Here is a 40,425-nt window from a genome sequence, read left to right as displayed (position 1 = left end):
AATACTTCAACTAGTGCCACAACTAATTCCGATCTAGAAATAACTAGAAAGCAATATAAATACAACTACAGCTTCATTCCACCAATTCCAATGGTGGATAAACTACCAGATGGGGAAAGTTTCTCCAGTCAATGGTTGCTGTTGCTGGCTAAAGAGTTAAAAGTAATTTTTGTGAATATTTTGATTACTAATAGAGGTAATCGAGGTTCGCAAAAGATTCGTGATGATGTCAGAAATTTTATTCTAGAAGTTATTATCAAAGGGGCTGTACCAGCTAACATCAGTGTAATTGCTCGACTCATGCAAATTGTCCCCCAATTGCTGATTCGGGGTTTTTCTATGGATTTTCACGAACTGGATGATCTGTTATTTTCGCTAATTAAAGAAAGTGGGCTTTTAATTCTGAGTGATTCCTTCCAACGGATTACTAAACTCCTCGACAAAGGAAAACCCACAGGCCATGTGAGTAGTTTGGCGGACTATCAAAAGTTGTTTCCCGTAATTCCCCCGCCAAAGATTGCTAAAACTTTCCAAAATGATGCTGAATTTGCCTATATGCGGGTTGCTGGCTACAATCCGGTGATGATTCAGCGAGTTAGTGAGTTAGATGAACGCTTCCCCGTTACCGATGCACAATATCAAGCCGTCATGGGTAGTGATGATTCCCTTGCCCTGGCTGGTCAAGAAGGTAGACTTTATCTAGCTGACTATGGCATTTTCAACGGTGGACTCAATGGTTCATTTCCCAGCTATCAAAAGTATCTCTATGCGCCTTTAGCACTGTTTGCAGTTCCTCCAGGCTCAAACCCCAATCGTCTATTACAGCCAGTGGCGATTCAATGCGGTCAAAACCCCAAGGAAAATCCCATTATCACCCCTAAATCTAGTGAATATGCTTGGTTAATTGCTAAAAGCATCGTCCAGACTGCCGATGCTAACTTTCACGAACCAGTTACCCACCTTGCTAGAACACATTTATTAGCGGGGATTTTTGCGATCGCTACCCATCGTCAACTCCCCAATTCTCACCCCCTCTACTTGCTTCTGACTCCCCATTTTGAAGGCACTTTAGCTATCAATGATGCCGCCCAACGCGCCCTGATTGCACCGTTTGGTGGGGTAGATACCTTACTTTCATCCACTATTGATAACTCTCGTGTCTTAACTGTGCTAGGGTTACAAACCTATGGCTTTAATCATGCCATGTTGCCGAAACAATTCCAGCAACGGGGCGTAGATGATGCCAATCTTTTACCTGTATATCCTTATCGGGATGATGGTTTATTACTGTGGGATGCAATTCATCAATGGGTTGCCGATTACATTCAAATTTACTACCACACAGACCAAGAAATTCAAGCCGACGCATATATTCAAGCTTGGGCAAAAGAGATACAGGCTTATGATGGTGGTCGTCTCACAGAGTTTGGTGAAGATGGCAAAATTCAGACTAGGGAATATTTGATTGATGCCATCACCTTAATTATTTTTACCGCCAGCGTCCAACACGCCGCCGTCAACTTTCCCCAAAAAGATGTCATGGGTTATACTCCAGCCGTACCCTTAGCAGGTTATTTACCCGCCTCCATTCTCCAAGGGGAAGTTACAGAACAAGACTATCTCAACTTTTTACCACCATTAGACCAAGCCCAACAGCAATATAATCTACTCGCCTTACTAGGTTCTGTTTATTACAACAGACTAGGGGAATACCCGCCCCAACATTTGCTGATCCTAAAGTCGAACCCTTATTGCGATCGTTCCAAAAGAACTTAGAAGAGATCGAAACCATCATCAAAAAGCGTAACAGCGATCGCCCACCCTACGAATATCTCCTACCCTCTAAAATTCCCCAAAGCATCAATATCTAAATATTTGGGAATGGGGCATACAGGAGGAATTGGTGCAGGGTGCAGGGGCAAGGGTGAGAAAAATACAATGCCCAATGCCCAATGCCCAATTCCCAATCCCCAATCCCCAGTCCCCAGGTAATTGTTAAACAGAATTACTCCTGATCATTGCTGTCGCTGAAATTAACTTTTTCGTAAATTTCTGGTAGGGATATTTGTAAATCAACAGTATTGAGGAATAAGGTAGCAGATTCGCTTTCTAATTCAGTAAACAACCATTGATCAGCCGCAGTTTTCACATACTGCATCACATGATATTCATATTGGTCAATTAAAATATATTCTTGGAATTCTGGAATAGAGCGATAATAATGAAACTTATCGCCTTGGTCATAATTTTTAGTGGATTTAGATAAGACTTCTACTATTAATGATGGATTGGTGACGGTGGTGGTATTAGTTCCGGCATAAACTGGTTCACCTTGAATTACCATGACATCAGGATAAGTGTATTGCTGATAACGGGGTAGCCATAAACGTACATCAGCCACGTAAATCTCGTAATCTTTACCGCGCAAAGCAGACTTTAAAGCAAATGCTGTATTCAGGGCTATTTTATTATGATTAGTAGTGCCGCCTGTCATCGGAATGATTTCTCCATTGCGGTATTCGCTTCTAAATTCGGCTTTTTCTTCTAGTTCTAGATATTCTTCAGGGGTGTAATAACGTTTTTGAGTTGTGGTTTGCATAACAGTTTTCATCTATAGAGAAGAATCGCGGCGTAATATAACAGCTAAGTATTCTGAAGTTTTGACACGATTAAATTGAGATTTCATTCCCCAACTAACTATAGTTAGAGAATTCTATTTCCAGGCTATGATTTAGAGCATATCACTAATAACAAAGGCTTGATGATAGAGAGCGATCGCCTATGGTGGGGCAGAATATTGTCGTATTTGTTACCAAGTGTTGATTTTCGTGGCGATCGCCTATCGTTTTTTGATATGCAACAGATAGCTTGCAGATTGATTAATAAAATAAAGATGTACTCAAAACTGAGGAACGGGAAATCAATCATGCTAAATTACAATCCATTAGCTTGCTTACCTTCTTCAAAAGAGCTACCTGATTCTGACGATACTCCAGTAGATAATCAATTGCAAAAATCAATTCCTGATTTACTCAGAAGCATATTAGCAATGGCTTGGGAAGATAGCATGGATTGGTTTTTTGGTATTCGCATGGGTATTTATTATGACCCAGACTTAGCAGCAATGGTACCGGATGGATTTTTGAGTTTGGGTGTAAAGCGATTTTACGATGAAAACCTCCGTCCTAGTTATGTGCTTTGGGAAGAAAAGAAACTACCAGTATTAGTGTTAGAAGTAGTATCTCAGACATATCGCGGTGAATACTCAACCAAAAAAGCAGATTACGCAAAATTAGGGATTTTGTATTACGTAGTCTACAATCCATTGCGTCGCCGCAAGCCACGGTTAGAAGTATATAAATTAGTTAATAATGTTTATGAATTATGTGATGGCAATCCTATCTGGCTACCAGAAATTGGTTTAGGAATTGGTATAGAACAGGGAACTTATCTCGGTATTACCCGCGAGTGGATGTATTGGTATAACCAAGAAGGGCAAAGGCTTTTAACACCAGAAGAACAAGCGCAACAAGCACAGCAACGCGCCGAACTATTAGCAGAAAGATTGCGATCGCTTGGCATAGATCCTGATTCTCTCACCTGATTGGTGTTTATTCTTCATCCACTTCATCAGATGTTAAAAGTGCTTGTGAACTATGACGCACGTACAAAATATAAACAGTATCATTACGAATTGTAAAAAGAATGCGGTAGATATTTTTTGACTTACCGTAAAGAAGTTGACGCACTTCTTCAGAAAACACTTCATGTTCTACAGCTAAGACGCACCGACGAGGTTTTTCTTGAAGAGTTGCTATTGCATTCATCAACCCCCGAAACCACTGATCTGCATAAGCTGGGTTATATTCTTTCAGCCATAAGTATGCTGATTCAATTTGAGCGTCCGCAGTCTTGGTGGTTCTAACTTGAAATACCATATTTCTGCTGCATTTCTTGCTCAAATTCCCCCAAGGGACGTGTATTTCCTGCGTTTATATCTTCTAATCCCTGTTTAATTCCTGCTATTGTTTCTAACTGTTCTACAAGTTCTAAAAGCTTTTGGTATGATTGAGCATCTTGAACAACTAATTCGGCTTTGCCATTGACAGTTAAAACTACGGGTTTTCCAGTCTGCTTCATTTGCTTAATCAAGTCAGATGTGTTGCGCTTGAAGTTTGAGAGAGAGTGAATATCTCGAATAATGTTGAGCATTGCTGTAAGTACGCACTTAATTTGCACTCAATTTAATGCTAGCATCTGGAACAAGAAACCTAATTCCCGGCTAAAAATTCAAGACTCGTGGTAAGGTGCGTAGGCGTAGACCGTCGTAGACATCGCTCGGCGTAGATACTGATTCTCTCATTTAAATTGCCATTCAGATTGATTAATAAAATAAAGATGTACTCAAAACTGAGGAATGGGAAATCAATCATGCTAAATTACAATCCATTAGCTTGCTTACCATCATCAGAGGAACTACCAGACTCGGACGATACCCCAGTGGATAATGAATTACAAGATTTGATACCTGGTTTACTCAAAGCCCTTTTGGCTATGGCATGGCCAGAACGCATGGATTGGTTTTTTGGGGTAGATATGGGTATTTATTATGACCCAGATTCGCCAGCAATAGTACCGGATGGGTTTTTGAGTTTGGGTGTAGAACGATTTTATGATCAAAACCTCCGTCCCAGTTATGTGCTTTGGGAAGAAAAGAAATTACCAGTATTAGTGCTGGAGGTAGTATCTCAGACATATCGTGGCGAATACTCAACGAAGAAAGCAGAGTATGCAAAATTAGGGATTTTGTATTACGTAGTCTACAATCCATTGCGTCGCCGCAAGCCACGATTGGAAGTATACAAATTAGTTAACAATATTTATGAATTATATGATGGGAATCCTGTTTGGCTACCAGAAATAGGTTTAGGAATTGGTATAGAACAGGGAACTTATCTCGGTATTCCGCGCGAGTGGATGTATTGGTATAACCAAGAAGGGCAAAGGCTTTTAACTCCAGAAGAACAAGCACGACTTGCTCAACAACAAGCGCAGCAAGCACAGCAGCAAGCACAGCAAGCACAGCAACAAGCTCAACAAGCACAGCAACAAGCTCAACTATTACGAGAAAGATTAAGATCCCTCGGCGTAGATCCCGATTCTCTCACATGATTGTAAAGTGCGATCGCGTAACCGCCCACCATAGGCGATCGCTTCCAGTGGGGCGGAGTATCGTCGCTTTTTGTACCAAGTGCCTATAAAGTTGGTGCTTACTTATAATTTTGAGAAGCAAAAATTTATTTTTCATGTATTGTCAAAATTTAATTTTTTCTCGTCACGCTATTCAACAAATGTTTTATCGTCGCATCAGTAAGCAAGAAGTAGAATCAGTGATAGGTTATGGGGAAATAATAGAAGAAACTCCTGATGATCAGCCATTTCCTAGTTATCTCCTATTTGATTTTGTGGCAGGTAAACCAATTCATGTTGTATTTTCTTATGATGAATCTACAGATACAGGATATGTAGTGACAGCTTATATTCCCGATCCAAATATTTGGTCAAATGATTTTAAAACTAGGAGGAAAGGTTAATGAAATGTGTCATTTGTAAACATGGAGAAACTAAACCTGGCTTAGTGACGGTGACTTTAGAAAGAGATGAATCTATTGTGGTGATCAAAAAAGTGCCGGCAGAAATTTGTGATAATTGTGGGGAGTATTATCTAAGTGATGCCATTACTGAACAGGTGCTAAACAGGGCAGAAGTTGCTGTCAGTAATGGTGCAGAAGTTGAGATTATTAAATATGCAGCGTAGGTGTTTGAAACCTAACCCCCACCCCTTTTACAGTTAGTCGATACATTAGCAATGCCAAGCAATACATTAGCAATGTCAGGTGATACATTAGCAATGTCAGGTGATACATTAGCAATGTCAGGTGATACATTAGCAATGTCAGGTGATACATTGACAATGTCAATGCAGCAACTTGTGTGTACACTGTAGCCTTGCCAATGGGAGGGTTAGCAATACGCTTGGGTTAAGAAACGAAACCCAACACCATGATCTTAATTGAGTTGTCTTAGCATTTCACTAAACTTACATTTCAGAGTTTTCAGCTTGCTGTTGCACTCTAGCAAGGATTTCTTTGACAATCTCAGCATTAGGAGATTTCAAACGCTGCAATATATCTAACGATTTCTGTAAATAAGAGATGGCTGTGATGTATTCATTACATTCATCTGCTAAAAGCTGTCCTAGCATTGCTAAAGTGGCGGCTTCACCTTGGACATTGCCAATGCGTTTTTTGATATCCAAAGACTGATAGTAAAGTGCGATCGCTTGTTCTACTTCTCCAAGTTGTGCGTAGATTAGGGCTAAACAGTGCAACGTCGCCGCTTCACCTTGGACATTGCCAATGCGTTTTTTGATATCCAAAGACTGATAGTAAAGTGCGATCGCTTGTTCTACTTCTCCAAGTTGTGCGTAGATTCCGGCTAAACAGTGCAACGTCGCCGCTTCACCTTGGACATTGCCAATGCGTTTAGTGATATCCAAAGACTGATTGTAAAGTGCGATCGCTTGTTCTACTTCTCCAAGTTGTGCGTAGATTCCGGCTAATTGGTGCAACGTCGCCGCTTCACCTTGGACATTGCCAATGCGTTTTTCGATATCCAAAGACTGATAGTAAAGTGCGATCGCTTGTTCTACTTCTCCAAGTTGTGCGTAGATTCCGGCTAATTGGTGCAACGTCGCCGCTTCACCTTGGACATTGCCAATGCGTTTTTCGATATCCAAAGACTGATTGTAAAGTGCGATCGCTTGTTCTACTTCTCCAAGTTGTGCGTAGATTAGGGCTAAACAGTGCAACGTCGCCGCTTCACCTTGGACATTGCCAATGCGTTTAGTGATATCCAAAGACTGATTGTAAAGTGCGATCGCTTGTTCTACTTCTCCAAGTTGTGCGTAGATTAGGGCTAAACAGTGCAACGTCGCCGCTTCACCTTGGACATCCCCAATGCGTTTAGTGATATCCAAAGACTGATTGTAAAGTGCGATCGCTTGTTCTACTCGTCCATGTTTCGCATGAACAATTGCCAAGTTGTGAATTATTGAGGCTTTTTCATTTTCTTCTTCTGAAGGACATAAATCTAAAGCCTTTTGATAATGCTGAAGACAGTCTTCAATATCGCCAAGTTCATCTTCAGCACTAGCAAGACTGTGAAGAATACGATAATCTTCAGCAACATCTAAAGTAGAACGACAAATATTAACAACTTCTCGATATCTGCTTTTTTTATTCCAGACAGGTGCTAATGCTTGATTAATTTTCGTCGCAATGTCTCCATCCTTCCCCAACAACGCCAAGCGATGAATTTCTAACCTTTGCCCTTCCGTTGAAGTTTCCGCCTCTTCCCACCACAGGCGATATAAAACCTGCGCCGCTTGCGGGTACAACTCCTCACCAGCAAACTCTAACAACGGTGCTAAGATTCGGGGAACACGATACAGCACCTCTCCTACATTTACCGTCACCTCCTCCACTAAACCCAAACTCGCCGCCCGTTGTAAATCACCTTCCCAACTAGAAATCTCACCACAAATTGCAGAAATCGCCGCCTGGGGAACTGGTAATTCATACACCAACATCTTCCCCAACATTTTCCGCAAACTTGGCTTTTGCAACTTCAGCAACTCCTCAGCCAAGATATTCTCTCGAAATCTCTCCTCCTCCCCCTGCATCTTGTGTAATATCGCCTCTACTCCCTGCACTTGCAAAGTCGTATCTTGCAAAACCTTATCTAACCATTCCAACAAGCGGGGATTACCATCTGCGACTGTCTTGGCGTGTGACTGCAACTGGGCATCAATTACCAACGCCCCATTAAAAGCATTCAACCTGCTATACTTTTTCGTCAAGTCTGCATCTCGCAACGCCGCCAAATTCTCCCGATGCAAACGCTGATTTAATTCCGACAACACAAAATCATAGCGACTGGTAATAATCACCTTATGGGGAAGTCGGGAATTTTGTACAGCTTTCAACAACGCCAGCAGCACATCCACCACTTGCGGCTGTAACACATACACCCCATCCCCACGCAATTCTAAATTCGCTTCAAAGTCATCCAACACCACAGCAAAACGCTGTTCTTGACTATTCAATCCTGACTGAAAAAACTTAGTGAGTTGCTGCATCAGAGGTAAATTCCCATTGAGAATTTCTAACCCCTGTTCTGTTGTACATTGTTCAGCTAACACTTTTCGCAATTTATCTGCATCTAAACCCCGATAAATCACCAACTTGTCATAGCCAACCATCCTTTCCAACAGCCGCGCCGTCAGGGTACTTTTCCCCACACCCCCCAAGCCATGAATCAGCAACCCTAAATGAGTGCGAATTTCTTTAAGACAACTCCGCAAATATCGCCGCCTCCCCACAAACTCTGAGGCTGTCGCTACCCTCACCTGTTGCGTCTGGGGATCTAAAAACTGTTCATAGGCTGTTTCTACTAGCGGTAGGGGAACATCCCCCCAAGTTTCCACAAACGCACCAGGACATTCTCCCCGCACATACAACCGCAATAAATGCCAATCTTTAACTTTAAGTTGAAATAAATATTGATAGGTACTAGCCAAAGCCTCAGCTAATTGATATCCCCCCGCCAACTTCCCATACAGATGTGCGGCGGCGGTTGTCGCTGTCTGATCTTCCACCGGACGACCCCAACCTAACACAGTTCTAGCACCCTGAGCAATCAACGCCTCAGCCATTGAAGGGACAGCACCATTAGCGGCGGCTTCTCCGGTACGACAGCCAGATAAAAACACTAACTTGGGAAAGCGAAAGCGGAAAACTTGAGCTAATTCGGCGGCGGCGGTTTCCTGACGTTCTCCCGTTTCCGTCTCGGTAATAAAATAAGGTGTGTAAGGTGATTCACCGCTAATGGAAGCGTGTCCCGTCAGGTGAAACACATCAAAACTATCAATATACCGACTCCAAACTTTCCCCAATTCAGTTACACAGCCGCTTTCCTCCACCCGCAAATCTAAACCCATACCTTGGGTATCGGCTAAAATTTGCGCCTCTTCTAGTTCAAAGTCTAACTTGGATGTGACATCTTCTGGGTCTGTTGCCATAAACAATACGCGCAACTGTCGCGTTTCTACGGTGAAAGGTTCGGTATCTCCCTCCACGAAGCGCACAGGCAAAACTACGGGATTGACGCGTTTTACCAGGAAATCATGAGCATCATGCAGCACTTCCCAAGGTAAATGAGCTAATTCTGTAGTATCAATAGCAACTACTAAACCATCACCCCGACAATCTTTGATAGCACGACTCAGCCATCTACCATTCCCATCTAGCCAATAAAATAACTGCTGCCCCATTTTTGGTAAATTAGGCAGCAGATTATAGTATTCTCGTTTCCCCAGTTTTAACAAGTCGGCAATTTCTGCCAAGTTGAGAGTACGAGATTCATAGTGTTTTTGCTGTGGTAGCCAGTAACGTAATTCAACGGTTTCCTGTTGAACTTCCCGAAGTTGAATGCGGATAGTCTGCACTGTTATTGACTAAGAGATTTGAGGATGTCGGTAATTTCCTCTATAGTAGCCTCTTCCAGAAAAATCCGGCTGCCAGTGTCAGGATTGACGATAATCACATCAAATACCTTGTTAGGCTGTTTTTCTTTCCATTCTTGATACCATTTGCGAATTTGCTCGGCTAAGGCAACAGTCCCGCCCACAATGCCTACAATAGTAGCGATGGTTGCTAAAGTCCCCTCTTTTTGGTTAGGAACTTCGTAATTTCCTGATATTCCCTCAATTTTCAGCAAAGCGGCTGCGGCTTGGGGTGCGTCTTGGCTTTCAATAGCAATTTGTAATTTTGACATTAATTTAGCAGTAATTTTACTCAGCTAAATATACACCAAGTTTTTAACCTGGTGATTGAGTATCAAAGCTAGAAAATTCTAACTCCTTTGCCAAATTTTGATGGTTTTATCCAAACTACCGCTTACCAACATCTCGCCGGAACTGGTAAAAGTCAGGGATGTGACAATATCAGTGTGTCCTGTAAAGGTAGCTAATAACTCGCCAGAGTCAAAATGCCATAATTTGATAGTTTGATCTGCGCTGCTACTAGCAATAATTTGTTCATCAGGACTAAGGGCGATCGCATACACTTTATCTGTATGTCCCTTAAGGGTGCGAATTAATTTCCCACTCTCCAAATGCCAAATTTTAATTGTCTGATCCCAACTACCACTCACCAGCCATTGAGCATCTTTACTAATCGCTAAAGCTCGGACAATGTGGGCATGACCCATGAGAGTATGTAGGGGTTCTTTGTCTTTGACATTCTTACTATTCCAAGGTTCCGAGGTATGCCAAACTTTGATTTTACGATAGCTACCGGTAACTAAGGTTTGTCCATCCCGACTTAAAGCTAACGAATGTGCAGCTGTATCGTCTAAAGACAAAATAGCTTTCACCTGACGACTCATCAAATCCCAAAACAAGATTTTTCTGTCATCGCCACCAGTCGCTACCATTCGTCCATCGGGTGTGAAAGCGACGCACCGCACCACACCATGATGTTTGTGCAGAATATCAATTAAATCTAGTGCGCCGGTATGCCACATTTTAATTGTGGAATCTGCACCACCGCTAATTAACATTTGTCCGTCGGCACTAAAAGCTAGGGAACTCACCTCATCTATAAGTCCAGACATCACCCAAGGATATTCTGACAAAGTATCAATCAAATCGCCTTTACTTAAATCCCATAACTTGGTTTCGCCACGGCTACCACTCGCTAAAATTGGTACAACCGCACCGTTTTCATGTTTAGAATTAAAAGCTAGACAATTAATCCCTTTAGTATGTCCTCTTAATGTTTGCCAGCATTCCCAATCACCAACAATTTCCTTTTTTGGATGGTCTGAAGATATAGTCTGAATTGTTTCGGGGATAGTTCTCTCAATCACTATAGGTAAGGTATCTTGCTGCACATCTTTTTTACAAGAAAGTGATTCTAAATACCAACTTAAACCCCCTGCATATAGCAAATTGCTGGGAGTAACATACAATTTTGGTTCTGTTAATCCGACTTGATGACTAGGTAAAAAACCTGCAATTACAGCTTGTTTTTCATAACCTAATTTTCCGGTGGATGGATAAAACAAACACAGGAACATTAAGACTTGATGATTGATTAAATCATCTTGGGTAACTGTCCAGCGAATTCTATCTTTTTTAATGCCATTAAAACTTTCACCATCAGCAACATAAACCTGCACGCTGACTTTTGGGTTATCTGTCAACAAGTAAGTAAACTTACTTTCACCGCGCAAGTTGCCTTCATCATCTAGTAGCATATTCTGCACAGTGTCTTGGGGAATTTTCTTCAGTAACTTTCCTAGACGTGTGCTGATAATGCGATCGACAATTTGCTCCCGCAAGATATAATCTTGGGCTTGTTGCTGGAAATATGTGGGAAAAGGGATCGTCCAGTCTGGAGGTTCGGGATACTCAGGCGGTATGGGAGGCGGGTTTTTTGCTAGGACTTCGGCTTGTTGGCGAGAAAATTCGGTAATTTTTGCCAAAGCCTCCCCACAAAATGCCATCACTTCGCTGTGACAACCTTTCACCTGACTTTCTAATAAAGATAAATCGTAGGTTTTGGGTTTTTTCACACGTTGAAGGAAGTCAGCCTGTTGAGCTTTGAGTAAGCTAATCCAATCCATCTGCATTCCTGCGGCACAATGTTGCATACTTAGGGTAAGCTATACCAATGCAATGACTCAAGTTTATAACTTCTAGTTAATTAAAAATTCCGTAATCCTCGCAGTCTAATAGAACACAATCAAAGGTATAGTTCGCAGAGAGTATCCAACACAACAGGATTGAAACCCTTGATTGAGAATGGGACTGAAGTATTGAGAATTTAAATGATGTCCGACAATTCTAACTAATCTTAACAATGAGATACTGTTGCCCTAGAAACAGTTAAATTTCTCAAGGAGCGTATTATGGGAGAGGGTTAGACAGTCCCGACTCCCAAAGATAATTTAAAAGTAACTTTGTGTTACAGAAACTAATAGCTATCGGGACTATTTTGTGTTTCAGTATACATATTAGTAAATCTTAAGTTTTAGTTTCTGGGGTAGAAGATTGAATCGGCACACGATAAATATTGTTCGCTTCTAATTTTTGAATTTTTGTGTGCAGATCCAACTCATCACTACTAACGATAGTTTCTAAATTGGCAATTCTTTGTTCTAATATCTCTATACGTTGAGCAGGAAAAGATTGAGATGGTGATTTTTTATCATCATTCCGCCAGACAGTTGCCGTACTAAAAGCTGCACCTGCGATCGCAGCTAAAGGTAAAATAGGGCCACTACGAGTCACTGCTGAAAGCGGAATACAAATTGCGATAATTCCCACCGTCATTCCCCAAATTTTAGAAGTAGCGGCAACCCTGACATCTTCCTGCGATTGTTGCGTCATAAATTTTGCCCAGAGGATTTACTTGTACCAATTTTAGATTTGAGATTTGGGATTTTGGAGGAAAAGCGTGGATTCGTGGCTGATTCCAGAATCTCGAAACCATACTACCTATCCCAATTTGGTATTAACTAGATTCGCACAATCGCTGATCAAAATACCTCCCGCATTTGGGTTAAGTATAAATACTCCCCAACCTCTGATACAATCCTGAATGCGTGATTAATTATCATTTTCAATTAATGACTATTGACCATTGACCATTGACTTTTTGAATTTTGAATTGATATGGCAAGTACATCTCACATTTTCCTAGTAGGCGCGAGTCGCGGTGTTGGTAGAGAAATTGCCAATTACCTGCGTCAACAAGATATTGCTGTCACAGCACTATTGAGAAACGAAACATCCCGCACCGAATTAGAAGCTATAGGCGTGGAAGTAGTTTTAGGGGATGCCTTAAATTTAGATGATGTAGAAAAGGCAATGATTACGGATAAACCCGTAAACGCTGTTATTAGTACATTAGGCGGGTTGCCCTCAGACACCGAAAAACCCGATTATATAGGTAACAAAAATCTGATTGACATCGCAGTCAAAGCGAATATCCAAAAACTTATTTTAGTAACTTCTATCGGTACGGGTAACAGTGTCGGTGCTGTGCCTCCCCAAGCTTTAAACGCATTACAACCCGTCTTAATAGAAAAAGACAAAGCCGAACAGCATTTAATTGCTAGCGGACTCACTTACACTATTGTTCGTCCTGGCGGGTTGAAATCAGAACCGCCAACAGGTAATGCTGTGTTAACCGAAGATATCCGTATTGTAGGAAGTATTCACCGTGCTGATGTAGCAGAATTGGTTTGTCGTTGTTTAACTTCTGAGAATGCGAATAATAAAGTTCTGTCAGCGATAGATAAAAATATGTTATTCACGCAAACGGAATTTGTTGAATTTAGCTTAGGTTAATTGGGCATGGGGAATTGGGAATTGGGCATGGGGAATGGGGAATGGGGCATGGGGAATGGGGAATGGGGCATGGGGCATGGGGAATAGTAAGTGAAAAGCAAAATTATCTTTTATTTTTTACCTTTTCTGACTTTTCACATGATATGGAAAACCCCTCTCCAAACCTCTCCCCTAAAAGGAGAGAGGCTTTAATTTTCCCCCTTCCCTGCTAGGGAAGGGGGTTAGGGGGTTAGGTTTCACGTTAGCTTTTCCACATAAAATGAGAAGTCAGTTTACCTTTTACCTTTTGCCTTTCCTACTCTCCTGATATTTGTAGAAAGATAGTTCTTTTTCTTGCCCCATCTAATTCAAAGAATAAGACTGATTGCCAAGTTCCCAAAGCTAAATTACCATCAGCGATAGGGATAATTTCACTATTATTTAACATCATTGCCATGAGGTGAGAATGAGCATTCATCGGCTCATCTTCTGGCACAATTCTTAAATGTAGGTCGTTATGTAAATAACGGTCTGTTAATGGTGCGAGCTTATTTAAAAATACTTTGATATCTTCTAGTAGTCTTTCTTCGTCTTCATTAATAGCCAAAGCAGTGGTTGTATGTCGAGAAAATACTAATAATTGACCGTTTTTAATACCAGTTTCCGCAATAAAATCCTTAAGTTGGGAAGTGATATTATAAATATTAATTCCGGCTGCGGTTTCGAGTTCAATGATTTTATTAAAAATAGGCATAATGAGCAATTAACTACTTAACATTGTAATTTGTATTTTCTCATTTTTTAGTCGCTAAGTATCGTTTTTAAACCTGTAACTAATCTTGCCATTCCTGCTTGCACAGTATCTTTTTGCAATGCGCCATAGGCAACTCGTAAATAACAGCCTTTTTCCATGCCAAATGTTGTCCCTGGAATGACGGCAATTTGATGTGATTGAATAAGTTGTTTAACTAATTCAAAAGCATCTATTTGCGTATGAACTTTGAGGAAGAAATAAAATGCACCGTTAGCGGGGGTGATGGTACATAAGCCTTGTAGCTGTTGTAGGTATTCTAAAACTATTTGCCTAACTTGGGCGATCGCACCAATATTTTCTTGTAAATACTCAGGTTTTGCTTGCAATGCCCCGCAGGCTACATACTGAGATATAACGGGCGGACAAATCAAAATAGTATCCTGGACTTTTTAATTGCCACTAGCAGATGTTTGGGTATTACCATATAGCCAATTCGCCAACTAGCAAACCCATAAGCTTTAGATAAACTAAACAGGGAAATTGTATATTCACTACTACCAACAAATGATGCAGGGGAAACGTGTTTTACACCGTCGTAAGTAAAATACTCATAGGCTTCATCGCTAATATGATAAATTTGGCGATCGCGGCAAATTTCATTGACTTGACGCAATAAATTTTCTGAGTAGACTACCCCTGTAGGGTTATTAGGGGAAATAGTCACAACTGCCCTAGTTTTGGGTGTAATGGCTTGTGCGATCGCTTCTGGTTGCAGTTGATAATTATCATCAGTTTCAACCAACACCACACGACAACCAGCCATAGTAATTGCCATTTCATGGTTGAAGTAATAAGGCGTATTTAAAATAATTTCATCTCCAGGGGAAGTAATAGCCAGAATCGCATTCATAAAGGCCATATTGCTTCCCGCCGTCACCACAATGCAATTATCTGTGTTGAGAGCAATGTGATTAAATTCAACTAATTTTTGCGTCAATACAGCCAATAAAGGCGGAATACCTTCAACAGCTTTATATAAATTATTTGTGGGTTCGCTGAGAAATTGGGGTAAAAGTTCTATAGCTTCCGGTGGAGGATTGTAAGAAACCACACCTTGTCCCAAAGAAATTGTCCCTGGAGAACTTTGAATTAACTCCCCAACGACGGGAATAATTGGCGACTGCACCGCCTGCATTCGCGAGATGAATTGATTCATGAGCTTGAAGGGTGTAAGGGTGTGGGGGTGTAAGGGTGTAAGGGTGTAAGGGTGTGGGGGTGTAAGGGTGTAAGGGTGTAAGGGTGTAAGGGTGTAAGGGTGTGGGGGTGTGGGGTGTAGGGGTATAGGGGTATAGGGAAAGATGTTATCCGAAGTTTTTTCCCAATCCCCAGTCCCCAATCCCCAATCACTCTTCAATTTTGAATTTTGAATTTTGAATTTTGAATTGATGAGTCCCCAATCCCCACTCCCCGTATCGCCAGCTCACACAAATATTTTTAAAGAATTTTGATAAATTGTCTCTCTATTTGGTATTTCTGAAACAGTCATGACATTTTTGGAGTATCCCACAATGGCTAAAATCAAAAACCCCGCCGTTGCTCAAACTGGTGCTAAACCACCCTATACTTTCCGTACAGGTTGGGCATTATTTTTACTAGCTGTTAACTTGTTGGTAGCGGCTTACTACTTCCACATCATCGAGTAGTGGGGTTGGGCATGGGGCTTAGACAATAGGGTATGAACAAGAATAACCAATGCCCTGTTTGCCCTGTTTGCCCAATGGTGTTGCTCACATCGTTCCTTTAAATAAACCTTTGGGACGAATGAGCAACACCACAATCATGATTAAAAGCGCAATACCTTGCTTATACTGTGAACCCAACCAAAGGGTACTAGCCTCCTGTACGATACCAATAATAAAAGCTGCGGCGATCGCACCGTAAGGATTCCCAATCCCTCCTAAAATTACTGAGGCGAATAAAGGCAGAATTAAAAACCATCCCATATTCGGGCGTACGGCTGTCAGTAAGCCATACATACTACCACCCAAGGATGTTAGTGTACCTGCAATTATCCAAGTCCATAACACAACGCGATCAACATCAATTCCTGACACTTTCGCTAAATCTAAATCATCCGCCACAGCCCGCATCGCCTTGCCGATTTTGGTATTTTGCAGCAGATAATGTAAGGCTAAAATTATCACCACTGCCAAAGCCAAAACTAGCATTTGATTTTCCGTGACTTTCAAACCCAAAATATCTAACGCTGGAGCAATAGGTAAATCATAATTTTGATTTTTACCACCCCAAATCAAAATTACGCCATTACGCAAAAACAAAGCCAGTCCAATGGAGATAATGATCAGTGTTGTGGAATTAGCACGAATAGCGCGCATTTTTGACCACAATAATTTTTCTGATAACAACATAGCCAAGACTGTGCCTACAGTTGCTAACACCATAGACAGCCAAATATCTACGCCCAAAGAATTGATGAATAATGTCAAATAAGCACCCAAAGTTAAAAAATCACCATGAGCAAAATTTGACAACCGTAATATCCCGTAAGTGAGTGTTAATCCGACTGAACCTAAAGCGATAATGCTTCCTACAGCAATGCCGTTGACAATAAGTTGAATAATTTGTGTATCCATCAGTTTTTATCTAAAAAAGTCAGTTAAGATTCATGTGTAACGATTAATTTCAAAATAATGTTTTTAGCTATACGGTGATTATCGACACTAATCAGTTATGATTTATCGACATTAAAGAATTGTGAGCTAATATACATAGCATCCTATTCGCAATTTTTGCGTAACTAAACTTGTCCCACGGTCTGGCTGACCATGCAGCAGTATTCAAGCTTACCAGAACACAACTCACAGGTAGATGCCACAATCCCACAACTTCGGGCTGAGTTATGGCTGGAAAGCCGCTTGAACCAGCTACAAGCTCGCCTGAATGATTGTCTGCTAGCGATAGTTAAGGGTGTCTCCACCAGCAACAATCCCGCAGCAGAGATTTGGCAAATTATGGTAGATGAAATTGGCGCGGCTTTAAACAGTGGCGGCGTAACTGTTGCTGTGTGCCAACCGCAAGATACAGTTGGTAAAGTTTACTATATTTTTTGTCCACCATCTGTTAAATCTCGTCCGTCGGTGGCGAAGTTAACACTGAAAAATGGAAAACAACTAGACTTAGAATTAGAAGCAGCAATTCCACTCAGCGATTTACAAGATTTAACAACTCAACAACCGCCCCAAGCTTGGAAATTATCTGACGAAGCAGTCGGGTTGCTGGGGTGGTTAGTCATAGGTACAAGCAAACCCAACGCCCAAGCAAAAGTTCTCACCGATGCGCTCACCTTACGGTTTATCGAAAAAGCCGTTCAGCAGTGTATACAAGCATGGGTTCACTGTCAACATCTACAAAGTTTACAAGAGCGATCGCAGCATTCCCACGACTTAAATCAAGAACTACAACGGACAAATCAACTCAAAAATCAATTTTTAGCCAACACCAGCCACGAAATTCGTACCCCATTAAGTTCGATTATCGGCTTTACTCACTTACTTTTAGCCCAAGGCTACGATCCCACCAGAGAACGCCACCGCGAATATTTAAACATCATTCAATCCAGTGGGAAACATCTTTTAGCCTTAATCAACGATATTTTGGATCTATCCAAAATCGAAGCTAATCAGCTAGAAGTGCAGTGGGAAAAAGTCGATGTACCGGAATTATGTCGAAATATACTCACACTAGTGAAAGAAAAAGCTGGTAACAAGGGTGTGAAATTAACTTTAGAAATTGATCCTCAAGTCACAACCCTAGTTGCTGATCCTTTACGACTCAAACAGATGCTTTTGAATCTGCTCTTTAATGCTGTGAAATTTACCAGCAAAGGTACTGTAGGTTTAAAAGTGATACAACAAGATTCATTAGTGCATTTTACAGTTTGGGATACAGGCACAGGGATATCCCCAGAACATTTATCGCTACTTTTTCAACCCTACTTTCAAATTCCTAATTCTTCACCAGGGCAATATGAAGGTACTGGTTTAGGTTTAGCGGTAACTCAAAAACTAGCAGCAATTCATCAAGGTTATATCGAAGTAGAGTCTGAAATTAATAGCGGTTCTCGTTTCACAATTACTTTACCACTGAAGCCACAAGGATCAGTTCTCCCTCCAGAAATTCAACAAGAAGAATCCCCAGCATCTTTACAGCCCTTACCCGTCATTCCCAGCACTTGCAGAGACATTTTACTATTAGAAAATGATTTACCCAACGGGCAAATGATGCAAATTCACCTGACGAAATTAGACTATCAGGTAACTTGGGTAAAAAACGAACAAGAAATGTGGGATGCACTCAACCACAAGCAACCAGCTGTTATCTTAATGGATATACGCCTACCCGATAGCAACGGACTGGAGTTAATCCAACACTTACGGACTAACCCAAAATATCAGCAAATCCCCGTTATAGCCCAAACAGCCATGGCCATGAAAGGCGATCGCGAAATCTGTCTTTCAGCCGGATTTAACGAATATATCTCCAAACCCATTGACTTATCACTCTTAGCTGATTTAGTAGCAAAATACATTCAGGTAGATTAGGGATTGGGCATGGGGCATGGGGCATGGGGCATTGGGCAGAGGAAGAAAAACTAATGAGTGTTGAGTGCTGAGTAATAAGTAATAAGTAATAAGTAATAAGTAATGAGTAATGAGTAATAAGTGGTGAGTGCTGACTAATGACTATTGACTAATGACTATTGACTATTGACTACCAATCATGCTGACAGAAAAACTAGAGAAACTAAAACTTTTATTTACAGAGATGGGACAGGCTTTAATTGCCTATTCTGGGGGTGTTGATAGCACTTTGGTAGCTAAAATTGCCTATGATGTCTTGGGCGATCGCGCTTTGGCTGTGACGGCTGTTTCACCTTCGCTGTTACCAGAAGAATTGGAAGACGCGAAAATTCAAGCCGCAACAATTGGGATTCGGCATCAGATTATTCAAACCCATGAAATGGAAAATCCCAATTACACCGCTAACCCTGTAAATCGTTGTTATTTTTGCAAAAGTGAACTGCACGATCACCTCAAACCCCTGGCTTTAGAGTTGGGTTATCCCTATGTGGTGGATGGGGTAAATGCCGATGATCTGCACGATTACCGCCCAGGAATTCAAGCCGCCAAAGAAAGAGGCGCGCGATCGCCTCTAGCAGAAGTTGGTGTCACCAAATTAGAAGTCCGACAACTTTCCCAACAGCTAGGTTTACCGTGGTGGGATAAACCAGCCCAACCTTGTTTGAGTTCCCGTTTTCCCTATGGTGAGGAAATTACCGTCGCTAAATTACAACGCGTCGGGAGAGCCGAAATTTACCTACGCAAACTAGGCTGGCAAAATTTGCGCGTTCGTTCCGAAGGCGACACAGCGCGCATCGAACTACCACCAGAAAAAATCAAAGATTTCGTCCTGATGACAGACTTACAATCTATAGTCACCGCCTTCCAAGAATTCGGCTTCCTCTACGTCACCCTAGACTTAGAAGGCTACCGCAGTGGCAAATTCAACCAAGTTCTCAATCGAGTGGGGAGTTAGTGCTGAGTGCTGAGTGCTGAGTAATGAGTAATGAGTAATGAGTAATGAGTAATGAGTGCTGTTAGCGGTAGTGCAGCGTTGAGCCGATGTTGAGTGCTGACTAATGACTAATGACTAATGACTATTGACTAAATAGTCTCCGCCTCCACAGAAACTAAAATACAGCCGTTAATCTTCCAAGACTCATCCTCTTGCTTTTCCATGAAGTATAAGGCTCTTAAGGGCTTACCGTCTGGTGCTAGTAATAAAACTGGCTGAGTGATGTTGTCTTGAATGGTGGTGATTTTCTCAAAAAATACTGAACGGGGGCGGTAGACGGCTGGGTAACTTATGCTTACCATCCGCATAAAATTATCTGCATTTTGGAACTGCTCTCTAATCCCAGGGCTAGCAAGGGCGAAAGCAGCTTGAGCATCATCTTTTTGAAATGCTGCTAGTTGTCTTTCTATAACGGAGCGTATAGCAATAAAATCGTTATCGGTAGCTTCCATAAATCTGCTATTAGATCGCCTAAAATGCTCAGTTTCTTGTTTGAGAAAGTTTGAATTCTACTTGTTGGAGGGCAAATCGCCACACATCATAACCGTCAGCAGACAAATGTATGCCATCTGTGGTTAAATCTAAGCGCAAGTTGCCGTCTGCATCGGTAAACCAGTTATGAATGTTTAAGTAGTTCACTCCTTCTTGTTTAGCAATTTGAGCGATTTTGACGTTAAGCTGACGAATACGACTATTAGATATTGTGGATACATTAGTCGGTAGAATAGACTGCACAAATATCTGAGTTTTGGGGTGATTTTGCCTTAAGGTACGCATCATGCGGCGGTGATTTTGCAAGATGGTTTCATCACTGACACCTTTTCTGAGGTCGTTAATCCCAGCCATGATATAAATTGCTTCTGGGCGAGTTTGAGAAAATGCCCCTAATCGTTTCACTATGCCGCCGGAAGTATCACCAGATATGCCCTGATTGAGCCATAATTTACCTGTGGGCAGTTTTTTCCTGGGAAACCACAGACTCAAGGAATCACCCACTAAGATACTGAGACGATTTTTACCTTGACCCTGGGCGATCGCTTTCGCCTCTAAAGCTAGTAAACTTTTCCAATCCTCATAGGTTAATTGCTGTTTTCCCTTGGATTCTGCAAATTCTGGCTCAATGTCGGCACGGGTGTAAATCTGACCTGTTTTTAGTGCTGCCAGTCTTTGATAGTAAAGTTGATTGCCAGAAGTTAACAGTAAATTTACTGATTGATGACTGGGATTAAATAATAAGTCTATTGATATTGATAAATCTTGTTCAGTTAAAAGTTTCTTCTCACTAGCTCTTGGCTCAGAAGCTTCAGAAGCCGGTAAAATTTGACTGCTGAGTTCTGGTAAGGCAAGATTCAGCAGTTGAGACAACAATTTTTGATTTTTTTGTGGTTGTGTATTTGCTTCTGTTTGTAATAATTTGCTGCTAAATTCTGGAGTTGATACATCAGGTTTGAGGTGATGCTGGGCATCTGTGATTGTCTGAGAGTCTTGTTTTGTAAACCATTGGGAATTATGTTTATCCGGCGATTTAATTGACAATTGTGGAAAAGCTGATGCCGGTATTGCCAATCCTGTTAACAAACCTACTGCCAACAGATAAGAATCCCTCATCGCTGTTTCTCTCCTCTTATTAGTGCTTTTCCTTTTGACAGTCTTAGTTGTCCGTATTCAGGAAATTTTACGGTGGTTAAAATATCATTCTTATGTATAATGTATATTTCTGTAAACCGGGTTAACGATATTATCTCTGACAATTTACAAATTCTTTAAAGCGTATATTTTCTAGTATATAGACGAGAACCTCCGAAAACCTCATATCCAGTTGATGAAGTAGCATATTTTTGGATATCAATACTCCTAGATAATATTTCTGATTTTTGTTATTAAATTTACAGTATAAACTATTGCAATATACGTAAATTCTTGCATTGAAACATTTATTCATCTGTTCTGACATATTTAAATTCAATTCAATTGATGAATAAGCTGGTAATAAGTGCTAAGATTTATGCGAAGTAATCGTTTTTCCCTGTAATTTTGTGGCTAGAGCTAGTACAGCAATTGGTGTCAGTCCAATTATTAAAGAGATAGTGCAGAAACAAGCACATTCCACCCGTTTAACTCTCAAAGAGGTAATTCTCATGGGAATGTTAGCGATAGATAAGCTTGATGATCAAAGTCGTCAAGAATTAGCAGATAAAGTCCATCAAATGCAAGTAAATGGTGAAATCTAAGTCTGCTGACTAAAGTTAATAGTCCCTATTACACAGCCCATATAACAGCAAAAATTTATCATCGAGAAAACAGCAGTTAAAATCAAGCATGATTTGGTGTACGATTTTCACACCTTAAATCAAGCAAGAGTTTCCTAAATTCTTGTCCACTAACTTGTGCATTCTTTTGAGCCTCCGAGTTTTAGATTTTAAATTTCGGATGATGTAATTGAATTTCAAGTAAGGGCGGCTTTGAGAAAATATCTGTTTTTCTAACGTGAATATCTCTGATCACCCGCCCCTACAAATCTAAAATCGGTTGACTGCTGAATTATAAATTCTTGCTGTTATTTAAAATAATTGCCATTAACTAACTGACTATTAACTAATCTTCAAATCGATAACGACTTCCCACAACATAATCCTGATTTATCTCGCATGAAATCCATCGACGCTGTAAAGTTTCAGCAACAAACCCAGTAGTATTAGAACCGGCAAACGGATCTAGCACTAAATCACCCTCATCAGTCAAAAACTTGATGAAGAATTCCGCAAACCCTTGGGGAAATCTAGCTGGGTGGGGCTTAATTCCGGCTGCTTTACAGCGTCGTAAATAAATACTATTAGATTCAGTGTTAGCAATTTCCAATAAATTTGGCGGTATCGCGCCTTGGTTATCTTTTTGGAACTTTTCAGAAATCTCATGTCCACTAGGACGAATTTTCGCTTTATAGCCATTTTTGAGTAACCGCTTCATACTGTGGCTATAGGGTTTCAATACTTTTCTGTTATCAGCTTTGGGGTGGGGTGTTTTGGATAACCACCAAACCACGTTTACCGCATCTTTGACACGTATCCTTCTAATTGTCACCCATTCGGCAGGTGTGGGTAATCGTGCTGGATTGTAATGATAGAGTTCTTGGGCGAGAAAAAAACCGACTTCCTGACATAATCTGACTAAAAGTTCATATTGGTAAATACTGCGTACAGGATTACCAGGAAGATAAGCACCGCCTAAATCGAGAACAAACGAGCCATTCTCAGCTAAAACACGTTTAAATTGATGCGCGAAAGGTAAAAACCATTCAATATATTTATCTGCACTGGCGTTACCGTATTCTTTCTGGCGTGTTAAAGCAAATGGTGGAGAGGTGAGAATCAAGTTAATGCTGCTGTCTGGGATAGTGGTAATCATTTCCAGACTATCCCCTAAATAGGCTTGTCCGTGTTGTTGTTTGTAATAGGGCGAAAAGTCGATAATTGTTCTGGTTGTTGTTTGTTGTGAATTTAGATGATGTGTTGAGAGTCTTTATAGACTACCACTTTTTGTAGGGTAAGAATTTACCAGACATAGTAATCTTAACGCGATCGCCTTTCGGATCTGCTTCTTTCTCCACATCCATAGTAAAGTCTATAGCACTCATAATCCCATCACCAAACTTTTCCTGAATTACGTCCTTGAGTGGAAAGCCATAGACCTGCATAATCTCATAAAAGCGATAAATCAAAGGATCAGTCGGAACAACATGCCCCAATCCCTTGACTGGGTATGCAGTTAACTCTGGCAGGTAGACATAACCTAAGCCAAGTGCATCTAAAATTAATTTAGCCTCTTCCTCAGACACACTAGCTTGACGATAAAATACAGCCGCAATCCAAACTTCATCGCGTCCTAGAATTTTTTCTAAATCTGCAAAGCTGACTCCTTTTTCTTTCTTAGCGGCGAGTAGTGTCTGTGTAATTTCGGGTATAGACATAAAGTCGGTTCTTGAAATACTTCGTAGTAGGTTTATTGACGAAGTTTAAATCACAAATGCTATTTTGTAAATGAATATCTACAACCTAGAAAGAATGAAAATAACTTTATATATATGAACATTGCTTATTTAACACTAAGGTGCAAAGATTCTAAGCAAGAGAATTATCATAGAATATACAAAGGCTCAATCGCATAATAGTTATGAATATCCAAATTTATCCAGAATTAGAAAAGATTATCCAAGCGCAAATTGCAACAGGTAGATATGCTAATGCGGAAGATGTGATTAGCAAGGCTTTAAAATTACTTTTAGAGTGGGAAAAAGGTTATCAAGACTGGGTAGATGAAACAAGAGAGAAGGTAAATGTTGCTATTGAGCAATTGGATAGAGGAGAAGGTATTGAAGGGGATATTGTAATTGAAAATTTGAGGAACAGATTACGAAAAGCAAGAGATGTGCAAGGATAAAAAGACATATTATTTCTCCTGAAGCGATTCGAGATTTATCAGAAATAATTGATTATTTTGTCGATATAAATATAGATACTGGAGAGCGTTTTATTGGTTAATTTGAGAAAAAATGCCAATATTTAGCTAACTTTCCCAACATGGGGCGTAGCTACAGCAATATCAGAGTTGATTTGCGGGGTCTTCCCTGGGACGGTTATGTTATTCTTTATCGAGTTATCGATAGTGGTATTGAAATTGTACGCTTAGTTAGTGGTTATCGACATTTAGAATCTTTGTTTGGGGAATCGATGGATACTTGAAAATAGCTAGTTGAGTGAAGCATTAACCTACTGCAAAATCAGTAAACTGTCTCACATAAGGTGATTTAAAGCCTAAAACTATATCGGTTTTTGGTACTCCTCATTCTACTAACTCACTAGCTACACCTGCTTCGGTCAAATCTCTTTGAATCCAAATTTTTCCATCTTTAATATCTATATGGATAACTGTAGCATAAGTTCTTTCATTATTTTCCCATCCTACATGAACTACTAAATAGCGATTTCTTTCACAATCAAATATTAATTCCTTTTCTGTTCCCTCTGAACAATGATTATCGGTATGTCTTCCTAAGACGGTTTTAACTACATCAGGATAATTTATTCTTTCCATAAGACAATCGCCTGTTTAATAGTTTCAAATATCAATAATTTTAATTTGTGTTCAGCAATTATTTCTTGAATAAAGCGTAATTTTGAGCATAGACATACAATTGCTTATTGAAACATTTCAGGTAGTTTATTGAAAAAGAGCCAGATACAATGACATCATGTTCTAATAGAGTTAGAATAGCCTAATGTTAATATATTTTAATCTAAAGAGTTCTCTAGGTGAGTCTTTGGAGCAATATATATTAAAGATTTTAATTTCAATTTCCACCTTTAGTTACATAAATCACATTATATTTGAGTAAATAAACAATGGATAAAGATTTAATATTAAAAATAGAAGAAAAAGCTAAAGATTTAGAGAATGATCTTGCTGTTTATAAAGACAATCAACAAAAAATACAGAAACAAATAAATTTGTTAGATATGGATGTTAAACAATTAAAAAAACAGCAAGATCATATAAGAACTGAAAATTATAAGGATTATTATTTGACTCCAGATAAAAGAAATAAAATTATAAATAGGTTATCGGAAACTCTTGAGCAAGAAGGTACAATTCTTGAGATTAAAGCATTAAATGATTTTAAAAACTCTGGTTATGACGCTGCTGAATATTTCTATGTTGATACAGTAACAAATAAATCTAGACAGATAGATATTTTAGCTCATAAACAATCATCATTTAAAATAAAGGAAACCAGGACAAAAATAATTTTAAATTTATGGATAGTTGCTGATTGTAAATTTAAGAGTCAAATTGACTTATTGTGTTTTAATTTCGGTATAAAGCAAGATGATATATTAAATTTTCCTAAATTCATAGCATCTGATTACCGGTTTAAGTTGAATGACGTTATTGAACCTAATTTATTAATAACAAGTAAAATTACTCAACTAGTTATGGATGCTAATGCAATGAAAGGTGATCATTTGAGGGATACATTTATCTATGATAGTTGTCATCAAGTCTATAGCTGTATAAAATCCCTACATTATGAAATGAGCCAGATATATTTTAATCATATGAAGACAGAACTTTCACGAAGTTCATACATCAGGCAAATTATTCGGGAAATGAATAATAATGAATTCATAAGTATTGAGGAAATAATGGAACGTCTGCATTTAGTTTCAGTTTATGATTTATTATCTGAAATTGAAACAATATATCTAGATGCTTTTATACCTGTAATCATTATTGATGAGAGTCGAGGAATATTAGAAGCAGAATTGGACTCTAATTTCAAATTAAAAAATTTAGTAGATAAAGAGATAGCTCTATATAAATTTTCTAAGGGATATAAATTGGATGAAAATGATTTTATAGAAGATTATATATTTTTTGTCAATCGCAATGGATTAACTAAATTATTTGATTATCTTGATAGATATCTTAATAAATTTGAAGACAAATTTTGCAATCTTCTAGAATGTCATCCAAAAACAATAATTTCTCTTTTTGAAAATGATGCCAGAGATATAGCAGTTTTAAATAATCAGTTGTGAGAGATAAATACCTGAAAATACCATAAATAGGTCATTTTATTTCCATCTTTTTTAACATTCACTGAGGACTTCTATATAAAAATTAATTAGTCATAACGTATCAGTCATATGAGCCAACTATATAAATATTACTATGCTTATTTTCTTCTTTTTTTGCTCCTTTGCATTTTTCAGACAGTAAAAAAGGGATAAGCCCGAAAGCCTATCCCTAAAAAATCAACTAATCAATAAATTAAGTTCCAGATTGCCAAGAATTGATGTATTCAATTTGATCAGGGGTCAAGCTATCAATGTAAATACCCAAAGCTTGCAACTTCAAACGAGCAATTTCTTGGTCTACTTCAGTGGGAACTGAATGTAAGCCAGGTTGTAATGTACCTTTGTTTTTCACTAGGTATTCGCAAGCTAACGCCTGATTCGCAAAACTCATATCCATAACTGCGCTAGGATGTCCTTCAGCCGCAGCGAGGTTGATTAAGCGACCTTCACCCAATACAATCACGGATTTACCACTGGGGAGTTGATATTGTTCTGTGAAGGGGCGGACTTGTTTGACTTCTGTGGCTTTGCTAGCTAAGTATTTCAGGTCAAGTTCAATATCAAAGTGACCAGAGTTACAAACGATCGCACCGTCTTTCATCACGTCGAAATGTTCACCACGAATGACGTGCTTGTTACCAGTCACGGTAATGAACAAATCACCTTGGGGTGCAGCTTCCGCCATTGGTAATACGCGGAAACCATCCATGACTGCTTCGATGGCTTTGATGGGATCAATTTCGGTAACAATCACGTTAGCACCCAAACCACGGGCGCGGAGTGCTGTACCTTTACCACACCAACCGTAGCCAACGACAACTACAGTCTTACCAGCTAAAAGAATATTTGTAGCGCGGATGATACCGTCTAGGGTAGATTGACCAGTACCGTAGCGGTTATCAAAGAAATGCTTGGTGTCAGCGTCGTTAACGTTGACTGCGGGGAAAGTGAGAACGCCATCATTAAACATGGCTTTGAGGCGCACAATCCCGGTGGTTGTTTCTTCAGTAGTACCAATCAAATCAGCGATTTGATGTTGGCGTTCTTGTACTAGGGTAGCTACTACGTCACTACCATCATCAATGATGATATTGGGACGGTGATCTAAAGCGATTTGGACATGGCGATTATAGGTTTCTGCGTCTTCGCCTTTAATCGCAAATACAGGAATTTCGTAATCTGTGACTAAGCAAGCTGCTACGTCATCTTGAGTGGATAAAGGGTTACTCGCAATTAACAGCGCGTCTGCACCACCAGCTTTGAGCGCGATCGCCAAATGTGCTGTTTCAGTGGTAACGTGGGCGCAAGCTACCAAACGTAAACCAGCAAAGGGTTTTTCTTTGGCAAAGCGATCGCGGATTTGCCGTAATACAGGCATTTCGCGTCCAGCCCATTCAATACGCTGTCTTCCCAAGGGAGCGAGGCCGAGGTCTTTAACCTCGTGCTTTAATCGGGGAGATGTTGCGGTCATTAAACTAGTTTCCTTAAAAAAAAGTAACGAGAGATACGTATTTTTACACGCACCCTTCTTGAGTATGCCACGACTCAGGAAATTTGGCTGTAATTACCAAATACCTAGTTTTAGCTTCCCTGAACTAGACTGACTGTTGATAAGCTCCCTGTCAACTGCATCTTTGGCTTTTTTCTTTTCTCTTTATTTTTGGTAAGAGTATTACGAAGTTTTCTCTGGGGATTGGGGATTGGGGACTGGGGATTGGGGATTGGGGATTGGGGACTGGGGACTGGGGACTGGGGACTGGGGACTGGGGACTGGGGATTGGGTGGAATTAACTTCCTCTCTCAGCACTCACTACTCACTACTCACTACTCACTACTCAGCACAGGCTAAACGCCGCGCTACCGCTAACAGCACTCACTACTCAGCACTCAGCACTCAGCACTCAGCACTCTCCCCTCTCCCTCTATCTATGGATAGGTACAATTACGTAATTGTATCGTGGAGAATTCTTCAGGATTCGATAGTAAATTAGGAGGTGTTTGAGTGCGCGTTAAATTTTTGGCGATCGCAGGTGCAATGGTTGTTTCTGTTGCATTTGTACCAAAAGCTACAGCCCAGATTCCTCTTTTACCTCAACTGTCAGTTTCTGGCAGTGTGAGTAATGAGAATAGTGACAGAACTGTTGCCGACTGGGTATATTTAGACGGTCGCCGATTGTTTCAGATATCAGCATCCAAAAGTGACTTCTCGGCTCGTTCACAGAATATTCAGCAGAATTTAGCGGAAATTAGTCGCACTTTCTTTCAGTCTAAAGATAAACAAGTTAAGGTAGATACCCGAACTATCAATGGGCTACCAGTAATTGAAGTTAATGGTCAATATCTGATGACGGTTACTACCGCAGATGCTGCACTACAACAGGTAGATACGTCAACATTGGCAAATCAAATTGCACAAGATTTAAAAGCAGGTTTAGAACAAGCTAAACAAGAACGAAAACCCCAATTTCTCATCAACCAAGGTAAGATTGCTGCGGGTCTTGGACTAGCGATGATTGTAGCTAGTTGGGGTGTGTATAGTTGGCAACAGAGAACTAAAAAACATCGCGTGATTCCAGTTCCACGCACTTCACCAGATACGCAAAACATTACTACTCAACTCAATCAGCAGCAGCACCAGCATTTACAAGAAGTTAAAAAACGGTTGTTTCAAATTGCTCAAGCTGGAATTTGGAGTGGTGGCGGTTTTGTGATGTTGGGTTTATTTCCCTATACACGCATACTGCAAGTAGGGATTGTCACGGCTGCTCAAATTCCTTTGAAAATCGGTGTGGTGTTATTGGGAACTTATGTAGTTACCCGTTTGAGTTATGCTCTGATTGACCGATTGACTACCGTTTTGGTAAGCAGTGGTGCTTTACTTAACTCAGAAACTTCTGAACGTCTACAATTACGAGTTTCCACATTTTCTGGGGTAACTAAAAGTATTGTCACCATTATTTGGGTAGGATTTGGCATTTTAACCGCACTCATTTTGTTTGGTATCGATGTCATACCCTTGCTAGCTGGTGCGAGTTTAGTGGGTGTGGCGGTATCTTTGGCTTCCCAAAACCTAATTAAAGATGCCATTAATGGCTTTTTAATTATCGTTGAAGACCAATATGCTTTAGGAGATGTGATTGCTGTTGGTGATGTTGGTGGTTTAGTGGAAAATCTCAATTTGCGGATGACGCAAGTGAGGGATGCAGAAGGACGCTTGATTACAATTCCCAACAGTGAAATTAAGGTAGTGGCGAATCTTTCTAGCCGTTGGTCAAGAGCCGATTTAGTGATTCCTGTAGGTTATCAAACAGATATTGACCAAGCCTTGCAACTCATTAAAAATGTGGCTTTAGAGATGAATCAAGACATCCTGTGGAAACGTCAAATTCTGGAAACACCGCAGGTTTTGGGTATCGATAATTTCGGCGATCGCGGTTTAATGATTAGAGTATGGATTAAAACCCAACCCCTCAAACAATGGGAAGTCGCACGAGAATATCGCCGCCGTCTGAAAGTCGCCTTTGACCAGGCTGGGATTGATATTCCCGTTCCGCAACAAGCAATCTGGGTTAATGACTCGCAGTTGTCTAACTCTCACGAAATACAAGTGATAGGTGACGGTAAGTCAAAGTTTTAAACTAACCCCTCTCCAAACCTCTCCCCTGCAAGGAGAGAGGCTTTAAAATCCACATTTTTCGTTGATATTTTAGCTTCCTACTCCCCTCTCCGCATCGGAGAGGGGCTGGGGGAGAGGTCAAAAAAGACTCACGCTAATTTACAGATGCGATCGCTATTATTTTGTTACAAGTCAAGTTAAACTCACTCATATTTTGAATGAAAACTGCTGTAATTATGAATAATCTTAATTTAATCGCTGAATATAAAAATTTTGACGGTCAACTCGGCTTTTATTCTCATCCCTCTTCAACCTGCAATAGTGAAATGCGTTTTGCAGTGTATCAGCCACCACAAATTAACCAAAACCCTGTACCTGTTCTCTATTTTCTCTCTGGTTTAACTTGTACTGAGGAGAATTTTATCGTCAAAGCTGGGGCGCAACGTTATGCGGCTGAGTATGGTTTGATGTTGGTTGCACCGGATACTAGTCCCCGTAACACTGGAATTGCCGGTGAGGATGATGATTGGGATTTTGGTACTGGTGCTGGTTTTTATGTGGATGCGACAGAAGCACCTTGGCGATCGCATTATCAAATGTATAGTTATATCGTGCAGGAATTACCAGCTATCATTGCCGCTAATTTCCCTGCACAGCCTGAAAATCAAGGGATTTGCGGTCACTCAATGGGCGGACATGGGGCGTTAGTATGTGCAATGCGAAATCCTAATTTATACAAATCAGTATCAGCATTTGCACCCATAGTTGCACCGATGCGTTGCCCTTGGGGACAAAAAGCTTTGCAAGGTTATTTAGGTAGTAATCAAGAAACTTGGCGTGCTTATGATGCTAGCGAATTAGTACAGCAAGTTGGCTTTCACAGTGCAATTTTGATTGACCAAGGGACTGCTGATAAATTTCTAGAAACACAATTACTCACAGATGTATTTGCCCAAGCTTGTAAAACTGTGAACCAACCCCTAAACTTACGATATCAAGCAGGCTATGACCACAGTTACTATTTTATCGCCAGTTTTATAGAAGACCACATTCGCCATCATGCGATCGCTTTTGGTTTAATTTGAGGGACTGGGCATTGGGCATTGGGCATTGGGCATTGGGCATTGGGCATTGGGAATAAACTATTCTTCAGTAACCGAACTAATGAGAAACCCTCAATCAAATTTCCAAGTGTATTTCCCCTATACCCCCACACCCTTACACCCCTACACCCTTACACCCCATACCCCTACACCCCTACACCCCTACACCCCTACACCCTTACACCCTTACACCCCTAAAGCAACTCATGAGTCTGGTTTGGCAAGCTGATTTTTATCGTAGTCCTCATAAAGATGTCGCAGGTCATACTTTATGGGAGTTGTTGATTTGTGATTCCACTCGGAGTTTTGAATATACCGCTACCTGTCTTCAGTCTGAGGCGAACGCCAGTTGGTTAACTATGCAGTTTCAGCAGGCGGCTAATGGCAACTTACCAGATGCAATTCAGGTATTTCGTCCCCAATCCTTGAGTTTAATTGAGACGGCTGGGGAAAATTTAGGTGTCAAGGTTGTACCATCACGCCAAACTGTAGCATTGAAAGAATGGTTAACCCAAAAGCAATACCCAATAACCATAGATAAACCGCCACCATTACCCTTACCGGAAAACCTTTGGGGGGAGGAATGGCGATTTGCGACAATTCCGGCTGGTGATCTTGTGGATTTATTTAGCGATCGCCCAATTCCCATTGTCTCTATGCCAGAATCTCTACAACCCCTAAATCTAGGTTTAGCATCAACAGTAGCAATTCCTGGTGTAGTAATTTTTGGTGGTAGGCGATCGCTCCGTTTAGCCCAATGGCTACAATCAGTAAATCCTGTCTCTCTTGAATATATTGCTGGTGCGCCAGATGGTTTAGTTTTAGAAGCAGGTTTAGTAGATAGATGGATATTAGTAACTTTTGAAGACAAAGAAGTTACCGCCGCCGCCAAAGTTTACGAACAGCGCAAACAGCAAAGTCGAGGACTACATTTTCTGATAGTACAACCCGATGATTCCGGTATGACTTACACAGGTGTGTGGTTGTTGCAGGAATAATTGGGGAATTGGGCATGGGGCATAGGGCATAGGGCATCGGGGATTGGGGATTGGGGATTGGGGACTGGGGATTGGGAATCGAGCATTGATTAATATTATTACCCCATGCCCCATGCCCCATGCCCTATGCCCTATGCCCCATGCCTCTATTTCACGCCATACGCCAGCATCAGAGCCACTTCTTTAGCAAAGTAGGTCAAGATTAAATCAGCACCAGCTCGTTTGATGCTGGTTAAAGTTTCTAAAATAATTCTTTTCTCATCAATCCAGCCCATCTGTGCTGCCGCCTTAATCATCGCATATTCACCACTGACGTTATAGGCAGCAACAGGTAGTTGTGTAGTATTGCGGATTTGATAAATAATATCAAGATAAGCTAGGGCAGGTTTGACCATGACAATATCTGCACCCTCAGCGATATCTAAATTGACTTCTTTGATAGCTTCTCTAGCGTTAGCTGCATCCATTTGATAGGTTTTTTTATCCCCAAACTTCGGCGCAGAATCTAAAGCATCGCGGAAAGGCCCATAATAAGCAGAGGCGTACTTAGCTGAATAAGCCAAAATCCCGACATGAATATATCCAGCCGCATCTAAAGCTTGACGAATTGCCCCCACTCTACCATCCATCATGTCAGAAGGTGCGACAAAATCAGTTCCAGCTTCAGCCTGTGACAGTGCCATTTTCACTAATACTTCCACCGTGGGATCATTCAAAATAATCCCTTGCTCATCGACTAACCCATCATGACCGTGAGTTGTGAAGGGATCAAGAGCCACATCTGTAATAACTACAATCTCTGGAACAGCTTGCTTAATAGCTTTGACAGTGCGCTGTACTAACCCATTAGGATTATAGCTTTCTGTACCGGTGTCGTCTTTGAGTGATTCTGATATTACCGGAAAAAGTGCGATCGCATTAATTCCTAAATCAAACGCCTGTTTTACTTCCTGCAATAACAAATCTAAAGTATAGCGATAACATCCTGGCATAGAGGATACTTCGACTCTTTGTCCTTCACCCTCCATCACAAACACAGGATAAATCAAATCATTCACTGAAAGCGTAGTCTCCTGCACCATCCGCCGCAAAGCCGCCGTGCGACGCAAACGGCGAGGACGATGCACCAGGATATCGTTTTTTAAAGGCGAATCTTGCACTGTCATAATCCAAAGTTTCATGAGATTGATAACGATTATCATCTCATGAAAACAAACTCACTCAAGGTGTCTAACGCAGCAGAATGTTAGGGGGACTGGGGATTGGGGACTGGGGACAAGGTAGACAAGGGAGTTTTTATTTCTATGTCCAATGCCCAATGCCCAATGCCCAATGCCCAATGCCCAATGCCCAATGCCCAATGCCCAATGCCCAATGCCCAATGCCCAATGCCCATTGACCATTGACTACTAAAAACGCAACCCTACACCACCCTGAACAGAGACAGCCGCGCCGCCGCCATTACGATAGGCATCAAAAGCGATGATCGCATTACCGAAAAGTACGGTATTACTGTTGGGGACGACGTAATCAACACCAGGTTGCAAAGCAAAACTGATTTTGTCACCTACGGGAGAAGCACTATCACCACCAGTTAAAACTAAGCCAGCACCTAAATAAGCATCAGTTTGCCAATTGAGAGGCACATCATAAGAAACCGTAGGTACAACTGCTGTATTCTGACCTACCAAAGCTTGAGCGCGAAAAGAAATTGGTGCTTCTAAAAGTTTGTAACGAAAAGCCAACACCCCACCTACTTGTACACCATCGGTTAACCCAACCGTCGGCCCTACGCCTACATAACTACCATAGGCAACCTGCGCTTGTGCTGACTGAGTATTAATAGTCAAACTCAATATTGAACTTATTCCTAAACCTGCAACTAAATGATGTATATATTTCATCACCCAATTCCTCACACCATCTGAGATTCTCCCAGTTTAATTGAATACCGATGATCAAGGCAAAATCTTTACTTAATGGGGCATGGGGCATTGGGCATGGGGCATTGGGAAAAGGGCATGGGGCATTAGGATAAAATCTCTCCTATACCCCTACACCCCTATACCCTTACACCCCTACTTACGGACACCGAGGATGAAGACCGCCTTGGGTACAAATGTAGGCAATTTGTCTTGCGTCTAAATTTTTGGCTTGGGAAAAGTCTACACCTTTGACTACCGCCGAGACTGAGCCAACGTCTGGGGTTTGGACGAATTGATCTGAGGGGTCTTGTCTGTTCGGGGTGAGAATTGCGCCTTGGAAATCAGCACCAGCGACGTTTGCGCCTCTTAAATCCACTAAACTCAAGTCGGCGTTTTGTAAGTTAGCATTTTCTAACTGGGCAGATCGTAAAATCGCACCCGTCAGGCGTGTTGCTCTCAGGTTAGCATTGGTGAGGTTCGCTCTTTCTAAGTCTGCGCCTGATAGGTCTGATGCTTGCCAATCTGTTTTAGTGAGGTTAGCAAATGATAATTGTGTACCAATGGCAATCACACGACCAAGGCGCGCACCATACAAGTTGGCATCCTTAAATTTAGCATCTCCTAAATCTGCCCCTGTCAAGCTGGCATTTTCTAGAACTGCACCGCGTAAATCAGCCCCGACTAACTGACTACTGCTGAGGTTAGCACCAACTAGGCGGGCATTGGCTAAATTGGCTCGGTTGAGGGTAGCACGACTTAAATCACTACCAATCATCAGGACACGGCTGAGATTAGCATCAGTAAAGTTCGCCTGTTGCATCTGAGCCTGAGTTAAATCAGATACAACATCATCGTATGTATCCAAACGTCCATCTTCACCGGGACTGCGGAAACGGCTACCTTTAAAATTAGCTTGGTTGAGATTGGCAGATTTAAAGTTGATACCTGATAGGTCAGTATTATCCAGAACCAAGCTAAAGAATGAACTACCAGGAGTACCACTTTGCCCTAATTGAACGCGACTGAGATCCAGATTTTGGGCTTTACCACTATAAACACTGAGAATTTTATTAATAGTTTGTTGGTTAACTTGTAACCGTTTTTGCCTGATTTCTCGTTCTGGAGACGCGCTGTTGACAGATTGTAATTCACCCGCTAAAAACTGATTTTTGTTGTGTAGTTCAGTAATGGTGGGGATACCAATACTAGTGAGTGCTTGTTGAATTGTATCTATCAAGATAGGGTTGGTTTCATTGACCATCATATCTGTTAAGAACTGGATAGATTGTTGGTCATTGAGACTACCCATAGCCAAAATTAAGCTTTGGCGTTCTGAAATTGTCGCTCCAGAATCGGGACTCAATTGTTTGACTAGTGCCAAAAACTGTTGACTATTGATTTTTTGTGACTCCCGATGGCTTTGCTGACTTTGCAGATAAACTTGTGTACCGATTAAAGTCGCTAATACCGCAGTCATACTGGTCAAGGCTACCCCAAACAAAGTTAAGTTGGGGTTTTGCTGCATCCGTCGCCACAACGAGACTAAATTGCTGTTGTCTGGAGTGATGGCCATTGCGGCTGTCGCTGATGCTTCATTTCCCTCTGGTACATTGGTGGAACTACCAGCAGCAGGTAAACTCCGTCCACTAGTAGCCGCATCTGCTACCACTGTAGGGCGATGAGCATCTATGACATAGGTACCTGCTAACCAGTCGTGTAATGCCTTGCGTCCTCGGCGTGAGGGTAAAGCTAGACCTTCACCCAATATCATTAATACTGCTAGGGATGTGAATAATCCTAAGTTGGGGAAAGCAAAGCTATAACGCCAGAGAATGTAGGCGATGGACATGGGTACAGTTAAGCGGCCGATACCTTCACGCACAAATACAGCCGCTAAACCTGGGGGTGTTCCTTCTTCATTGACGACTCGTACACCAAACCAACGCTTAGGTAAAGTGCTGCCGGTTTTGGCTAGTAAATATAATTGCCACCAAGAAAGAACTGTAGGTGCAATTAAAGCAATTGACCAAAGAATATTAGTTGGCCATGCTACATTGCGAATACCGTAGCTAGCAGGTAAAGCCAGAGGACGAGCGATCGCTCTTTCTGTTACTACTAGTACAGGGTTAAGTGGCACTCGATTGAGATCACTACGAGAGTTAGCGTATACACCCAAACCAAAGGGAACTAGTCCACTAGCCAGTAACAACGTCATTTCCACTGCCCAAGCAGCCAAGCGTCTTGTGACTAGAGAATTGGTTTTAGCTGTATTTTTAGTACCGTTAGATTGATTAGTATTATTTTTTTTAACAATTGGAGTAGCCATTACATAGTTACCTGTGTATTTATTTTTATGCCGCTTGTAATTTAGAAATTGGGAATGGGGAATTGGGCATTGGGCATAGGAATAAAAATCTACCTTGTCTACCTTGTCCCCCTTGTCTACCCAGTCCCCAGTCCTCAATCACCAATCCCCAACAGCCTCTATTGCTTCGGCGTGTTACCAGATACGAAAAATTTGTATCCAAGATACACTACCCCTGCTAACAGTGCCAGACTGATGGCAGATACTACTAATTTCAGTACCATCTGTACAATTGACAAGCCCAGTAAGCCAGCTACGCCGATAAATACTAGCTTGCCTGTCCCTGATAAGCTTTGAAACCAAAGTTTTCCTCGTTCTAGCGGTTGTTGCCAATTCAGCCAACTAAACTGCATAGTCTGTTTTGGTGTTGACTCTCCAGAGGCAGAATTAATATCAGCCTCTAGTTGTTGGAGTCGGCGTTTTAATTCTTCTTCTGATTGAGGATTCATTAATGTTTTACCTCAGTTAAGACATTTTTAAACAACAAAACCATCAGATTTTCGTCTTAGTAATTTACACAGGGCTAATTGAGTATCAGGTAAAATTTACTACTAAAAATTTTTAATGACTGCGTAGCTATTGCCTGCTGCTCAAATTTATAATTTTTCGTCCCTGCGTCATTTCTCATGATCTCTGATGGTTTTGTTTGTGATTTTAGCTAATGTCTTGCGATCGCGTACCTATTTGCGTAGGTTAATTTAACTATTAATGCTTATTTTGGGGTGAGGATTTCACTATATCTACATTCAGGTTGCATAATCAGAATTTTCAAGCCTGTAGATATATACTGAAATTATTACGAATTTCCATATAATTTACTCACTTCATCTGATTTTCATACTTGAGTTATATATAGAGTTAAATAAATTTATAAAATTTTATACATTAGACATTAGGAACAATGCTTATTTCTCCGCGTCTATTTAATCAGGATGTTTATGTCAAAAATTATTTTGAGAGATACGGAATATATGAAAACTTTTAAATTATTAAAAGTTCTGACTGCTACGTTAGTAATGAGTGTATCTCTGACGCAGGCGATCGCAGCTCAAACACCCACAATTCAAGTTAGCCGGAACTTACCTTCTGATCCACTGGTTGTTAATGGTACATCCAACACAACTGTTACTAGTAACTGTGGTAATATCTCTAGCACACCCAATCATGTGATTAGAGTCACAGAGGCCTTACCCTATCTGCGTGTAACAGCTAAAAGTCCAGGAAAACCCACGTTGTTAATAGATGGGCCTGGAGGACGTTTTTGTGTAATCGCAGAAAGTTCCACGAATAACGAAGCAGAATTATCAGGTTACTGGCCTACTGGTAATTACTCAGTTAGTGTAGGCAATATATCGCAGAGAGAATATAACTATATTATCGAGATTTCACAACAAAGACCACGGAAATAAAACTTAGGGGATTTCCAATTAAAAAAAATATACTATCTCTTGGATGGCAAGGGGGCAGGGGGCAGGGGGAAAAACAGTTGTTTTGAAGAGGATAAATTTGGATAGTTTATTTTCTGGAAGTCACTAGGAACAAAGTAATTGAAAATTGTTAAATGTTTACCAATGACTAATGACTAATGACTATTGACTATTGACTATTGACTCAAATCACTTGATGATTTTTAATTGGTGCTTTCATCCATTGGAAAGCTACAAGGTTTAATAACAAACCAATCAAAAACAGTATCACCATTAAAGTGATTTGATACCAAATAACTTGAGGCAAAAGTAAATCTAATACTAAATGAGTTAAATTGAGAACGCTATAGACTATTGTCAACCAGAAATGAAATACCCGATAGCGTCTATTAGCAGTAAAAACTGTAGCGATAATTGCCAATATTGGTATAGTGAAAAATCCCAGCATTAACCACATAATGCTGGATATTTGATTCATTGATGTGGCTTTTTGTGATTCAATTAAACTCAAGCCGTGGAAGAGAGGCATTAAACCCAATTGGGTGTGAAATAGCATTCCCAAAAGAAATACTAACCACAGAGTAATGATTTTTCCTGATAATTGTTAGCCATATTCTTGCCATGATTTATAACTTATAACCGATGTGCCGGAGTAAATTATGTCTTGCGTTCACATCCTCAGTTGTTTCTATACCTTGGGGTGAAAAGCCATCAATTATTCCTAAAATTCCCCTACCCTGGTCAGTTTCAGCTAAAATTACCTGTACAGGATTAGCTGTCGCGCAGTAAATTGTACAAACCTCTGGACATTGCTTAATAGCATTGAGGAAATTAATAGGATAAGCTTGTCTAAAAATAATCAGAAAACTGTGACCTGCACCTATAGATTGAGCATATCTAGTGGCTATTTCTTGTAAGGATAGATCATTGCTAGCGATTCTAATTAAACAATCTCCTGAAGCTTCACAAAAAGCAATACCAAATTTAACTTGTGCTGATATCCCCACCATAATTTCATACAAGTCTTCCACTGTTTTAATAAAGTGGGTTTGACCTAAGATGAGGTTACAACCTTGGGGAATTTCTAGGCTAACTGATTGCAGTTCCATATTTAAATAACTAGTTTAACTAGTTGAAAGTTTGTGAATGAATCGAAACTGTAAATCCTTCCAAGTTACACCTGCCAGGTTGGGGAGGACTATATGGGCTTTTCCTACCCGTTCGACGGGGCCGATACCTATAGCCCACATCCCACCGTCTAAGGCGGCTTCCACACCGGCGGCTGCATCTTCCACAACAACGCACTGGGACGGGTTTAAATCTAGCTGATGTGCAGCATAGAGGAATAAATCAGGGGCGGGTTTGGCTTTTTGGACGCTATAGCCGTCAGCCAATGAGTCGATGAGGTCAGCAATACCGAGTTTAGTAATGACTGTGCGAGCATTTTTACTACCGGATGCGATCGCAATTTTAATCTTAGCTTGCCTGAGTTCATGCAAAAGTGCGATCGCGCCCGGCAATAAATCCTTGGCGGTGATATTTTCAATCATCTGCACGTAATAGCTGTTTTTCCGTGCCATCATCTCTTGAATTTGGTCTTCTGAATAAGGTCTATCACCAATAATCAGCATTAAGGAGGCGCGACGAGACACACCCCGCAAAGCCTCATTTTTCTCTCGATTAAAGGGTATACCTGCTTCATCTGCTAGTTTTTGCCAAGCTAAGTAATGATATTCAGCCGTATCAGTTAATACGCCATCTAAGTCAAAGATAAACCCGCGAATATCGACATTGGGCATGGGGAATGGGGAATGGGGCATTGGGCATGGGGTATTGTGTTGTTCTCCCCTGCTCCTCTGCTCCCCTGCCTCTTCCTCAGTACGCAGGTCGAACTTATACCACTGACCACGCCACTGTAATTGAAATTTTAGGCGTGACCAGTTGGGGGTAGATGGGGGTGGGCTACGGGTGCATTTTCTGTAAATTGAATGCCGCCGAAACCGAAAACTACTGCTTGCCAAACACCGCCTGTGCTAGCACCGTGAATCCCATCTTGGGTGTTACCGCGAGTGTCTTCTAAATCGACCATTGCGGCTTGCATAAAGCGTTTATAAGCTCTTGTGGTATCGCCTAAGTCTGAGGCTAAAATGCTGTGAATGGCTGGCCCTAAAGATGAACCATAGGTGATATCTGTGCGGGGTGCGTAGTAATGCCAATTTGCGGCTAATATTTCTTCGTCGTAAGGAAACTCTGCTAATGGTCGCATCAAGTACAACAACATCAAGACATCTGGCTGTTTCAGCACTTGAGTGTGGTTAGTTCCTTCCATCCCTAAAACAGCTTGGATTGATTTTTGGCGGGGTTCGTATGCTGTGAGGTCAATATCTTTTAATTGGAAAAATCCCTCAAACTGTTCAATTAATTGCGTTTCGGGATTGTACAGAATCCAAATTTTATTGATAATGTCTTGCAATAGGTGGCAATTTCT

41 protein-coding genes and 4 pseudogenes are annotated in these 40,425 nt (G+C 40.8%); 22 read left to right on the top strand and 23 right to left on the bottom strand.

Going from position 1 to position 40,425, the window contains the following annotated elements:
- Nucleotides 1-1,776: lipoxygenase family protein (locus CV014_RS21860; protein ID WP_329608418.1), on the top strand; the 1,776-nt coding region annotated here is incomplete at its 5' end.
- 229 nt (nucleotides 1,777-2,005) lie between these two features.
- On the opposite strand, the gene CV014_RS21855 is transcribed toward CV014_RS21860, so the two are convergent.
- Nucleotides 2,006-2,599, bottom strand: coding sequence for a Uma2 family endonuclease (locus CV014_RS21855; protein ID WP_236143955.1), 594 nt, complete (start codon nucleotides 2,597-2,599; stop codon nucleotides 2,006-2,008).
- A 327-nt stretch (nucleotides 2,600-2,926) separates the two neighbouring features.
- Here CV014_RS21855 and CV014_RS21850 point away from each other — a divergent pair, with 327 nt between their 5' ends.
- Complete coding sequence (locus tag CV014_RS21850; protein ID WP_236143954.1) at nucleotides 2,927-3,604, top strand: Uma2 family endonuclease; 678 nt, start codon at nucleotides 2,927-2,929, stop codon at nucleotides 3,602-3,604.
- A gap of 7 nt (nucleotides 3,605-3,611) precedes the next feature.
- Here the strand turns inward: CV014_RS21850 and CV014_RS21845 are convergent, their stop codons facing one another.
- Together CV014_RS21845 and CV014_RS21840 are read right to left on the bottom strand one after the other, a co-directional pair.
- Complete coding sequence (locus CV014_RS21845; RefSeq protein ID WP_236143953.1) at nucleotides 3,612-3,938, bottom strand: type II toxin-antitoxin system RelE/ParE family toxin; 327 nt, start codon at nucleotides 3,936-3,938, stop codon at nucleotides 3,612-3,614.
- Nucleotides 3,922-4,212, bottom strand: coding sequence for a type II toxin-antitoxin system Phd/YefM family antitoxin (locus CV014_RS21840; RefSeq protein WP_236143952.1), 291 nt, complete (start codon nucleotides 4,210-4,212; stop codon nucleotides 3,922-3,924). Before CV014_RS21840 ends, CV014_RS21845 begins: the two co-directional genes overlap by 17 nt.
- A 219-nt stretch (nucleotides 4,213-4,431) precedes the next feature.
- Between CV014_RS21840 and CV014_RS21835 the strand changes: the two genes are divergently transcribed.
- From CV014_RS21835 to CV014_RS21825, 3 genes are all read left to right on the top strand, one after another.
- On the top strand, nucleotides 4,432-5,172 hold the full coding sequence (locus CV014_RS21835; protein WP_236143951.1) for a Uma2 family endonuclease: 741 nt from the start codon (nucleotides 4,432-4,434) through the stop codon (nucleotides 5,170-5,172).
- Between the two features lie 134 nt (nucleotides 5,173-5,306).
- Entirely contained in the window at nucleotides 5,307-5,594 is a 288-nt protein-coding gene (locus tag CV014_RS21830) for a DUF4258 domain-containing protein (protein WP_236143950.1), read from the top strand.
- Nucleotides 5,594-5,818 carry a type II toxin-antitoxin system MqsA family antitoxin gene (locus CV014_RS21825; RefSeq protein ID WP_236143949.1) on the top strand — a complete coding sequence of 75 codons (225 nt, stop codon included), beginning with the start codon at nucleotides 5,594-5,596 and terminating at the stop codon, nucleotides 5,816-5,818. The genes CV014_RS21830 and CV014_RS21825 overlap by 1 nt, the downstream gene beginning before the upstream one ends.
- 282 nt (nucleotides 5,819-6,100) lie before the next feature.
- On the opposite strand, the gene CV014_RS21820 is transcribed toward CV014_RS21825, so the two are convergent.
- The 4 genes from CV014_RS21820 to CV014_RS21805 all read right to left on the bottom strand — a co-directional run bounded on the left by CV014_RS21820 (nucleotide 6,101) and on the right by CV014_RS21805 (nucleotide 12,517).
- Entirely contained in the window at nucleotides 6,101-9,568 is a 3,468-nt protein-coding gene (locus CV014_RS21820) for a tetratricopeptide repeat protein (RefSeq protein WP_236143948.1), read from the bottom strand.
- A 2-nt stretch (nucleotides 9,569-9,570) separates the two neighbouring features.
- Nucleotides 9,571-9,897 (bottom strand): hypothetical protein, encoded by a 327-nt coding sequence (locus tag CV014_RS21815; protein WP_236143947.1) that lies wholly within the window; start codon nucleotides 9,895-9,897, stop codon nucleotides 9,571-9,573.
- 78 nt (nucleotides 9,898-9,975) lie between these two features.
- On the bottom strand, nucleotides 9,976-11,778 hold the full coding sequence (locus CV014_RS21810) for a WD40 repeat domain-containing protein (protein ID WP_236143946.1): 1,803 nt from the start codon (nucleotides 11,776-11,778) through the stop codon (nucleotides 9,976-9,978).
- A 373-nt stretch (nucleotides 11,779-12,151) separates the two neighbouring features.
- The gene (locus CV014_RS21805) at nucleotides 12,152-12,517 is read right to left on the bottom strand and encodes a hypothetical protein (protein WP_236143945.1); all 366 of its coding nucleotides are present in this window, start codon (nucleotides 12,515-12,517) and stop codon (nucleotides 12,152-12,154) included.
- 285 nt (nucleotides 12,518-12,802) lie between these two features.
- Here CV014_RS21805 and CV014_RS21800 point away from each other — a divergent pair, with 285 nt between their 5' ends.
- Nucleotides 12,803-13,480 (top strand): SDR family oxidoreductase, encoded by a 678-nt coding sequence (locus CV014_RS21800; RefSeq protein WP_236143944.1) that lies wholly within the window; start codon nucleotides 12,803-12,805, stop codon nucleotides 13,478-13,480.
- 41 nt (nucleotides 13,481-13,521) lie between these two features.
- On the top strand, nucleotides 13,522-13,692 hold the full coding sequence (locus tag CV014_RS21795) for a hypothetical protein (RefSeq protein WP_236143943.1): 171 nt from the start codon (nucleotides 13,522-13,524) through the stop codon (nucleotides 13,690-13,692).
- Nucleotides 13,693-13,775: 83 nt separating this feature from the next.
- Here the strand turns inward: CV014_RS21795 and CV014_RS21790 are convergent, their stop codons facing one another.
- Both CV014_RS21790 and CV014_RS21785 read right to left on the bottom strand, forming a co-directional pair.
- The gene (locus CV014_RS21790) at nucleotides 13,776-14,213 is read right to left on the bottom strand and encodes a secondary thiamine-phosphate synthase enzyme YjbQ (RefSeq protein ID WP_236143942.1); all 438 of its coding nucleotides are present in this window, start codon (nucleotides 14,211-14,213) and stop codon (nucleotides 13,776-13,778) included.
- Between the two features lie 47 nt (nucleotides 14,214-14,260).
- Nucleotides 14,261-15,429: pseudogene (locus tag CV014_RS21785) on the bottom strand (pyridoxal phosphate-dependent aminotransferase).
- A gap of 352 nt (nucleotides 15,430-15,781) precedes the next feature.
- Here CV014_RS21785 and CV014_RS21780 point away from each other — a divergent pair.
- Nucleotides 15,782-15,916, top strand: coding sequence for a photosystem I protein PsaX (locus CV014_RS21780; protein WP_236143941.1), 135 nt, complete (start codon nucleotides 15,782-15,784; stop codon nucleotides 15,914-15,916).
- An 84-nt stretch (nucleotides 15,917-16,000) separates the two neighbouring features.
- On the opposite strand, the gene CV014_RS21775 is transcribed toward CV014_RS21780, so the two are convergent.
- Nucleotides 16,001-16,867 carry a branched-chain amino acid ABC transporter permease gene (locus tag CV014_RS21775; protein WP_236143940.1) on the bottom strand — a complete coding sequence of 289 codons (867 nt, stop codon included), beginning with the start codon at nucleotides 16,865-16,867 and terminating at the stop codon, nucleotides 16,001-16,003.
- Nucleotides 16,868-17,059: 192 nt separating this feature from the next.
- On the opposite strand from CV014_RS21775, the gene hrmK reads away from it, so the two are divergent.
- A complete protein-coding gene (hrmK, locus tag CV014_RS21770; protein WP_236143939.1) occupies nucleotides 17,060-18,835 on the top strand; it encodes a hybrid histidine kinase/response regulator HrmK in 1,776 nt (591 codons plus the stop codon).
- Nucleotides 18,836-19,013: 178 nt separating this feature from the next.
- Nucleotides 19,014-19,829 carry an ATP-dependent sacrificial sulfur transferase LarE gene (gene larE / locus CV014_RS21765; protein ID WP_236143938.1) on the top strand — a complete coding sequence of 272 codons (816 nt, stop codon included), beginning with the start codon at nucleotides 19,014-19,016 and terminating at the stop codon, nucleotides 19,827-19,829.
- A 128-nt stretch (nucleotides 19,830-19,957) separates the two neighbouring features.
- Here larE and CV014_RS21760 read toward each other — a convergent pair whose 3' ends face one another.
- Together CV014_RS21760 and CV014_RS21755 are read right to left on the bottom strand one after the other, a co-directional pair.
- Complete coding sequence (locus CV014_RS21760) at nucleotides 19,958-20,320, bottom strand: DUF4864 domain-containing protein (protein ID WP_236143937.1); 363 nt, start codon at nucleotides 20,318-20,320, stop codon at nucleotides 19,958-19,960.
- 28 nt (nucleotides 20,321-20,348) lie between these two features.
- On the bottom strand, nucleotides 20,349-21,476 hold the full coding sequence (locus CV014_RS21755) for an SGNH/GDSL hydrolase family protein (protein WP_236143936.1): 1,128 nt from the start codon (nucleotides 21,474-21,476) through the stop codon (nucleotides 20,349-20,351).
- Nucleotides 21,477-21,904: 428 nt separating this feature from the next.
- On the opposite strand from CV014_RS21755, the gene CV014_RS21750 reads away from it, so the two are divergent.
- The gene (locus CV014_RS21750; RefSeq protein WP_103139438.1) at nucleotides 21,905-22,099 is read left to right on the top strand and encodes a hypothetical protein; all 195 of its coding nucleotides are present in this window, start codon (nucleotides 21,905-21,907) and stop codon (nucleotides 22,097-22,099) included.
- 364 nt (nucleotides 22,100-22,463) lie between these two features.
- Here CV014_RS21750 and CV014_RS21745 read toward each other — a convergent pair whose 3' ends face one another.
- Together CV014_RS21745 and cynS are read right to left on the bottom strand one after the other, a co-directional pair.
- Entirely contained in the window at nucleotides 22,464-23,273 is an 810-nt protein-coding gene (locus CV014_RS21745) for a DNA-methyltransferase (RefSeq protein ID WP_236143935.1), read from the bottom strand.
- Between the two features lie 121 nt (nucleotides 23,274-23,394).
- Nucleotides 23,395-23,835: a cyanase gene (cynS, locus tag CV014_RS21740; RefSeq protein WP_236143934.1), complete on the bottom strand. Its 441-nt coding sequence runs from the start codon at nucleotides 23,833-23,835 to the stop codon at nucleotides 23,395-23,397.
- 203 nt (nucleotides 23,836-24,038) lie between these two features.
- Here cynS and CV014_RS21735 point away from each other — a divergent pair, with 203 nt between their 5' ends.
- Both CV014_RS21735 and CV014_RS21730 read left to right on the top strand, forming a co-directional pair.
- Nucleotides 24,039-24,305: a ribbon-helix-helix domain-containing protein gene (locus CV014_RS21735; protein WP_236143933.1), complete on the top strand. Its 267-nt coding sequence runs from the start codon at nucleotides 24,039-24,041 to the stop codon at nucleotides 24,303-24,305.
- A gap of 116 nt (nucleotides 24,306-24,421) precedes the next feature.
- Nucleotides 24,422-24,607, top strand: a pseudogene (locus tag CV014_RS21730) (type II toxin-antitoxin system RelE/ParE family toxin); the annotation flags it as partial.
- A gap of 22 nt (nucleotides 24,608-24,629) precedes the next feature.
- Here the strand turns inward: CV014_RS21730 and CV014_RS21725 are convergent.
- Nucleotides 24,630-24,959 (bottom strand): annotated as a pseudogene (locus CV014_RS21725) (XisI protein).
- 308 nt (nucleotides 24,960-25,267) lie between these two features.
- Here CV014_RS21725 and CV014_RS21720 point away from each other — a divergent pair.
- Nucleotides 25,268-26,464, top strand: a complete 1,197-nt coding sequence (locus CV014_RS21720) for a hypothetical protein (RefSeq protein ID WP_236143931.1) — start codon at nucleotides 25,268-25,270, stop codon at nucleotides 26,462-26,464.
- Nucleotides 26,465-26,696: 232 nt separating this feature from the next.
- Here CV014_RS21720 and ahcY read toward each other — a convergent pair whose 3' ends face one another.
- Nucleotides 26,697-27,974, bottom strand: coding sequence for an adenosylhomocysteinase (ahcY, locus tag CV014_RS21715; protein WP_236143930.1), 1,278 nt, complete (start codon nucleotides 27,972-27,974; stop codon nucleotides 26,697-26,699).
- A gap of 229 nt (nucleotides 27,975-28,203) precedes the next feature.
- On the opposite strand from ahcY, the gene CV014_RS21710 reads away from it, so the two are divergent.
- From CV014_RS21710 to CV014_RS21685, 6 genes are all read left to right on the top strand, one after another.
- Nucleotides 28,204-28,494 (top strand): hypothetical protein, encoded by a 291-nt coding sequence (locus CV014_RS21710; RefSeq protein ID WP_236143929.1) that lies wholly within the window; start codon nucleotides 28,204-28,206, stop codon nucleotides 28,492-28,494.
- Between the two features lie 11 nt (nucleotides 28,495-28,505).
- Nucleotides 28,506-30,140, top strand: a complete 1,635-nt coding sequence (locus CV014_RS21705; protein ID WP_442946930.1) for a mechanosensitive ion channel family protein — start codon at nucleotides 28,506-28,508, stop codon at nucleotides 30,138-30,140.
- A gap of 215 nt (nucleotides 30,141-30,355) precedes the next feature.
- Nucleotides 30,356-31,204, top strand: a complete 849-nt coding sequence (gene fghA / locus CV014_RS21700; protein ID WP_236143928.1) for an S-formylglutathione hydrolase — start codon at nucleotides 30,356-30,358, stop codon at nucleotides 31,202-31,204.
- Nucleotides 31,205-31,283: 79 nt separating this feature from the next.
- Entirely contained in the window at nucleotides 31,284-31,451 is a 168-nt protein-coding gene (locus CV014_RS21695; RefSeq protein WP_236143927.1) for a hypothetical protein, read from the top strand.
- On the top strand, nucleotides 31,429-32,220 hold the full coding sequence (locus CV014_RS21690) for a Tab2/Atab2 family RNA-binding protein (RefSeq protein ID WP_236143926.1): 792 nt from the start codon (nucleotides 31,429-31,431) through the stop codon (nucleotides 32,218-32,220). Before CV014_RS21695 ends, CV014_RS21690 begins: the two co-directional genes overlap by 23 nt.
- 43 nt (nucleotides 32,221-32,263) lie before the next feature.
- Nucleotides 32,264-32,407: a hypothetical protein gene (locus CV014_RS21685; RefSeq protein ID WP_236143925.1), complete on the top strand. Its 144-nt coding sequence runs from the start codon at nucleotides 32,264-32,266 to the stop codon at nucleotides 32,405-32,407.
- On the opposite strand, the gene hemB is transcribed toward CV014_RS21685, so the two are convergent.
- On the bottom strand, nucleotides 32,367-33,386 hold the full coding sequence (gene hemB, locus CV014_RS21680) for a porphobilinogen synthase (protein ID WP_236143924.1): 1,020 nt from the start codon (nucleotides 33,384-33,386) through the stop codon (nucleotides 32,367-32,369). The genes CV014_RS21685 and hemB overlap by 41 nt on opposite strands.
- A 96-nt stretch (nucleotides 33,387-33,482) precedes the next feature.
- Between hemB and CV014_RS21675 the strand changes: the two genes are divergently transcribed.
- A complete protein-coding gene (locus tag CV014_RS21675; protein WP_236143923.1) occupies nucleotides 33,483-33,626 on the top strand; it encodes a histidine kinase in 144 nt (47 codons plus the stop codon).
- A 3-nt stretch (nucleotides 33,627-33,629) separates the two neighbouring features.
- Here CV014_RS21675 and CV014_RS21670 read toward each other — a convergent pair whose 3' ends face one another.
- The 3 genes from CV014_RS21670 to CV014_RS21660 form a co-directional block, all read right to left on the bottom strand.
- Entirely contained in the window at nucleotides 33,630-34,124 is a 495-nt protein-coding gene (locus CV014_RS21670; protein WP_103140110.1) for a hypothetical protein, read from the bottom strand.
- A 178-nt stretch (nucleotides 34,125-34,302) separates the two neighbouring features.
- Nucleotides 34,303-36,471, bottom strand: coding sequence for a pentapeptide repeat-containing protein (locus CV014_RS21665; protein WP_236143957.1), 2,169 nt, complete (start codon nucleotides 36,469-36,471; stop codon nucleotides 34,303-34,305).
- A gap of 158 nt (nucleotides 36,472-36,629) precedes the next feature.
- Nucleotides 36,630-36,959 (bottom strand): hypothetical protein, encoded by a 330-nt coding sequence (locus CV014_RS21660; protein WP_236143922.1) that lies wholly within the window; start codon nucleotides 36,957-36,959, stop codon nucleotides 36,630-36,632.
- Between the two features lie 489 nt (nucleotides 36,960-37,448).
- On the opposite strand from CV014_RS21660, the gene CV014_RS21655 reads away from it, so the two are divergent.
- Nucleotides 37,449-37,919, top strand: coding sequence for a hypothetical protein (locus CV014_RS21655; protein ID WP_329608417.1), 471 nt, complete (start codon nucleotides 37,449-37,451; stop codon nucleotides 37,917-37,919).
- A 202-nt stretch (nucleotides 37,920-38,121) separates the two neighbouring features.
- Here CV014_RS21655 and CV014_RS21650 read toward each other — a convergent pair whose 3' ends face one another.
- The 3 genes and pseudogenes from CV014_RS21650 to pgmB all read right to left on the bottom strand — a co-directional run.
- On the bottom strand, nucleotides 38,122-38,493 hold the full coding sequence (locus CV014_RS21650; protein WP_236143921.1) for a hypothetical protein: 372 nt from the start codon (nucleotides 38,491-38,493) through the stop codon (nucleotides 38,122-38,124).
- A gap of 70 nt (nucleotides 38,494-38,563) precedes the next feature.
- Nucleotides 38,564-39,046 carry an adenosine-specific kinase gene (locus CV014_RS21645; RefSeq protein WP_236143920.1) on the bottom strand — a complete coding sequence of 161 codons (483 nt, stop codon included), beginning with the start codon at nucleotides 39,044-39,046 and terminating at the stop codon, nucleotides 38,564-38,566.
- Nucleotides 39,047-39,061: 15 nt separating this feature from the next.
- A pseudogene (gene pgmB, locus CV014_RS21640) lies at nucleotides 39,062-40,425 on the bottom strand (beta-phosphoglucomutase); the annotation flags it as partial.

Origin of the sequence: Nostoc sp. CMAA1605, assembly GCF_021596505.1 — a bacterium.
Lineage (GTDB): Bacteria > Cyanobacteriota > Cyanobacteriia > Cyanobacteriales > Nostocaceae > Trichormus.
Note: the sequence above shows the minus strand (reverse complement) of the source record. Positions and strands in the feature narration are given on the sequence as shown.

Bases quoted from the DNA above. Each gene is read 5' to 3' on its own strand.
- CV014_RS21855 (WP_236143955.1), bottom strand. From the start codon at position 2,599: ATGCAAACCACAACTCAAAAACGTTATTACACCCCTGAAGAATATCTA.
- CV014_RS21850 (WP_236143954.1), top strand. From the start codon at position 2,927: ATGCTAAATTACAATCCATTAGCTTGCTTACCTTCTTCAAAAGAGCTA.
- CV014_RS21845 (WP_236143953.1), bottom strand. From the start codon at position 3,938: ATGGTATTTCAAGTTAGAACCACCAAGACTGCGGACGCTCAAATTGAA.
- CV014_RS21840 (WP_236143952.1), bottom strand. From the start codon at position 4,212: ATGCTCAACATTATTCGAGATATTCACTCTCTCTCAAACTTCAAGCGC.
- CV014_RS21835 (WP_236143951.1), top strand. From the start codon at position 4,432: ATGCTAAATTACAATCCATTAGCTTGCTTACCATCATCAGAGGAACTA.
- CV014_RS21830 (WP_236143950.1), top strand. From the start codon at position 5,307: ATGTATTGTCAAAATTTAATTTTTTCTCGTCACGCTATTCAACAAATG.
- CV014_RS21825 (WP_236143949.1), top strand. From the start codon at position 5,594: ATGAAATGTGTCATTTGTAAACATGGAGAAACTAAACCTGGCTTAGTG.
- CV014_RS21815 (WP_236143947.1), bottom strand. From the start codon at position 9,897: ATGTCAAAATTACAAATTGCTATTGAAAGCCAAGACGCACCCCAAGCC.
- CV014_RS21810 (WP_236143946.1), bottom strand. From the start codon at position 11,778: ATGCAACATTGTGCCGCAGGAATGCAGATGGATTGGATTAGCTTACTC.
- CV014_RS21805 (WP_236143945.1), bottom strand. From the start codon at position 12,517: ATGACGCAACAATCGCAGGAAGATGTCAGGGTTGCCGCTACTTCTAAA.
- CV014_RS21800 (WP_236143944.1), top strand. From the start codon at position 12,803: ATGGCAAGTACATCTCACATTTTCCTAGTAGGCGCGAGTCGCGGTGTT.
- CV014_RS21795 (WP_236143943.1), top strand. From the start codon at position 13,522: ATGGGGCATGGGGAATGGGGAATGGGGCATGGGGCATGGGGAATAGTA.
- CV014_RS21790 (WP_236143942.1), bottom strand. From the start codon at position 14,213: ATGCCTATTTTTAATAAAATCATTGAACTCGAAACCGCAGCCGGAATT.
- CV014_RS21780 (WP_236143941.1), top strand. From the start codon at position 15,782: ATGGCTAAAATCAAAAACCCCGCCGTTGCTCAAACTGGTGCTAAACCA.
- CV014_RS21775 (WP_236143940.1), bottom strand. From the start codon at position 16,867: ATGGATACACAAATTATTCAACTTATTGTCAACGGCATTGCTGTAGGA.
- hrmK (WP_236143939.1), top strand. From the start codon at position 17,060: ATGCAGCAGTATTCAAGCTTACCAGAACACAACTCACAGGTAGATGCC.
- larE (WP_236143938.1), top strand. From the start codon at position 19,014: ATGCTGACAGAAAAACTAGAGAAACTAAAACTTTTATTTACAGAGATG.
- CV014_RS21760 (WP_236143937.1), bottom strand. From the start codon at position 20,320: ATGGAAGCTACCGATAACGATTTTATTGCTATACGCTCCGTTATAGAA.
- CV014_RS21755 (WP_236143936.1), bottom strand. From the start codon at position 21,476: ATGAGGGATTCTTATCTGTTGGCAGTAGGTTTGTTAACAGGATTGGCA.
- CV014_RS21745 (WP_236143935.1), bottom strand. From the start codon at position 23,273: ATGATTACCACTATCCCAGACAGCAGCATTAACTTGATTCTCACCTCT.
- cynS (WP_236143934.1), bottom strand. From the start codon at position 23,835: ATGTCTATACCCGAAATTACACAGACACTACTCGCCGCTAAGAAAGAA.
- CV014_RS21735 (WP_236143933.1), top strand. From the start codon at position 24,039: ATGAATATCCAAATTTATCCAGAATTAGAAAAGATTATCCAAGCGCAA.
- CV014_RS21720 (WP_236143931.1), top strand. From the start codon at position 25,268: ATGGATAAAGATTTAATATTAAAAATAGAAGAAAAAGCTAAAGATTTA.
- ahcY (WP_236143930.1), bottom strand. From the start codon at position 27,974: ATGACCGCAACATCTCCCCGATTAAAGCACGAGGTTAAAGACCTCGGC.
- fghA (WP_236143928.1), top strand. From the start codon at position 30,356: ATGAATAATCTTAATTTAATCGCTGAATATAAAAATTTTGACGGTCAA.
- CV014_RS21695 (WP_236143927.1), top strand. From the start codon at position 31,284: ATGAGAAACCCTCAATCAAATTTCCAAGTGTATTTCCCCTATACCCCC.
- CV014_RS21690 (WP_236143926.1), top strand. From the start codon at position 31,429: ATGAGTCTGGTTTGGCAAGCTGATTTTTATCGTAGTCCTCATAAAGAT.
- hemB (WP_236143924.1), bottom strand. From the start codon at position 33,386: ATGACAGTGCAAGATTCGCCTTTAAAAAACGATATCCTGGTGCATCGT.
- CV014_RS21670 (WP_103140110.1), bottom strand. From the start codon at position 34,124: ATGAAATATATACATCATTTAGTTGCAGGTTTAGGAATAAGTTCAATA.
- CV014_RS21665 (WP_236143957.1), bottom strand. From the start codon at position 36,471: ATGGCTACTCCAATTGTTAAAAAAAATAATACTAATCAATCTAACGGT.
- CV014_RS21660 (WP_236143922.1), bottom strand. From the start codon at position 36,959: ATGAATCCTCAATCAGAAGAAGAATTAAAACGCCGACTCCAACAACTA.
- CV014_RS21655 (WP_329608417.1), top strand. From the start codon at position 37,449: ATGTCAAAAATTATTTTGAGAGATACGGAATATATGAAAACTTTTAAA.
- CV014_RS21650 (WP_236143921.1), bottom strand. From the start codon at position 38,493: ATGCTATTTCACACCCAATTGGGTTTAATGCCTCTCTTCCACGGCTTG.
- CV014_RS21645 (WP_236143920.1), bottom strand. From the start codon at position 39,046: ATGGAACTGCAATCAGTTAGCCTAGAAATTCCCCAAGGTTGTAACCTC.